The sequence below is a fragment of the Veillonella parvula genome (genome assembly GCF_945949885.1).
In the GTDB taxonomy this organism is placed as follows: domain Bacteria; phylum Bacillota; class Negativicutes; order Veillonellales; family Veillonellaceae; genus Veillonella; species Veillonella parvula_B.
Window position 1 is genome coordinate 1 of record NZ_CAMFFZ010000011.1, and the last position, 57,671, is coordinate 57,671.

The window sequence follows — 57,671 nt, forward strand, 5'->3', positions numbered from 1 at the left end:
AAGTTAATAGAATTGTAGATTTGGATACTGTTCAATTTCATATTGCAATTTAAGTAAGAAAATAAAATTATTCTTATATAAAATTCTCGTATAAAGGTTTAATAAAGTTTCAGTAAATTTAATTGTTATCATAGGAGGCTTTATGAGAACAGCGTTAACACAACTTTTACAAATCGAATATCCTATTATCCAAGGCGCTATGGCTTGGGTATCTGAACACAAACTAGTTGCTGCCGTAGCTAATGCAGGTGCTACAGGTGTAATTGCTCTTGGTGGTCGTGATGCAGAATGGACGCGCAACGAAATTCGTGCATGTAAAAACTTAACGGATAAGCCTTTCGGAGTCAACCTCATGTTAATGGCTCCCAATAAAGACGAATTAGTGGATATTATCATTGAAGAAAAACCTGCATTTGTAACACTTGGAGCAGGCAATCCTGTACCATATATTAAACCATTGCAAGATGCAGGCATTAAAGTTATCCCTGTTGTTCCATCTCTAAAACTTGCTAAACGTATTGAAGAAGCTGGTGCCGATGCAATTATTATTGAGGGTATGGAAGCTGGTGGACATATTGGTAGCCAAACAACCATGTCCTTGATGGAAAATATTTTACCTGAGATTTCCATTCCTGTTGTTGTAGCAGGCGCTATCGTAGATGGTCGTGGTATTGCAGCAGCATTGTTGATGGGAGCTGAAGGTGTACAAATGGGTTCCCGTTTTTTGTTAGCTGAAGAATGCCAAGCCCACATAAATATGAAAGAAGCAATTATCAAAGCCACAGATACAGACTCTGTTGTAACGGGTCTGCTCTCCGGTCACGGTGGAGTACGTAGCTTAAAAAACGAATTCACTACGCGTTACTTAGCTGCCGAAACAGATGGTGTTACTACGCCTGAAGAACGCACCAAAATGTCCCAAGGCACTAACAAACGTGCTGCTATCGATGGTGATGTTGTAAATGGTGCCGTACAAGTTGGACAGGGTTTGAACCGACTTACTATTATTGAACCTGCTCACACTATAGTGCAAACAGTAATGAACGAAGCTATCATGTCTATTCGTAAAGCACAACGTCTTATTGAAATCGTATAATTAATAAATTAGGAGTTTCTTATGTTACCATTTCACGGAAAATACCCCAAATTAGATCCTAAAAGTTGTGTTATGCCTGGTGCAGAACTTGCAGGTGATGTTGAACTAAAAGAATATGCTTCCATTTGGCAAAACTGTGCACTTCGCGGTGATGTAAATAAAATCGTAGTAGGTCGCTATTCTAATGTACAGGATAACTCTGTATTACACGTTGATGACAACAAGGCTTGCATTCTTGGAGATTATGTAACAATTGGCCATGGTGCGATAGTACACGCTAGTACTATCGAAGATAATGTATTAGTCGGAATGGGTGCTATTGTATTGAGCGGTTGTCATATTGGCTCTGGTTCTATTATTGCTGCTGGTGCAGTCATAAAGGAGAACACTGTAATCCCACCTAATTCTTTAGTTGTTGGAATCCCAGCTCGCATAGCTCGTACAGATGAAACGCAAATTGAACGTATTCACAATCAAGCGCTAAAATATAAACACTTATGGACTGTAGAATACGGCATGCTTCCTGATGCAGGTGGCGAGGAATACGATAAGAACGCAAAAATTGTATAATTACATATACATTAAAAGCGGATAGTTGATTAACTCAACTATCCGCTTCTTTTCTATATATTATATTCACTTTTATTAACTACTATTTAGCGTTACTTAGTGCTATTTAATTTTGATTGAATGATTTGCTCTACCATAAGAGCGGCCCCCATTGTTAAAGCTATAGGAAACAACAGCTCTACAGAGAAACGAGATAATTCAAGCATAAATACACAAGATGTCATAGGCATTTTTTGTGCAAGGCCTAAGAATACTACGGCCCCTACAAAAGCAGACATCCCCAAAGATATTGGTGCTATAGCAATAGCCCATACGGTACCAAATACGATCCCCAAAGTACTACCTAACATCATAGATGGTGTAATACGACCACCATATGCACCAGCGGCCAAGGCAAGTAAAACAGCTACCCATTTGGATCCAAATAAGCCCAATGCATATGTCCATGTGATATCGTTCGTAAAAGTCAACTCATTGCCTGCTTTACCATTTCCAAGAATTTCAGGAAAATACATAGCTAAGGCACCAATTAGTGTAAATGCTACGATAGAAATAGGAATCATTACAGGACTACTACGCTGAATGGCAGGTAGCTTACCTTGTGTAATATTAAATAAAACAACACCAATTGCAATAATAGCGCCTAAAATGATAGAAAACTCTACATAATGACTCCCTAAACTGGGTTGTGCCATTGTATATTGAATCACATCTCCTACGCCAGCTTGTCGTGTCACAAATGTAGCCAAGCCACAACATAATAGGGCTGCACTCATAGCGCGTACATTCCAAGTAAGAAGCAAAGTTTCTAATGTAAAAATTGCCGCAGATAGTGGTGAATTATAAACTGCAGCTAAGCCCGCGCCTGCAGCACATGCAATTAATAATTGACGATCTTCTTGTTTTATATCAAAATATTTAACTAAAAAGGTGGTAATACCAGCGCTAGCCTCACGTGGTGCAACTTCTCGACCTAATGGAGAACCAATACCTACCGTAATTATTTGTAGTGTTGCATGTAAAACAGTAGTAATTGGATTCATATCCATTTTACCAGAAACTGCCGTTTTTATATCTACAACGCCTTTACCATATCGGTGAATTAAAACCCAACCTACGCCACCTATCACGCCACAGACGATTAAAGGTATCAATCGTTCTACCGGTGATACTCGAGCCACAGCTCCACCAAAGCTTAAATGATCAGAAGAAGAATAATTATATACGAAATGTTGGATTCCATGTAATAAATGCGTATAGGAAGCTCCTACTAACCCCGCTATAAAGCCAACTATAATAATGAGACCTATAAATCGTTTATCAAATATCATATTTACTCCATTGCTAATACAATTTCCCCAGTCGCTAATGTCTTCTTAACATCAATGATGCGCTGATTTGAGGAACCTCTGAAGCGCAATGCAGGGTCCTTAAGTTCGTCTACAAAACGACCATCTACGAGAATGTCAATTTCTTGTAATAAGGCACTTCGTAACTCATCTACTAAGATATCATCTATTTCATAGCCTGAATAGGCCCAAATCTTCTTTTCTGGCGCCGCTGCACGAACAGCTCTCACCACCGGTAATAAGCCTTGTACATTTTGAAATGGCTCCCCACCTAATAATGTTAAGCCTGAACATGTAGGATTCTTCACATAGGAAACTACTAAATCTGTTTCAGCTTGCGTCCACACCTTACCGGCATTAAAATCTTGGTATTCTTCGTTAAAACAATTATAACAACAATGTGTACACCCTGTTACAAATATAGATGTACGAATCCCTTCTCCATTGGCAATATCATATTGTCTTATTTGCCCATATCTCATCATAACCTCCATAGTAGTGCCTATCAACTTTGATTAACACTATATAGATATATTTCAATTTCTCATATATACAGTAAAAGCTGTGCCTTAGGCACAGCTTTTAGCATTTACAGAACTATCGTATTTAGAATTAAAATCGTATTTATTAAAATATCCACATCATTAGATATCTATGATAATTATATTAATCTATATAACAGTTTATCTTAATATATAGAATAATTATTAAAACTATACCTCTAATAATCTTAAATGTGCATTACACGATCTTTAATTTCCTTTGTGCGCCCTTCATTCCAGAAGTTTTCGCCAAGGTATCCACAAGTACGACGGATAACAGTTAACTTATCGCGGTTTGTATTGTGACAACGAGGGCACTCCCACTCGTTATGTTCGTTTACCTTGATTTCGCCATCAAAACCACATTCATGACAGTAGTCAGACTTGGTATTAAATTCAGCATAAGAAATATGATCATAAATATATTGAATCATCGTCAAAACAGCTGGAATATTATTAGTCATATTAGGAATTTCCGCATAGGAAATACAGCCACCGGTAGATTTCTTTTGAAACTCAGATTCAAAAGAAAACTTGTCAAATACATTAATCTCTTCTCGTACGCTTACATGATAACTATTAGTATAATAACCTTTATCCGTAATATCCTCAATAATACCAAAGCGAGCGCGATCCAAAGAAGAGAATCGATGGGTTAAACTTTCAGCAGGTGTACCATATAATGCGAACCCCATGTTATGTTTAATTCGCCATTCATCAACAGCTGCATTTAAACGATCCATAATCTTCATCGCAAAAACGCGACCTTTCTCGCCCGTATTCGATTCACCGGTAATTAAGCGAGTTGCTTCATAAATACCAATATATCCCAAGGAAATAGTCGCATAGCCGCCAGTCAAGAATTTAGCAATTTTCTCGCCTTTTTTAAGTCTTGCAATGGCACCGTGTTGCCAATGGATTGGCGACACATCGCTCACTACGTCCTTAAGTAATTCATAACGAAGCATTAGAGCTTTTTCTGCTAACTCAAGTCGTTTATCTAAAATTTCAAAATATCGTTCTTCACTACCTCGGGCTAGAATGCCGATTTGAGGTAAGTTCAAGCTTACTACACCAATGTTAAAACGTCCATCAAACTTGTATTCACCATTTTCATCCTTCCAAGGAGATAAAAAGGATCGACACCCCATAGGACTAAAGACATTACCTGAGTAGTTTTCCTTCATTTTTTTCGCAGAAATATAATCAGGGTACATACGCTTAGCTGTACATTGTGCTGCCAATTCAGTTAAGTAATAGTATGGACTATCTGGTGTTACATTATGCTCATCAAGAACATAAATCAGCTTAGGAAAGGCTGGTGTAATATATACATCAGCTTCGTTTTTTACACCTTTAATACGTTGGCGCAAAATTTCTTCTGTAATAAGAGCCGCTTCCTTCGCGTATTCATAGTCTGGTTGGAAATACATAAATAATGTAACAAATGGAGATTGACCATTTGTAGTCATCAATGTATTAATTTGGTATTGAATAGTTTGAATACCATCTTTAACCTCTTTACGCGTACGTTTCCACGCAATTTCACGAGCCTTTTCCATATTAGGCTCCATGCCGTAAATCTCAACTTGCTCTTCAATAACATTATTGAGGATTTTTTCATAAGATTTACGTACGAATGGTGCCAAAATACGATCAATACCATTAATACTTTGACCACCATATTGACCAGATGCTACTTGTGCAATAATTTGTGTTGTTACAGTACAAGCAACTTGGAAGGACTTAGGAGTATCGATTTTCTTACCATTGATTACTGTACCATTTGTAAGCATGTCTTCCAAATTAATTAAGCAACAGTTAAACATAGGTTGAATAATATAATCCATATCATGGAAGTGAATAGCTCCACTATCATGAGCTTCTAAAATATCGGTAGGAATCAATTTACGACGAGCAATATCTTTAGATACTTCACCAGCAATTAAATCCCGTTGGGTAGATACTATAGCAGCATCCTTATTAGAGTTTTCATCAAGAACACTTATATTACTACGATCTAATAAACCAATTACATCATCATCAGTTGTATTTTGACGACGTTTAAAAGCTTGAACAGCTTTGTAACCTTCATAGGCACGTGCCGTTGCAGGATTATGATACTCAATCAACTTATAATACACTTGATCTTCAATAGCATAAATTGTCATATCTTTTTGAAGCTTAGTAGCATATTCCTCAATTTCATTTGCAATACGCTGTGCCAAGCCCTCTTCGTACAACCCTGTACTACTATGTTCAGCTTTTTCAATAGCCAAAGCAATCTTGTTTTTGTCGAATGGTACCTTCGTGCCATCACGCTTAATGACCTGCAACATATTGGCAACCTCCCCATCTTGTTACTGCCAAAATATATGTTAAGAAGTATAAAAAGTATGTCTAATCACACTTTTTATAAATTTATATGTAAAAATGTAAAGAATTATTAGAAAAACCCTCTATTTTTACCGCCCTCTCAGTATACTATATATGGTGGTTGTTTTCAACCCCAAATACAATATAAAGTAAAAATAGGTCCCTCTATCTATGCCAATATGACATGGATAAAAGAACCTATATAAATTATAATGCAAAGCCAAATAGACGAGTCAAGAAATTACCCTTTTTCCCCACCCAACTAGATGGGACAGAGGGATAAAATGTACGATTAGCCAAAAGATCACGTTCGTTAAGATGAATATTTGGCAATAAATCTTTTTTATACGTACTATCTAATTTAGAAATAGCTTCCACATAACCTTGGTACGCCTCGACATCACAGCCATTGCTATAACCAGTGCCAAAGAAATGAATTAAACCATTGCGATATAATTCAATAGCCCTATCATAGTTAGCGTTACCATGATCAAAAGATGCCATATTACATTGAATCAAAATACCTTTATCAACCCATTCTAATAGTTGTTCAGGTTTAGTAAATAATTGTCCATAAGTTTCTACTTCACTAACAATAGGTACAATACCCATATCTAGTAGACTTAACAACCATGCATTAATATGATGCACTTTGCTATTTTGTGGAAGAGCAACTAATATAAAAGGGCTATCTCCCAATGTATATTGATTGCGATGAAAAGCTATATATTCAATCATTTCATCACAAAGCATTACGCGAGCTCCACTGTGAATAGTTACATCTACTAGCTGTTCCTTAAGCGCAACTTTTACTTCATTAACTAAAGATTTCATAGCATTCCATGTGTTCAGATCCATAGATACTGTTACATCAGGCGTACTAAAAATATCTGTAATACCTTGTTCAGACAAGGACTTAATCATTTTTACTGATTCTGCCATTGTTTGAGGCCCTTGTGGACCTAACACAGCTGGCAAAATGCAACCATGTAAATCAACCACGCGACTCATAATCTTTCCCTTCTACTTTCGATTCTCTGTTCAAAGATCGACCTCTTATATAAAGTTCATGTTCTTCTCATTTAAGTTTATAATTCATTTTACATTCACGATTATAACAAGAGACCAGTCGCTTGTACAGTGGTTTTTCTATAAAAATAAATAAATTATTATATGTTCATTTAATACAATTTTTATATATTCATTTTTCCTTCATAAAATATGACTCATAATCTCTATAATTATGAGTCATATTTTACACATTATTATATTAATATTTTTTTAATTTTTAAATGTACCTTTATCTTTTATCATGACTAATATAATAAGCTAATTTTACTACCGATATACCAATGATTATACCAATTGTATCAATCAATACATCAGAAAGTTGAGAGCTGCGACCTAGAGAAAATAATTGTATAAATTCGTCTAGACTAGCTATTACTATACCCACTCCTATAGTTTTTACTACTGTGCCATATTCAATATAGTGGCGTAGAACTACATATAAAACACCACCAAGGATTGTGAACTCTGTAAGGTGGGCTAATTTTCGAACAATCCTATTTAAGGCCCATATATTTCCGTAAAAGCCTAATTTATCAGCTATAGGGGCAAGCCACTCTGCAAAAATAAGACTAAACCCATCAGAGTTCCCTCCATTTTGCAAGGAATTATCCCATATAAAAAACACAATCAGACCTAACACAATATATAGTATCCAACGTTTCATACTACTCTCCTAAACGCCACAATACATATAGCTGTATTAATCTCTATCAAAAATATCTCTTGTATAAACTTTATCTTTTACACCTTCTAAGCTACTATCCCAGCGATTAGCTACAATTACATCACTAACACGCTTAAAGTCTTCAAAATTACGAATAACTGGCGAATTAAAGAAGTCTTCTGCATCTAGTGTAGGTTCATATACTACCACAGCAATCCCCTTCGCCTTAATACGTTTCATAACACCTTGAATGGCTGATGCTCTAAAATTATCAGAGTTCATCTTCATGGTCAAGCGATAGATACCAACAATTTTCGGATTTTTAGCAATAATAGTATCTGCCACATGATCTTTACGTGTTCTATTTGCATCGACAATGGCAGAAATTAAGTTTTGTGGTACATCATTATAGTTAGCTAATAATTGCTTTGTATCTTTTGGCAAGCAATAACCACCATAACCAAAGGAAGGATTATTATAAAAATCTCCAATACGAGGATCTAAACAAACCCCCTTGATGATTTGACTTGTGCTAAGGCCACGTACTTCAGCATAGGAGTCTAACTCATTAAAATACGCTACACGTAATGCTAAATACGTATTAGCAAACAATTTAATCGCTTCCGCTTCCGTAGAATCAGTATATAATTGTGGAATATTTTCTTTAATAGCACCTTCTGCTAATAATTGGCCAAAACGACGTGCTCGGTCAGAATCCTCGCCCACAACAATACGAGATGGATGTAAATTATCATATAAAGCTTTACCTTCACGTAAAAATTCTGGCGAAAAAATTAGGTTTTCTGTGTTAAATTCTTCACGCATTTGTACAGTATAACCTACTGGTACTGTTGATTTTATAATCATTACCGCATCAGGATTAATATCTAACACTGTTTTAATAACCTGTTCAACAGAAGATGTGTCAAAGAAGTTTTTTTGTGGGTCATAATTTGTAGGCGTAGAAATGATAACATAATCTGCACCTTTAAAAGATTCTACTGGATCTAGCGTAGCTTTAAAGTTTAAATCCTTAGTTGCTAAATATTCTTGCAATTCAGCATCTACAATAGGCACCTCTTTGCGATTTAACATATCCACTTTTTCTGGGATGATATCGAGGGCCACCACTTCATTGTGTTGAGCTAACAACACGCCATTAGAAAGGCCTACGTAGCCTGTACCAGCAATTGCAATCTTCATTTATTTGCCCTCCGTCATATAGAAATCTTTATACCATATGGCAAAACGTCTTAAACCTTCACGTAAAGTTGTATTAGGTTTAAAACCAAAGTCAGCTTCTAATGCACTCGTATCAGCATATGTAACAGGTACATCACCTGGTTGCATAGCCACTAACTCTTTATGTTCTTCAAAATTATAATCCTCTGGTAATACCCCGGCAGATACTAATTCCTCTGAAAGAATGCGCACAAAATCAAGCAGATTTTCTGGATTGCTATTGCCGATGTTATAAATAGCGTACGGCGGCACTGGTAAGCCATCCGCTCCATTGCGACGCTCTGGTGCAGTAGACATGACCTTAGCTACACCTTCTACGATATCATCAATATAAGTGAAGTCACGCTTACAATTACCGTAGTTGAAAATCTTAATAGTTCCACCACTACGTAATGTATTTGTAAATCCAAAGTACGCCATATCTGGGCGACCTGCCGGACCATAAACAGTAAAGAATCGAAGCCCTGTACTTGGAATATTATAAAGTTTTGCATAGGAGTATGCTAATAACTCATTTGATTTTTTTGTAGCTGCATAAAGAGATACAGGATTATCTACCTTATCATCTGTAGAGTATGGGATTTGTTTATTCGCACCATATACAGAGGAAGATGAAGCATATACTAAATGCTCCACACCACTTTCACCATCGTCATAAGAGTGACGACAAGCCTCTAAAATATTATAGAACCCAATAATATTAGTCTCTATATAAGCATCAGGATTAGTAATGGAATAACGAACCCCTGCTTGAGCTGCTAGATTGACTACAACTCGTGGTTTATATACATCAAAAATTTCATCAATAAAAGCCTTATCTGCAATATTTCCTTTTTTAAAAATCCATGTATTTTTATTGTCTTTGCTAATCTCGTCAATTTGTTGCAAACGATACTCTTTCAATACTACATCGTAGTAATCATTAACAGAATCTATGCCGATTATTTGAGTTCTTTCTGCTTCAGATAAGAGAGACATAACTAAGTTAGCCCCTACAAATCCAGCGGCTCCCGTTACGAGGATTACCGTGTTGTTTAAATCTACATTTTTCGAAAGCATATGTACTCCTTTCATAGTTCTGCTAATCAAGCACGTCTTACTTTACTTAGTACTTTCTTGTAACCAGAAACAATAATTGTGCGCTCAGATGGAATGACACATAAGATAGCCACATATAGTACAACACATAAAAGCATACAAACAATGGTCCACCACACCGCATCATATAGATGTAAAACACTATAAGCAATTAAACCAACTATAGATGCTGTAATAAGATAAACACTTATATTAGATATAATGCGGAATGCACTTATATTGACGAACAAAGCCAATAAAAGCATAGTTGCCGCTAGCAATTCCATCCGCACTAACGATCGAGCATACACAAATGTACTGAAATCATATTGAACAAAAATATAAATGACTGGTGCTAAAACAATTAAATGCAATATTTGAGCCCAAAATGATAGATTTGGCATTCCTTTTGCACGGAATATTTCGGAAATCAAGTTAGCTGTTACAGTCATAATAGCCGAACTCAATGCCCAAGAACCTAATACAATACCCGCTAATTTCCATTGAGGACCTAGTAATATATGAACTACAAAGTCTTGGAATACAAATAATCCTACCCCTATAGGCACTAGAAATAAAGCCATATAGCGTTGGAATGTAAAGAATGTATTCGAAAAGGCCTGTTGATCATGCTGTACTCGGCTTAAGGCCGCGAATAATACTGGTGCCAATGATGCTGTTGCCATAGCCATGACGGTAGTAACAATAGCCATTGGCATCTTATATATACCCAAATAGTAAGCATCAAGGCATCGACTAATGATAAATGTATCTACCCAGGCTGTAAGCCATATAGAAAATGCTTCTGCTAAAGACCATGCACTATAACTAAACATTTTCATAAAGACGCGACCGCTAAAGAATAAATTAATTTGATTTTTTCGACTCTTTAATAAGGCCAACGCCGTAAATAACTGGGCTCCTAATATACCAGCAATTAAAGACCAGTAATCGTAGCCCATAAGCGCCATTGGTATAGATATCAATATAGGTGTAAGAATTGTTATGAGCCTAATATTTAGAAGAAACTTAAAATTAAAGTCTCTTCGATACAATGCCATTTGAATACTACTAAAGGCAGATAAAGGAATCATAGCCCCCATCACAGCTAAAGGTATACCTAAGCCATCATTACCTACTAAGACTGCCAATTCATCACGACCTATTATAATAGCGCCCCATAAAAGTAAAGAAAATACTAGGTTGGCAATAAAGGCCACATCTGTGGCCTCTTGCTTCTCTTGGGCACTTTCAAACTCATGCTGAACGAGAAATTTTTGAAAACCCGCATCAGCAAGCATTTCCGCAAAAGATATAACCATCATAATCGTCGCCAATATGCCGAATGCGGACGGTGCTAACATATGGGCCAATATTATATTTGTCAGTGGTGTAATAAGCTTTGCCAAAACCTCTGTAATAACAGACCATTTAGCAGCCGCTACGATTTTAGTATCCATTATTTTTTATTGATATTCTTAATGCCTCTCAAGAATAGTTCGTGATGAGCTTCACATTCCAAGTAGTTTTGTATTGCTAAATAACTTGTATTGCCCAAAATAAGTTCTACTAGTTTTCGTCCAACTAAAGCATTAATAGCACGTACAATAAATGATCTACCCAAAAATTCACGCAAATAACGTTTTACATGAGTATCAGCAAAATCCTTATAAGCTTGAATCACAAAATGAGAATCTTTAATTTCTTCACTGCATTTTCTATAAACCTTTAATGTTTCTGCAGCTTCAACTTCTGTGGCTAGTCGTGTACCATTATCGGTTTTACGAATAGGCAATTCAGACACCACAAAATCATCCTTAGTAACCTCTACTGTAACTAACATCGCATCTTTTACAAATTCTTGATGGTTTCCAAAGAAATCAGAATTGAAGATAAAGTTGCCTTGACCATAGATAATAGAGCTACCATTATAGTTTTCTCGAGAACCAATACAGTGACTATGTTGGCAAACAACAAGATTTGCACCTTTATCGACAAACCTACGACAATAACGTTGTAACATTGGGGATGGATAGCGATAGAATTCCTTGCCGCCGTGATATAGAACGATGACGTAGTCGCATTGTGCCTTTAAAGCTTCCACTTCGTCAAAGCTTTCTAACACATCAAAAGGATTGGCCCCCATTGTATGACAAGTAGCCATGGTAAACTCATTCTCGGTGCACAAATAGAATCCTATGCGTACACCATCTTTTTCAAAAACAAATGGTTTCTTAGCTTCTTTCAAGTTTGATCCCACACCACCATAAGCAATATCATGTTGTTTCAACAAGTCTACGGTCGTTGTTAATCCTTCCACACCTTGATCTAATGAATGATTATTAGCCAATGTTAAGAATAGTGGTTCTAAAGACTTATAGCCGTTAACCGCTTTTGTAGAGGCGATTAAATTATTGCCAAATTTTACAATTGGTGTTTCTGCATCAGTAAGTGGAACCTCTAAATTGAAAACATTTAGATCGGATTGCTTCAAAATTTCATAAAGCTCTTTTCCTACTAATGCTTCACCATTACCTGTTTCAAATAAATTTATATTGATATCCGTAGGGACAAAATCAGCTCCGATGTACAGTTTCAAGATGTAACCACTCTCCTAACTCATAATCCTTTGATATAGGACGAAATCTTTCAAATCCAGCACCAGGAAACAATGTTAGCTCTCCAATATATAGGCGCCCTTTAATTTCATAAAAATCTACGCGTAAAAATGGACATGCTTTGCTAAGCTCCGCCGCAACCTGTAGCATTTCACCATATGTATCTGGCTTTGGAAACTCTGTTGGTAATGGTGGATAATGTCCAAAATGAATTCCCATAGAATTCCAATCCACATCATAGAAATTCATCCGAGTTCCTGTTTTAGAAAAACGATTAGAACAAACTACTGTTAACTTTGGTTCGCCATGAAAGCAATACATCTTATAATCTAATATGTTATTGCTACCTAACTCCGACAAATATTCTTCTCCGATAATACGTCGAGGAACATCCTTATAAGGCCATTCTCTAGCAATACGTGAATAATCTCGTTTTAAGAAAGTACTTAATTTAGCTTTCGCTGCTTCCCAATCAAATGTTGATTTATCTTTACAAATAACAATGCCTCCACTATCATGTGTGCATTTCAAAACGAATTGATTAGGTAACTTATCAAGGTCAATGTCATCTACAGAGTCCCATACAAAAATCGTAGGTATTATATATTGATTACCTACACGTCGAGCAATAAAATTTTTAACTTCATGTTTATCAACCATCTCTGTTTGTATAGGGTCTCTAAAATTAATTTTAAGCCATTGTAACTTTTCACTAAAAGTTTTTGGATTCTCCAAATTTAAAGGATATCCCATATATTTAGGGAAAATCTTCTTTAAAAAATCTTCATCAGACAAAGAGTCATAATAACCTAATTTAATTAACACTCTTGTACGATAGTAGGGTTTTGTTAAAAAGGACATGCCAACTTTACATAATTTGCTGATTTTCATTTTTACGTCCTTTCCGAAGCAATTGCACCTCTAAATAAAACAACATCATATAAAAATAAGTACTTTTACTTTCATAAGACACCATCCCCATATCCATTACGATTTGTGAAAGAAATAGAATAAGTACCATTACATATTCATTACTACGGAAATCGCGATAGCGAATCAAGTTATAAGCCACATAAAGATACATTGAATAATACGTTAGTAAACCAATAATCCCCGTACCAGCTAGTAACTCAATATAGTTGTTATGTAAGTAGTAGTTTTCTATCCCATACAAAAAGTAAGTATATACAGATGGATTATTAGCACCCACACCAGTTATGGGAGATTGATAGAATAAATCCCACCCAATATCCACCAAGGCCATACGAATAATAGTAGATGAGTCACCACCAGTGCCTTCGAAGGCTTCCACCATACTAGACATACGATCTAACACTTCAGAGAACATCGGCAATTGCAATACCACAAGGCTTACAATGGTAAGCCCTAGTAAGGAGCCAATAATTTTTATAATAGTATTGACTGCATTGGCACTGCGAAAACTTTTAAAGATAAAAAGTAATACGGTACCAGCCAGAACAAAAACTAAGGCCTTACGGCTACCAGTAGCTGCCAAAATACCTAGTGTTGGTAATGCAATGATATGCCACCAGCGAGGGCGATCGTACAACATATAATATAAAGTCATAACGATAGCGTTGGCCCCTAAAAGACCTACTGTGTTCGCATTCAATGCATCATTGGCAATACGCGCTGAAGATGACAAAACAGTAATGAAATAATCTAAACCATAGAAAAAAACGGTATAAAAACAAACTATATAACCTGTCCACATGCCAAGATTCAATAATGTATCTACCGATTTTTTATCTTGATAACACATATATAAAATGATGAGCATAAAGAATATCTTGACGATATCAAAACTTCGACTCATCGCCACAGCTGTATCTATAGCATTAATCGTACTCAGATAGCAGGCTCCAATAAAAAGCAGCATATAACCATGCAACCAATTAAGCCGCAGTTTAATAACACCTTGTTCTCTTATGAGATAAAAAAGAATGAGCCCAAATAAGCATACAAATAATACATACGCACCATAGTTCGCATCACCAAGGGCAAAGGAAATGGTCAACGACAACACTAAAAAGATTAGAGTTATGAACCATATCATACGGTCAGCAAGAGCTGTAATATTTAACTTCAATGGTTCCCCTCCTTACAACTCATAAAACTTCTAACCAACGTTTAGCGATTTTCCATAGTGGAAATTCATCGCGTACTTTGACGGCTTCCCGTGAAAGCTTATCTGCTAGTGCAGGATCTTTTAATATACTGCGCATAGCTTCATACATAGCCTGCGTATCACCTACAGGCACAAGGATACCATTCTCTCCACTTTTAATTACCATGCGAGCACCGCCTACAGGACAGTCTGTAACTACTGCCGGCAGACCCATGCCCAATGCTTCCAGCATAGAATTTGAAATGCCTTCAAAATCAGAAGATGATACAAACATGGAACAAGAAGCTACCTTTTCTAAAATATTGCTAGCAAAGCCAGGCAATAAAACGCGATCTTCTAAATTAAGAGACTTAATTTGAGCTCGCAGTTCATCCTCTAATACACCTTGACCATAAATAACGAGTTTATATTCTGGAAACTCATCTGCCAACATACTAAAGGCATTGATCATCATAGGCAAATTCTTTTGTGGATGCAAACGACAAGCTGTAACGATTGTCTTTTCTCGTTCCCCTTCTATGGGTGGCGGCAATTTACCATTAATAGGATTTGGTATGATAACACCACGATTTTGCACAGATTTTGGAAAATAAGAACGAGCATCTTCCGTCTGAAATACTAGTGCATCTGCAAATCTAAAGGCAAAATTGCGCAATGCTTGTTGATGCCAACCAATGGGAACTTTGCGTGGATTATTTCGCTCAGAAAACACAATGCGATTTTTTATAAACCAAGAGCTAATCGCTAATATAAAACTAGATGCAGACAAGAAAGATAAGCATGTCGCATTTGGTCTAGTCTTTAAGATTTTGATTAGTTCTTTTATTTCTTGCATAAAGCGAATGACTTTATTAGAGCTTGTAGTATGAATTTTAACTTGTTCAATACTTTCCTCTAACGCATATTCATTACCATATCGATTAGGGCTTGTTTGGATAACCGTAATATGATGACCATCATGTACCCACTGACGGGCCAACTCTGTTAATATTCGTTCAGCCCCATCATTACCAAGGGAGATGGTGACAATTATTATTTCCTTTTTCATAAGCCTTCCTCTTGGATATATTCAGCTAGTCTTTTATAAGCTTGTGCCATTGATACCTTAGGTTGCCAACCTAGGGATTTTAACTTCTTAGAACTTAAGAACATATGCACTGTCGGCGCATAGCCAAGCCCTTGCACATCGTTTGGAATATCAAAGATGACTTCACTTTTATCATTGCTAACATGAGTTGCGACTAAATGAGCAATGCTTGCAATAGAACGCGTCTCCTCATCATGACAAATATTATATGCTTCACCAGGTATCCCTGCTTTTAAAAGAGTTAAAAGCCCAGTTAAGGCATCAGTAATATAGCAATAATTCGACATAGAATCGCCCTTTGTATGAAGTACAATGGCTTCTTTTTTAATAGCACTCTTAGTGAACTGCATAAAAACGCGATTATCAGCTACTGGAACACCTGGCCCAAATGTTTGAGCTAGTCTAGCTATTACAACAGGAACGCCATACTCCACAGCATAGGACTTGCAATAACATTCACAAAGCCTCTTGCTTTCGGAGTAGGAGCTACGAACATTTAGGTGATCCAAATAGCCTATTCTTTCCTCTGTCATAACTTGGCCAGATTCATAAGGTACCCCATATTGCTCCATACTGGATAAGTAAACTAGTTTCTTTACCTTTTGACGGCGACCTAACTCAAGCATGGCCTCCGTACCATAAATAGAGGCACGGATAGTTTCAACAGGATGTTCTACAAAAAACTTAGACTGTGTTGGTGCGGCTCCATGCAAAATATAATCACATGGCACATCAATAGATTCTAATGAGCCATCTACTAGGGTTAACGACTTATTGTCTAAATACTCACCAAGAATATTTTTTGCCTTTTCATGGCTTCGCACATGACCAATCACTTTTAAATCCAGGTCATGAGTCTCATTGGCAAGTATAAGTAATTTTATAAACATAGATCCAATAAGCCCCGTTGCACCAGTTATAAGAATGCGTTGATGACGGAGGAAATGAAAGTAATTTTTTTCCTGTACTAAAGCCGTTAACTCGCGTTGAATAACGGAATTACTCATCTTTTAATCCTTCTAGCTCACGATTTTTAATAATCCCTGTGAACATATAATAATCAGATGGAGTTGTAATCTTTATATTTTCAGTTTCCCCTAACACAGGGTATAAAGTATAACCATAGTGCATCATCATCGATGCGGAATCAATAAAGTCATGAATGCCCTCATCTTTTGCACGATTATGAACTGATATAATATCATCCAATCTAAAACTCTGCGGAGCTTTAGCCATAAGACATTCATTACGATTTAAAATGCGGTTAATAGAACCATTTTGGGTAACCATAACCGTTTCGATAGCTGGAGTAACAGTAATGGCAGAACCCTTTGACTCAACAGATTCTATGTTTCTCTCTATGGTAGAGTTATCTACAAGTGGACGAACCCCATCATGAATCAATACAGTCACCGCGTCATCAGGGAATAAACGCTTAGCCTCTACTAGCCCATTATATTGGGATTCCAAAGCACTTTCACCACCAGGCACAATGGATAATACCTTTTGTAACCCCGCCTTTTCTATGAGTTGTTTAGTATGATCAATCCATTCTGCTTTACAGGCAAGAACAATCCCATCAATAGTCTTCGTTTGTTCAAATACATCTAAGGTTTGAATCAAAATCGGTTTACCGTTCCATTCTAAAAATTGTTTTGGCGTCTTACTGTTTTTCATACGAGCACCTACGCCACCCGCAAAGATTACTGCTATTCGTTTCATAGGCCCTCCTTATGGTTGAGCTTCTTTTTTGGCATAATGTATGCCTTTATACTCCTTGTAAGGTGTATGTAAATCAGCAAATACTGCATCATGTTTTGCTACACGTTGCTCTACAGGTGGTAATTGCATATAGTCGCCCCAAATGAGGCGCAAATATCTCTCATACCCTTTCATAACAGGTATTTGATGACCTTCAAAGTCTTTATATACAACAGAAGCAAAGTCCTCTCTAGGATGACGTAGCTTCATACCTTTTAAGCTACCGATTAACTCCGTACACTCATCACTCGTATCAAAGTCGTATTGAGTCATTCTCTTTTCTGCAAATCGCCAAATATGATAGCGTATAGACTGACTTGAAAAGATTTTATAAATATAACCCGCTAAAGCGCGATATGTTGGTCCTTTATTATCAGGCAAACGCTGTGCATTAAAGAGTGCAAAAGTCATGGCCCACATCAACTGCAATGCACGACTAATTTTGCCGGGTGCACAGCCATCGATAGGCATAATTTCAAGTGCCAAACCATGACAAACATCTTCATGCATACTATGACGATTGATAAAGGTCGTATGATTATCTCTAATAGATGCTCCTGCATCATGATAGATGTGATTGCGATCGGTACGACAATACGTAAATCGTTCAGTATCAGCATATTTTGGCCATAATTCAGCTAACTTTTCATAGTCTGGACGAGGCATGAAAAGATCTAAATCATCATCCCAAGGGATAAAGCCGTTATGACGTATAGCCCCAATGAGACCACCGCCGCAAAGATAAAAGCGCAAATTATGTGTATCACAGAACTCTTTAAAGTACAGTAACATATTCAGCTCTTTTTCTTGTATTTCCTTTGTCATAGATGTACTCATAGGGACCTCTTTCAACGTAATACAGCTAATACTGTATCAATCATCGTTTTTATATCTTGTAAAAAAGAAAACTCCTTAATACTCCTTAAATTCCAAGCCATCTTGCCCGGTAAAACCTCATTAACATAGACTTCATCAACATTCTGAGCATTTTGTAAAAGTTGATCTTCATCCTTATAAGTAATACTGGCAACACTGGTAACACCAGCAGGTAATAATAAGGTAGCTTTCATTTCATCTGTATAAGCGGCCACATAACGTGGAACCTCAGGCCTTGTACCGACAAAGCTCATATCTCCTAAAAGGATATTAATAAGCTGAGGCAATTCATCGAGACGACAACTGCGAAGCATATTTCCGACCTTAGTAACACGCATATCATTTTGCGATGTCACTTGTGCCCCTAAAGATTCCGCATTCTTTACCATAGTACGAAACTTATAGATGCCAAAGGTACGACCGTACTGTGTCACTCGAGTTTGACGAAAAAAAACCTCTCCCTCACTATCTCGTTTAATCATGATGGCTAGTACCAAGAATATAGGGCTTAATGTAATAAGCATTCCCGCTGCCATGACGCGGTCAAAAATGCTTTTACAAAGAAGGCTTGTACGTCTTTGATTTAATATTTCAAAATAGGGACGAACCGCTTCACACTGTAGCTCTTGTGGTAGATCATGAAAGTTTTTTACTAACATTCGGTAATAATCCTTTTAAACTGTTCAATGATATATTGCACCTCATCGTCTGTAAGGAGCGTATGAAGTGGCAATGTAATTTCATTCTTAAACTGGTCATAAGCATTTGGATAGTCATCGATTGTAAAGCCTAAGTTTTTATAAGCAGTATGCATTGGGATTGGCTTATAATGGACATTCGTCGCAATGCCAGCCTCAGCCATAGCTTCAATAACCTTATTGCGGTATTGCGCATCACGGCCATCTAAACGGACTAAATACAAGTGACCACTACTCTCATGCTCATCTGTATAATGGTTCAACAATGTAACAGGTAAATCCTTAAATGCTGTATCATAAGCTTCGATAATTTCTTTACGACGTGCCAAAAGTTTTGGGTATCTTTCAAATTGAGCTAGCCCAATAGCCGCCATGATATCTGTCATATTACATTTATAATAGATACCTTTAATATCATATTCCCAAGCACCTGCTTTTGTTTTTGCAAGAGCATCCTTATCTTGACCATGCAAAGATAGCAATTGGAATTGCTTGTAAATAGTTTCATCATCAATACCATCTATATGGCGCCATGTAGCACAACCACCTTCAGCAGTAGTAAAATTTTTTACTGCATGAAAGGAAAAGCTGCTAAAATCGGCTATATTACCTGTTGGTACCCCTTTATAAGAAGCACCAAATGAATGCGCACAGTCCGCTACGATAGGAATATGACCTAATGCTGATTGAATATCATTAAATGGTGTAAAAAGAGATTTCTTTTCCTCTACAATGGATCGCAAGCGGTCATAGTCACAAGGCACACCCGCAATATCTACAGGGATGATAGCCTTTGTTTTTGGTGTGATAGCGCGAGCGACTGCATCGTAATCCATTTCATAGGAGTCTTTTTGTGTATCAACAAGCACTAATGTAGCGTCCACATGAACTACAGGACTCGCACTAGCTGTATATGAGTAAGCACTAGTTATGACTTCGTCTCCAGGTCCAATTCCCAATACGCGAAGGGACATTTCAAGCGCTGCAGTAGCAGAGTTTAAACAAACGGATTTAGGTGTACCTAACTGGTGAGCTATCTTTTTTTCTAATTCTTTAGTACGAGGACCTGTCGTAATCCACCCACTTTTTAAGGCTTCAACGACTTCATTGATTTCTAACTCTGTAATATCTGGAGGAGAAAAATTAATTCTCATATACATCACCTCAATACTTTCTGTACCATATTGATACACTTGATTTATCACATAGAATGTTGATTAAAACAGTTATATTACGCGTCAATCATGATAGATCCTAAAAGAGGAATGCCCACTTGTGAAAGGCGTTTCTTAGCTTCAATCAAATCTTTTGGACTAGCTACTTCATTTTTAACAACTAGTATTACACCATCTGATTTTTCAGCCAATACAACGGCATCTGTAACAGACAATACTGATGGTGTATCGATGATAACCACATCATATTCATCACGTACATACTCAAGAATCGTAGGTAATTTGCTGGAGTCTACAATATCAGATGGATATTCAACAACTTCACCAGCCGTAAGCACATCCAAATGAGGCACTACATTACGATGAATCGTCAAATCTTCATCCATCATTACCGCATTTGTAAGACCTTTATTTTGTACATTAAAGGCTATATGTTGTGCTGGATTGCGTAGATTGCCATCTACTAGAAGAACTTTATTATTATTTTTAGATAAAGCTAATGCTGTATTAACTGCCACTTCAGAAGTTCCTTCACCACTAGTAGCTGCAGTAATGCAAATAAGTTTACATTTATGTTGGTTACATACATATTGAAGATTGCTACGCAATGTACGATATGCTTCCACAAGTGGTGTATCACCACGTTCATTAGAAATTAGTCTAATCATATTAACCTCTCATTTTGCGCAACAATGCTACGATACGATTACTAGGCTCCTCGTATTCTTTTTCTTTATGATTTGGAATTACGCCCAAGTTTTGAATGCCAAGAATATCATTAATTTCTTGTACAGATTGAACTTTGCGATTACCGAAGAATTGGCCCAATGTATAGAGGCAACCAAAGATGAGGCCTAAAATGGCAGAGCCTAATAGAATAAGAACCTTACGTGGAGCAATCGCCTTTTCTGGTAATGTAGGAGGATCAACGATTTGAACTTCATTTGGTACCATAACCTCTGCTACCTTCGCTTCTTCTAAGCGAGTAGATAACATTTGATAGATATCTTGTGCCACATCTACATCACGTTTTGCTTGGATATAACCGCGTTCTTTTTCAGGTAAGCCCTTCATAGCGTCTTCGTTTACTTTATCTAACTCAGCTAATGTAGATTGTTTACCTTGGGCTACTGCTAAAGCAGCTTCATTTTTAAATTTATCCGCTAACAAGCCTTGTTGTGCAGAATTGCTGGATGGTGCTTGTTGAGATGCAATGGCATTAATTTCAGCATTTAAACCGCTCTTAGCCTCTTCAATTTGTTGATTAATCTCTTTCATTGCTGGATGTTCATCAGTATATTTACCAACGTAAGAAGCTTTACGAGATTCTAGATCTGCTAACTGCCCTTTATAGGCTTGAACCGTAGCACTATCGGCAATACTTTTACCAGCAGAACCTAATTGCTCATTGATACTACCAAGTGCAGCTTGTGCTGTTTCTAAATCAAGTTGATTTTGAGCTTTCTCACGATCGATAAGAGTAATCTGATCGGTTAAGCCTTTCATTTGATCTGCTGTAGAGTACACCTTATTATCTATTTGAAATTGTTGTAATTTCTTTTCTGCCTGCTCTAATTCAGTTTTTGCAGTAACAACGCGTTTCTGTAAGAATTCACGAGTAGTTCGTTGTTCAACATGAGAAATTTCAGCAAGGCGTTTCAAGAAAGTATCAATAAGTAATTTATTAGCTTCTTGTGCTTGCTCAGGAGTCTTACCTGTTACACTTACTTGCAATAACTCGGTTTCTTTATACGGTTTAGTTTCAATGCGAGTTTTAACAAAATCTTCGTACGTCGGTGCATTACCAGTACCTTCAGGATCTTCTATTGCAGCAATCACTGGCTCTACTACATTACGGCTTTTTAAAATTTCTGCATCTGTGTTCATCAATTGACGAGACATAGAATCAGAATAGACATTAGCACTAGATAATACAGAATTGCTCAAACCTTGTGCCTGTTTAATGCGCAATATAGATGTAGATTGATATGTAGATGGTGCTAGAAAGGCATACGCACCACCTAAAACCATACATGCTACCGTAATATTAATAATTTTACGGCGCTTTTTAATGAGGACTCTGCCCACCTCTTTTAAATCAATAATTTGTTCCACCCATATACCCCTTTCTGTAAAAGTATACAAACAACAGGGTCTCTCCCACTTAGAATATTAACTGTACCTAACCCTCTCGATAAAGGCACAATATATCAAAATTAAAATGGTCTTATACATATATCGGGTAATAAATGTATCGTCCACGACCTATACATTATGATTTGGGTCGTATGTAGGAATGATATCCTGCAACACATTAATTACATCTATATCAGTTTTACATGTATCAAAACGCTCTATTTCACGACTTAGCCATTCTTGATTAACATCTTCTAGAGCTGCTTCAAAAATTTTCTTATGTGTTGTAGTATTCGTACCTTCTTCGGCAGTCAATAATTCTTCGTATAACTTTTCACCTGGACGTAATCCAGTAAATTCAATACGAATATCCTTATTAGGCTCAAAGCCAGAAAGGCGAATCATATTCTTAGCCAAATCGACAATTTTAACCGGTTCACCCATGTCTAAAAGAAACACTTCGCCTCCATTCCCCATGGCACCAGCTTGAAGTACTAATTGACTGGCTTCAGGAATAGTCATGAAATAACGTGTCATTTCTGGATCTGTAACGGTTACAGGGCCACCTGCTTCAATTTGTTTACGAAATAAAGGAATTACCGAACCACGGCTACCAAGTACATTACCAAAACGAACTGTTATAAACTTAGTATCATATGTGTGATTCATACCAAGTACAACTTTTTCAGCAACTCGTTTTGTAGCGCCCATAACGCTGGTTGGATTCACCGCTTTATCCGTGGAAATCATAACAAATCGATCTACCCCATGAGCTCCGGCTACATCCGCAACATTACGAGTACCATAAATATTATTTAATACCGCAGCAATTGGCTGTATTTCCATAAGCGGTACATGTTTGTGCGCTGCCGCATGAAATACTACATCAGGATTATAGTTTTTGAAAATTTGTTCTAATTGATTCTTATCACGAATATCTGCAATAATTGGAACCAATGTAGCTTGGGGCACAATATTGCGCAATTCTTGATGAATAAGATAAATACTATTTTCACCATGGCCTAGGAGCAATAGCTTTTTAGGCTTTACACGTAAAACTTGACGACAAATTTCAGAACCAATAGAGCCCCCTGCACCAGTAACTAAAACAACTTTATCCTTAAGATATGTTTCAACCTTAGACGTATCGAGCTGAATCTCATCACGCTCCAACAAGTCCTCGATTGAAACAGGATGTAAATGAGATACAAGAACTTCATCATCAAGTAATTGATACATCCCCGGTAAAATATTGATTTTACATTTTAAAGGAGAACAGATTTCCATGATTTCCTGAATAATATCTCTCTTCACGGAAGGCATGGCAATAATAATTTCTTCTACCTTATACTTAGCAACTAATGCTGGAATATCTTCACGATTACCAAGAATTCTAAAACCATTCATAAGACGATTATGTTTAAACATGTCATCATCAACATAACCAATCACTCGACGAGAACGCTTATGATATCGTTCAATTTCACGAGCTATAGTTGCACCTGCATCACCGGCTCCTATGATTAATGTATTCACTTGGCCACTTTCACCATCGGCCCCACTGCTATAGTGAAGTGCCACATAATGAAGCAACATACGCCCCATACCAACAGCACCTGTAGTGAGGAACCATGTAATAAAATAGACAGAACGTGGTAATGACTTACCAAATACAAACATAGAGGAATAGAATAAAGCCGTACCAATTGTAGTCGCTACAAATACTGCTAATACCTCTCGCATCCCTGCATAGCGCCAAATACGTGTATATAAATGCATTATCAAGAACATCAACATATACGAAATAAGTAATAACGGAAGTGCATCCACCATTTGACTAATATATTGAGGTTCTATATGTCCATCAAATCGAATAAAAAGACTGATAAAAGCAACGATTACAATCGTCACAATATCTGTAATAAACAATATGGATGGTAATAAATATGAACGCAAAAAAACGCCCCCTTATATGATAGATATCGTCTTATCTTTAATCCTTACCTATTCGTGATACCATGTAAGCCCCTGTTAAGATTGGAGCAATATCACGAGCAAAGTTGATACGACTATTCTTAGTTAAGTAAAGAATATCACCTTCACGCATGATGTAGTTTTCAGACATATCTCCAGTTTGTAAAATACGATTCAAATTGATAGGAATCGGTTTCTCTGGATTGTCTTGATGAATCAAATAAATTTTTTTCTTTGCTGTATCCCAGTTAAAACTACCTGCAGCCCCAATAGCATCAATAACTGTACTAGATTTAGTCAACGTATAGGCGCCAGGCTTATTAATTTCACCAAATACATATACGCGAACGCCGCCCAATTTCGATACATTTACTGTGATATCAGGATTAATGATATAACGAGACAAACCTTGCTGTAACTCAGCTGTAAATTCATCTACAGTTAAGCCATCTGCTTTTACGGCACCAACCATAGGGAACGATACATATCCATCTGGTCTGACGGTATACACAATGTCGTTACCATTACGCGTACCAAGCTCTGCCTGCTGAACCACTTGAATATTTAGTTCATCTCCTTGGCGCAGACGATATTCTTTATCAGAGCTAATTACAGATGCGCTAGTTTCCAATGGTGCATGACCGTCCATTTGTACATTCTTAGCATTATAAGGCTGATTAGTATTTATACTAACTGGTGCAGCCATAGCCATTGTTGTAGTACATAAGAATGCAGCCATCATCATATACTGTTTCTTCTTCATACTTACCTCTTTTTTATTCAACTTATTTAATTCATCACTTAATTATTGATGTATCTTATATCTAAAAAATCAGTCATGCTATTTTATCATTTTTTTAAATATACTTCTACAAATCTAGTATGTTCCAAGCGAACTTCATAAAACCTTCAACAATAACCCCTTAAAAATAAAGTATTTTCAATATATGCTCATTAATTATTATTTGCTTTTTTCATTCCTAATTCACTAGTTTTATCATTGAACTTCTTAAAAATAATAAAAAATATATAAACTCGCTTCATTATTAGCTCACATAGTGCTTCTATTTATATCAGAATTAGTGATAAAAAAATAAGGTGTATATACTAGAAATCTAGTATATACACCTTATTCAAAGTTTTTGACACTAATGATCGCTCTATATAATTAATTATTCAACACGACCGCCTAAATAAGCTTCCATAACGCGAGGATTATGGCGAACTTCATCAGCAGAGCCAGATAATACCATTTTACCAGTCTCCAAAACATACGCATAATCAGCAATCTTCAATGCTTGACGCACATTTTGTTCTACTAAAAGAACTGTTGTTCCATCGGCGCTGATTTCTTTAATGGTTTCAAAAATCTCATTTACTACTAAAGGTGCAAGGCCCATAGATGGTTCATCTAATAATAACAATTTTGGACGAGCCATAAGTGCACGACCAATAGCTAGCATTTGCTGTTGACCACCTGATAAAGTACCACCCAATTGATAACTTCGTTCATCAAGAATAGGGAATCGTTTAAATACCTTTTTGATATCTGCTTCGATTTCTTTATCTTTACGTGTATAAGCACCCATTTCAAGATTCTCATAAACACTCATATCTTGTAGAATTTGACGTCCTTCAGGAACTAAGGAGATACCACTTTGTACAACTTGATGGGTTTGGCGACCTGTAATATCTTGACCTTCAAAAATCACTCGACCAGATGTGGGTTTTACAAGTCCCATAATAGTCTTCATCGTCGTAGTCTTACCAGCACCATTAGCACCAATAAGAGATACAATCGAACCTTGTGGAACTTCTAAACTTATATCTTTTAAGGCTGTAATATGTCCATAACCAGCCACAATATTTTCTAGTTTTAACATATTACACCTCCTCTTTACCTAAGTATGCTTCAATTACAGCTTCATTATTTTGAATTTCTTGAGGTGTACCTTCAGCAATTTTCTTGCCAAAGTTAAGTACTACCAAACGATTACAGATATTCATCATCAATTCCATGGCATGTTCGATAACCACAACGGTAATACCTAGGTCACGAATCTTGCCAATCAATTGACGCAGAACTTCAGTTTCACTATCATTCATACCTGCTGCCGGTTCATCAAGCAAGATTAACTGAGGGTGTGTCGCTAAGGCACGAGCGATTTCAAGACGACGTTGCTTACCATACGGTAATGATGTTGCAACCTCTTCTGCATCTGCTTCAAGATCTACAAGCTTTAAGAACTCATAAGCAATACCACGACAACGCTCTTCTTCAATGCGTTGACGTTTTGTTTTCAAAAAACTAGATAAGAAGCCAGAGCCAGTACGACAATGCATACCGGTTAAAACAGTTTCAAGAGCTGTCATATTGCCAAAGAGACGAATATTTTGGAATGTACGAGCAATCCCCATTTCAACAGTTCTATGAGGCTTAATGCCTACAACAGACATACCATCAAATACAATTTCACCAGAACTTGCAGGGAATACACCAGTAATCAAGTTGAATAGTGTGGTCTTACCAGCACCATTTGGACCGATGACACCAAATACTTCACCTTGTTTAACGCCAAAAGATACTCCTGTGAGGGCTGCAACGCCACCAAAGCTTTTACTTACGTCATTTAATTCTAATAGCATTCAGTTCCCTCCTATCCTTGTTTTTCTTCTTGTTGTTTGCGTTTATATGCTTCAAAACGTTCTGTTAATACTTGTGACTCTGGAATATATGGAGCCTTTTTAAAGCCTAATTTGCGACTAATTTTATCTACCATAGATTCTGTCAGAATACCATCTGGACGAACAGCCATCAAAATGACTAGTAATGCACCATAGATGATGTCCCGATAGTCGGATAAGAAACGCAATACTTCTGGTAATAATGTAAGAATAAAGGAACCTAATACGGAGCCCCATACTACATTAGAACCACCAAATACAGGAAATAATAGGATTTGTACTACCTTGTGGTAACTAAAATCTGTAGGATTAATAAAGTTTGTAATATGGGCATACAAACCACCGCCAATACCAGCGATGAAAGCACCAATGATAAAGGCCATCATCTTGTAGTATACAACGTTAATACCCATCAATTCTGCTGCATGATCATCAGCCTTAATCGCTGCAAAGGCACGACCCACACGACTATTATTAATCCGTACACAAAAGGCGATAATCAATACTAAAATAGCTAACAAAATAATGATAGCCATTAGATTGCCCCATGCAACAGCATCAATGCCCATTAAACCATCGAGATCAAATTCATAGGCATAATTTGTCAATTCTTGAGGAATGGATGGAATACCAGAAAGGCCTAATGCACCATTTGTAATATCCAAATTCAAAAAAATAACACGCACAACTTCGCCAAATCCAAGTGTAGCAATGGCAAGATACAAACCTTTAAGACGTGTTGTTGGCAAACCGATAATAACAGCCACAAGACTAGCAATTAAGCCACCAATAATAATGCCTACAACGATAGGCAAATCAGCTTTCAAAGAAAGAATAGCGCCTACGTATGCACCAACACTCATAAAGCCAGCAGCCCCTAAAGAAAGCTGTCCACTTGCCAGTGTGAAATAAATTGAAATACCCATGATGGCATTAATGATGAAAAACATCACGATCTGTAGATAATACGGGTTTAATAATTCCATTACGGTCTACCCCCTTTATCTTTAGATCCAAACAAGCCTTGTGGGCGCCAGAATAATAATAGGATAATGAGACCAAAGGCCACAGCATCACGGAATGTAGATGCACCATAAGCAACAGAGAAGATTTCTGCTACACCTAAAATAAAGCCGCCAACCATGGCGCCTGTAATATTACCAAGACCACCTAAGATAAGTACTGCCAGACCTTTAAAGCCTATAATAACACCCATAGTAGGCTCAATAGCATTAAAGGACAACCCTACCAATACACCTGCCGCTGCACCTAAAGCAGATGCAATCATAACAGTAATAGATATAATCATTGTTGGATTGATCCCCAAGAGAGCCGCTGTTTCCGTACTCATGGATACAGCGCGAATAGCCTTACCAATCTTAGTTTTCTTAATAACTACATTTAAAATCAGCATTAGCACAACAGAAACGCCTAAACCAATAATTTGTACCATAGAAATTTTGAAAGCTCCAAAGTCGATTAGGCCACCAATATAGTCTGGTGGGAATGATCTAGTTTGAGGGCCCCAAAGCAATAATGCCAAACTTTCAAGGAAAATAGAAACACCAATGGTACTAATAAGTGGTGCCAAGTGAGACACCTTTTTCTTGCGTAGTGGACGAAGCGCCACAAATTCTAAAAGATAACCGAGGATAGCACCTACAGCCATAGCTACGATAAGGGCTACAAAAATGTTAACGTTAAAAATTGTTACCATAAAAAGACCAACGAAGGCACCTATCATAAAGATGCCTCCGTGAGCCATGTTGATAATATTCAAAACACCGAACACAAGTGTTAAGCCAATAGCGAGTACAGCATATAAGCTACCGAGGGTTAACCCGTTAACTAATTGTTGTAAAAACACTATACTACCTCAATTTATTTTGTTAATGCGTCAAATTGACCGTTTTTAATTTGTAATACTTGAACTTCCATAGAAGGATCGCGTTTTTCGTTGAATTTGAATTGGCCAGTTACACCAACGAAGTCAGCAATGTTTTTCAATGCTTCCCGGAATTTTTCGCGATCTGTTGTGGACCCTGCTTTTTTCAAAGCTACTTCATAGAAATATACTGCATCATATGCTTGAGCAGCGAATTGATCAGGTTCTTTACCGTATTTAGCCACATAGGCTTTACGGAAATCTTTAACCTTTTGGTCTTCTTTGTTAGGGAACCATGGCGTACCAACAATAACACCGTTAGCAGCATCGCCAGCAATTTTAATGAATTGTGGACTGTTGAAACCATTGGAGCCGACTACAGGTTGATTCATACCCATTTCACGCATTTTTTTCATGATTAATGCGCCTTCTTGGTAAAGAGAAGCAACTACAATTACATCAGGTTTTGCTTGTTGAATTTTAGTCAATTGTGCAGAGAAGTCAGTATCTTTATCTGCAAATGTTTCAGTATCAACGATTTGTACACCTTCAGATTCCAATGCTTTACGAGCTGTATTATTTACAGATACCATTTGATCATTGTTGTTGGAGTACATGATAGCTGCAGTTTTGAAGCCTAAAGTTTTATGTGCTTCTTTAATTGCAGTATCTACTGCCAAGGATTCAGGTACAGCATTACGGAAAATGTAATCGCCGATATCCGTAATACCTTCAGCCGTTGTAGATGTACCAAGAGCAACTACTTTACTCTTGTTTGCTACAGGACCAGCAGCCATCATTTCACCAGATAGCATAGGTCCAATAACTGCTACTACTTTATCTTTTGCAATTACTTTATTCATCGCATTGATAGCTTCATTTTTATCACCTTTAGTATCCTCTACTAATAAGTTAATTTTTACAGCGTTTGCATCAGCATTAATTTCGCTTACAGCCAATTCTGCACCAGCTTTAATAGATTCACCATAAGCTGCTGCCCCACCAGTTGTTGTTGTTAACAATGCAATTTTAGCTTCATTACTATTCGCACTACCTGCATCTTTATTTCCACCACAGCCAGCAGCAACTGCCATTACACCGGCAAGGCCAAAAATGGCTGCTTTTTTTAACATGGATTTATTCATATTACACCCTTCCTTTAAAACATAAAACTTTGATTCTATACCTATATTATGAGAAATTTCAATCTTTTGTCAATTAAAAGAAAATGATTTTAATTCCTTAATAATATATAAATTAAAAAGCTATTCACATAGCCGTTCCCACTTCTCATACAATAAATTCAACTCAGCTTGAGTCTCTTCAATTTGTGTGGAAATTTTAGACATTTCATCTAAATCTTGCTGAACTACAGGATTCGCTAATTGCACTTCATACATCTTCATCGTCGCCTCTAAACGAGCAATTTCAGCTTCTACCTTAGCCAATTGTTTTTCTACCATATAAGCATTTGGCTTCTTCTGATTTTCCTCCGTAGTTTCTGATACTGAAAGCATTGACTCATTAATAGGAGTAGCTTTACTATCACGCTTACTGCTATCAGAGTTTTTCTCATTAGCCAATGCTAATAAGTCTTCTTGCTCTTTCAGCTTTTCCTTATAGTATGAATAGTTACCGAGATACTCTGTAATTTTACCTTCACCTAGAATTACTGTTTTTGTAGAAACTTGATCCAAGAAATATCTATCATGAGAAATAATAAAACAAGTCCCTTCAAATTGTTGCAATGCTTCCTCTACAATTTCTCGGGTAGGAATATCTAAATGGTTTGTCGGTTCGTCTAAAATTAGGAAATTATCTCCTTGAAGAAATAATTTAAGCAAAGCTAAACGAGCGCGCTCACCACCAGATAATTCACCTACTAACTTAAATACATCGTCCCCTTTAAACAGGAAAGCCCCCAGCACATTACGAGCCTTATCCTCGCTGTAGTTAAAGTGATTCATGATCTCTTCCACTACCTGCCAAGAATCATGCAATTCTTCGTGTTCTTGTGAGAAGTAACCGACTTGTACGCGATTGCCAATATCCACATGACCAACTTTAGGGAATAGTTCTCCTACAATGGTTTTCACCAGTGTAGACTTACCCGCGCCATTAGGTCCAATAAGCGCTACTGATTCACCTCGTCGAACAACAAGAGAGATATCATCAATAATGCGACTTTCACCATATCCGACAGATAAGTGATCTAAGACTAAAACCTTATCAGCACTCATCGCAGCAGGAGGAAAAGAAAATTGTAAATGATGTGAAGTAACAGGTGCCTCTAGCCGCTCTAATCGATTTAGTTGAGACTGACGACCACGAGCCATTTTAGACTTGATACCAGCGCGGTATTTATCTATATAAGCCTCTGTTTTCTTAATATACTCCTGCTGTTTTTCATAGGCCACCATATCAGCCTTTAAACGTTCACCACGTTGTTGAATATAGCGACTATAGTTACCACGATAGGTTGTAGCCTTGTGATTATCTAACTCCACAACACCTGTGACGATACGATCTAGAAAATATCTATCATGGCTGACAATGAGAATACCACCTTGATAGGCAGATAAGTACCCCTCTAACCACTCCAGCATATCCATATCTAAATGGTTAGTCGGTTCGTCTAAGAATAAAAAATCAGGACTACGTACTAACGCTTTAGCTAAATTGATACGCGTTTTTTGACCACCTGAAAAAGCATTAGCCGGCTTATCTAAGTCATCATCAGTAAAACCAAGACCATAGACTATGCGCTTTGTCTTTTGCTCGTAGTCATAACCACCTAGCCATTCTAGACGATTCTGTAAATAATCTAAGCGTTGTAAATCCGATTCGCTAGCCTCTTCGGTTTCCAAGCGACTAGTGAGCTCTTTTAATTGTTTTTCCAATGCATGAACATCAGCCCAAGCCTTTTCGATTTCCGTAGCAAGGCTATCATCTCCAAGATTTACATCTTGTTGTAAATAGCCAATACTAGCAACAGGCGACTTGACTACATTACCTTCATCAAGCTCTTCATAGCCTAATATGCACTTTAACAAGGTGGATTTCCCAGCCCCATTAGGGCCTACCAAGGCGAGTCGATCCCCTTCTTTTATCTCAAAAGACACATTGGAAAATACTTGGCGCACTCCAAATGATTTTCCAAGGTCTATCATTCGAATGCGTTCCATTCACAACCTCCTAATCATTTACTCTTCATTATACCACAGTTGCCCTCACTAACATTAACATTTCTATAGAATCTTTTGTTTTTCGACTATGACGGAATAATTTTCCTAACAAAGGGATATCTCCCAAAATAGGTATTTTTTGTATTTGATGTTGATCTCGATTATCCATGAGTCCACCAATAACTAACACTTCTCCTGGTTGTAATCGTACTCTTGTATGTGCTTGACGTGTGCTTATTTTGTAGGCTTTCATTTCAGATACCATAATAGGTGTACTCACTTCTGCATGTATTTTAGCATCTACACCACCATCAGCGGTAATGATAGGAGTGTAATTCAACTTAATGCCCACCTCTTCATAACGAGTAGAACGCTTTCGTTCGCCATTCACTTCTGACTCCTCTATAACAGGTATTCTTTCACCTATTAAGATATGCGCAGTCTCACCATTGAGAGCCATGATAGATGGTTTTGCAATTAGAACGGCCTTACCTGAGCTTTCCATAAGACTTAGCTCTGGCTTTACAAAGAACTTATAGGCTTCCCCAGTCGGTGTTTTGCCAAAGGTAACGGCACCATAGGAATGTGTTTTATCTTCTCCATGACCGGTCAAGCTAAGCCAAGACCATCTAAAACCTTGTTCCTTAGCATAGGATTGTTCCATAGCAATGATGGTAGCTTCCAATTGCACTTGTTTTGGTTCCTTGTCGATAGCACGTACTAAGGTTTCTACACGTCGCTTTTCTCCGCTCGTCAAATGCATAATTACTTCATTTTGTTCTGAAAGCACTGCCATTTTATCGTTTTTTACCACTGTGCCTACCACATTTTTCAAAGACTCAGCCGGTAAATGTTCAGGTGATATAACATATAGTTCTCTTTTTTCAAGTGTTTCATCATCAGAATCAATAAGAAGTGTGTTATGCTCCTTCGATACGGAGAAATGATATAACTTACCTAATTCATTAATAATCCCTTCTGGGGATTCTCCCGTTACAGTGGCCGTAACAGTCCCTTTTAACGACTCTACACCAACAACAGATATACCGTAACTACGACAAATTCCTAAAACGGTTTCCTTTAAGGATGCATTGCGTACAGAAATCGTTATGAGTTTGTTCTCAATATTTTTTTCATTTTTAGCTACTTTACCACTATTTACAATGTTTTCAGAACTACTAGTAGTTATCCTATCAGTACTATTAGTAGTTATCCTATCAGTACTATTAGTAGTTATCCTATCAGTACTATTAGTAGTTATCCTATCAGTACCATTAGCAAATACTATGAAGGGAGTTACAAACATTACGACCATCCATAAGCTTATTTGCAATATAACAGTCACTATAATCTTATCTAAAAATGTTAGACCTATTAGGCTTATTCGATTCTTAGCCACCGTGATGAACCTCCTTCAATAACTTCTACGCCACTTGCAGTTATATTAGACACCGATACTTCTTGCCAAACACTTCCAATACTAACTATTTGTTCCTCTGTGCCTTTTCGTAAAATAGCAATATTCTGCTGTCCCTCAATAATACCTATAAGCTCTATGGGATGTTGTTTGATAGGATTACTTATAGAAGGTTGTATACTGGATTCAACTCGTCTAGCACTAATATCTTTAGATTTTAATTCAATATAATTACCACTATGCTTTTTATTATTTCTTATTTGTTGATATTTTCCATTTCTACGACTTTTATCTTCCGCTTTTCCAAAAGTACTCATTTCATCATCGGATTCATATAAATTGTTATTTATATCAACGAAATTGCCATTACTATCTTTAGTTATCTTATTCTGACCAAGTAAATCATCTATAGGAATATCTTTAAAAACCTCTCGCCAAGGATTTGCTCGCTCAACACCGGTGATGTCATATAATAATCGTCCATGAACATTGCTTTTTACCTCTCTATCCTTTACATTTTTTATATCACTTTCATCTTTAAAATAGTTCTTTCCTTTCCCTGTTCTATTACCATGTGTTGTTTCTTTTGATAATTTTTCTGAGCCTCGTTCAATTTGATTACCATCTCTTCCATTAGATTGATCTAAACTAATATGAACATTTTCCTCCTCATGAGGATAAAAAATACCAATGCCTAAAAGGGCCACCGTAATGATAAAGAAAATACCAAGTGCAAACTTATAGTGGCACATAATAAAATGCTGCTTATCAATCCACATTTTCATACGTTCTATATAGTCTCGTAAATTCATAATCCACCTCCTGCTGACATATTCTAGGAGACTCTTTTAAAATCCTACAAAAAAATGACTCTACCAGTCACCAAGGTGACTAATAGAGTCATTCATTATATTGACAAATCAAAACAATTTGTTCTTTATTTACTATTAAACCCATCTGGATGAGATGTATGCCAATGCCATGCATCTTTGATAACATCAGCAACATTACTAAATTTAGGATCCCAACCAAGTAAATTTTTGATTTTTTCAGAGGACGCAATTAATGTTCCTGGATCACCAGCACGGCGATCACCATATTGAATAGGAATATCGATACCCGTAACCTCTTTTGCAGTCTCGATGATTTCCTTTACAGAGAATCCATTACCACTACCAAGATTAAATACTTGAGATTCTCCGCCTTTACGCAAGTAGTCCATAGCCAATACGTGAGCAGCTGCTAAATCATTGACATGAATATAGTCGCGTACACATGTGCCATCAGCTGTATCATAATCAGTTCCAAATACAGTTATATGCTCTCTTTTACCGCGAGCCGCATCTAACACAAGTGGAATCAAATGAGTTTCAGGATGATGGTCTTCTCCAATCATACCAGACGGATCTGCACCGGCCGCATTGAAATAACGCAACGCAACATATGTAGAACCATAAATAGAACTATAATCAGATAACATTTTTTCTATCATCAATTTAGTGCGACCATATACATTTGTTGGTTGTAGCTGGGCATCCTCACAAATAGGAACTACCTTAGGCTCACCATACACAGCAGCCGTACTAGAAAATACAAAATGCTTTATACCTGCGGTACGAGCAGACTCAATAAGGTGATAAGAACCAACTACATTATTTTCATAATAAATAGCTGGATTTTGCATGGATTCACCAACTTGTGAGTGAGCAGCAAAATGCATTACACCTAGGATGTTATGTTCTTTCATAATACCTACTAGTTTAGGATCAGCAATATCCATATTGTAGAACTTTACCCCCTCAGGAATAGATTCTACATGCCCACGAGATAAATTATCTACAATAATTGGTGTATATCCTGCTTGTTGTAAAGCACGTACAGTATGACTCCCAATATAACCCGCACCACCTGTTACTAAAATATTCATAGTTCCCCCCTCATGAATTATGTACTTCCTTTGCTCGAGCTAATTTGGGCCCGATGAGACGCTTATAAACCTCTACCCCTGGTTGATCAAAAGCATCAACACCCGCAAAAATGGACTCAAAATAAACGGCCCAACAATGCATAAACATAATTTCTCCTAAATGGAATGCGTTTAATGTTGGTACAGTTATAGTCATGTTAAAACGATTGTCACTAGACAAGGCTTCTCTATTAGCATCTAAAGCAATGTTTAAAATATCACAAATGCCTACATCAGATAGAGAGTGTAAACGTTCATATTGACTATAGGAATCCGGAACAATGAGATTATGTTTCCAATCCTTAACCTTAATAAATTGAACTACCTTATTTAGGCGCCCCTCTTGATGCTCTTGAACTTGAGCATGCATATCCATAGTACCTACTGCAGCAACTGGCGTACGGCCATATGGTAGACAAGTATTACTCATTTTTCCAAGAGACTCGGATAAGAGCTGCACATACCAATCAGATAATGAGTGGAGTGCTTCACTATAAGGCATAAACACCTCTATAATACGACCATATCGTTCAGATGCAATATATTTCAATAATGCACTTAAAAGGCCTGGATTTTTAAAAATGTCTTCTTCTTGACAGGCTGCATCCATAGATGCAGCACCAGCTAAGAATCCTTCAATATCAAATCCTACAAGAGCGGCTGTTACAAAACCAACTTCTGTAAATACAGAGAAACGACCACCTACACCATAAGGAATGCTATAGGTCTTCCAATTATTTTCTATCGCCATAGATCGTAAAATTGTAGGATGTTCATCATTAGATACATCTGTAACAGCTACCACTTCGTAGTTAATATTACGATCTTGTAAAGCCTTCTCCAAAATCATGAAGTTAGCCATTGGTTCAATGGTAGATCCAGACTTAGAATTAATAACGAGCATCACCTTATAATCAGGACCTTTTTCCTGAGCTTGACACTCTAACGTACGAATTAGCCCTACTAAGTAATCACCATCCACATTAAAGCCTGCAAAGTACATCCTAGGATAGCCGTTGCGTTCCTCTGCACTGTAGTTATTCCAAAATGCTCCACACTGCACATCAAAAATAACTTTGCTCCCCAAATAGGAGCCCCCAATACCTACGGATACAACTGTATCAATATTATGGCGTGCATAGTCACGTAATTCGTAAAGCCGCTCTAACATATCTGGTGTATTGATACCATCTTCTGAAATATATGGAAGTTGGTAAAACAACACAGGTTCAGGTAAACCATCTTTAGAAACATGACCTTCTTCGAAGCCTGTAGAACGCAAAATATTTGTATGACGCCATACATTTTGTATAGCCCGTTCAAAATTATTCACATCGCGTTCTTGTATACAACTTTCATTATATATATTAGCATAATCTAACTCAAAACCTGATTGTAATCGCAACATCAAATATCTCCTTCACTGACATTTTATGTACAATATTCTTTTATTATACCATAAAAAATGAATAAAATATTAGTTTATACAATCATTTTACCCACAAACCATAACCGAATCCAACTGCATATACAGACCAAAGTAATGCAAAAGGAATGGCTAATTTAAATTTAATTTTTAATGTCTTATGACGCCATAGGACCATGCCTAATAAAGCACCAACACCCCCAAAGGCAAACGCTAAAAATAATAATGTAAACTCCGAAATTCGATCATATCCATTAATGGCACATAATTTATCATATCCATACAGACTAAATACGATAAGATTCCAAATACCTACGGTCACCCAAAATTGCGTATCACTCATATCCCCAAACCTTATTTCTCTTACTTATGATGAACTTTAAAATACTCCAATGTCTTTTGTAAACCAACTTCTAATGTTGTAGTGGCAATAAAACCAAAATCACGTTCAGCTTTCAAATTACTTAAGCGCGAATGTTTAATATCCCCTATACGCTCATTTTCATAATAAACCATAAAATCTGTCCCACTAATAGCCCGGAATCGCGTAATCAACTCATTCACAGATGTTCCCATATTGGTAGATACATTATAAATACCTGTGCATTGACCATTCCCCATAGCCTTAATATTAGCATCTACCACATCATCTACATAAATGAAATCTCTAGTTTGCTCACCATCACCAAATACAGTTAATGGTTGCCCTTCGACAATCAGGCGGTTGAAAATACTGATAACGCCACCTTCACCGCCATCACCTTGACGTGGTCCATATACATTAGCATATCTAAAGCATACTGTATTTAATCCAAAAGCTTCATGATAAATACGCAAATAACCTTCTGCAGTAAGCTTTGTCAAGCCGTAAAAAGACGAAGGCATACCACTCAAGTCTTCAGTCAATGGCAATACTGCCAAGTCACCATATACAGCAGCTGATGAAGGCATTAAAAATTGTTCAACTTTCACTTTACGACAAGCATCGAGAACATTAATAAGCCCTATTAGATTTACATCACAGTCATAACTTGGGTTCTCCATGGAGGATTGAACCATTGTTTGCGCCGCTTCATGAAATACGATAGACGGCTTAAACTCTTCAAATACAGATAGTAATTTTGGATCTCGTACATCCATCTCAATAAATCGAGCATCTGCATGTACAAAGGAGCGCATACCTGTAGATAAATTATCTATAACGAGTACATCGTGCCCTAATTCAATTAATCTATCAACTAAATGGGACCCAATAAATCCGGCCCCACCAGTAACACATATATTCATAGCGCCCTCCCTTCTAATATCTTTAAATACCTGCACCTTGTTTTGCTAGTGCATCAGCCATTTCATTATATGTATCGCCTGTATGAGCAGCCACCTTGTGAAAGTATACTCGCACATGATTTTTTATAGAATCATAAAATGCTGAATACTCTTTGGTTAGCTCATTATTACGTTTCCATCTCTTAGTAGCCCACATTTCTATGCCCATATAATCATAGTAAAGTGAGCATTCAGAAATTCCATTATCAACAGCATATTTCATAACATGCATAGCAGCCAACAACTCGCCAGCTACATTCCAAAACGATGTATATCGTTCATCAGTAGAGGGAAAAGAAAAAGTTTTCCTCTTGCCATTCAAAAAGATAACCCCACCTGCACCAACAGTATTAGTCTCTTTATTATAACTACCATCGATATACGCAACCATATAGTTTGGAGTAGTAAAATCTGGTTTCACAACACTTGCTGATACTTTACTTTGAATACTAGAACTAGAACCTATAGGCCTAGAATTTATAGATTTAAACTTCACTTCTTGTGGCAATTTAAGTTCACTCTTTTTAGCGCTCATAAAATCACTTAAAGACAAACCTGAATTCTCTACAAAAGCACGTGCTTCTACTTCTGTCGAAAATGATTTGTAGATGGCACCACCATAGCCCTTTACTTGTTTCTCACAGTCAGACCATGTAGTATAAACTCCTGGTACACGGCCCTGACGAACAGCATAAAACTTTTTTGCCATACGTCCCCCTTAATGGTCCATTGTCAGTTCAACAAATTCAGCATTTACAACAGATGCCAAATTCTTTGGATTTACCTTCATTTGCATACCGCGTAAACCTGCACTTACATATACAAACTTTTGGGGTTCCATAGTAGCATCAAAATAGGTAGGAAATGCTTTTTTCATGCCTACTGGAGAACATCCACCGCGCAAATAACCTGTAATACCTAACAAATCCTTAACATGAACAAGCTCTACAGACTTATTATGACTAACACGTGCTGCCTGTTTCATATCTAACTCTTCAGCTACAGGAATACAGAATACTACATATCCAGTTTTGTCACCTTTACCAACTAATGTTTTAAAGACTTGTTTCTCATCGAGTCTTAATGCTTCTACTACATGAAGGCCAGCGGCACACTCTTCAGACCACTCATATTCGCTAATACTATAAGGTATCTTATGAGTATCTAAAATACGTAATGCGTTTGTTTTTTTATGTTTCTCTTTACTCATCATAACCTCCATATACTAGCATAGCAAATAAATTTAATCATTACATAATATATTTCTATAGATAAATATAATTTTCCATTACTATTTGTTTACAATTTTATTAATATTTTTTAATTCAATGCGCAAGGTGCCATCATCATTAGTTTTTATCTCAATAAACTCACGATTCTTCATATATTCCACAGGAAATGAAATCTCAATGCCTGTATCTGTTTTAATCTTATGATGTTCACCAATTTTTGTGGCGAACTCACGATTTACTGGCAACGGACGCAACATATCCGCATCAGCCAATTCCTTCTTTGCCGCCTCTTGTTGAATAGGATTCGTTTTAAATACCTCTTCTACAATACGAACAGGATCAACGGTATCTGATACTTCAGCATTTTTAGCAATCATAGATTTTGCGATTGTCAGTTCAATGACGCCATCAGACTCGTGCGCTTGAGCCACCTTATCCACGATAGCTTTTACCTTTCTCACCGTATCTCGCGAGGATTGATTAGTCCCTAATTGCAAGACCTTATCTGCTAAGATATAAGATACCTCACCATCAAATTCACCTTTAGGTTCAAAAACACGAACACTAAAATCATTGAGATTAATAGATGCAAAGGCCCGTAATTTTTGAGACGGCATCGGCAGTACTGCCTTATGAGAAACGAGCTCCGTAGCCAATGTCCCATCATCTTCACTAAATAATTGATGGGTAAAAGCATCATGAGCTTGGCACAGAAGAATACAAACATAGGACGTATCCGTAACGGCTTCACAAATAATCGTATCAATAACAACGGAATCCGTAGCTTGTTTCATGTATGTAAACAAGCTTTCACCTAAATTCTTAGATAAATCAATAAACTTAAGGGCTCCATTTTTATAGTCTACTAATTGTTTGCCTACAGGACTCGCATCATGTAAGGTTCCGGTTCTAGCCCCTGGATCTTTGAAAGCCTTAACTACATGATTTGCAATATAATCTTGTATAGCTTGATCGCCAACCTTTAATTCATGTTCAGAATATACAGCTAACGAGGACGTAAAGTCGAAAATCTCTAGCGCCGCCTTATTAATCTGCATGATGCCTCCTTGTAGTACAAAAAATGTTTACCCTTTATTATACCACTCTTTTAACTTTCGTTTATCAACTTTTGAGCATTCCGTAAGGGGTAACATAGGAATTTCTATTATAGCTTTTGGCCACTCTACAGGAGGTCTTTTATTATGAATAAGTTCTATAACTTCACTCAATCTAACCTCACCATCTAGCACCATATAAACTACGTAGTCTTCCCCTCGTATCTCATCAGCAATATCGATAATAGCAACCTCGGATACCCCTTGTAAGGATTGTAAATACAATTCCATCTCTGGGATAGAAATTTTATATCCCCCTTTATTGATTACGTCGCCTGCTCTCCCATTAAACATAAGATACCCGTCACTATCAATGTATCCACAATCATTTACAGTATACGTATTGGGAATCTCTTCAATACGATAATTTGTTGTCACATAAATGACATTATCATTCTCTGCAATTTTCACGGTTGGAAATGGTCTCCCTACCGTACCTTCTCGCGCTAGCCATTCCTTACCGGTGCAATACGTTATATAGTTAAGCTCTGATGCACCATAATACAAAATAAACTCCATATCAGGACATATATGTTGTAACTGTTCCATTAGTTGTCGATCCAGAACTTGAGATCCTGCAATGATGTATTTAATGGATGATAATTTATTTTTACAGTGCCGCACCAATAATCGTAGTTTCGTTGGTAATGCATATATATGGTCTACATTATATCCTTCTATAAGCTGTATCCATCTACTAGGACGCAATGAACTTGTTGTAACCACGGTCCCTCCAGCCCATAAAGCGGCAATGACCATATTACTAACGCCTGTGAAACTAAAGCTTCCCTGTAAAAAGATTTTAGTATCTTTATTTATATGAAAAATATCATTTTGAATATCAAAAAAATCGCACCAAGACATTTCTCGTCTCCACAAAGGTTTTGGTTGTCCCGTAGTCCCCGATGTAAGTACCCCAAAATCAGCTAATGGCGGTACACCTTCATAGGCTATAACACGAGCTAGCTCATCTACATAAGCCGTATCCATCTCATTGTGACATACCATAGGAATATTACCTTTATGTAATGCCCCAAGCCACTGTGTAAGTTGTTCAACAAACGACAGTTCCTGAATTAAAAGAATCTTAGTATTTAATGTCTTTTTAGACTGAGTAAGATTTACAATGCGACTTGTATTATTAATACCGACCGATAGAATAGCATCATATAGTTCACCATATGTATATTGTATGTCATCTACGATTAAAGCCATTTTATGGGGCTCTAAATCTTTATGCTGTTGTAAGCGTTCAATAATTGTCATATTACATGCGTTCCATAATTAAAGCCGTACCTGTGCCCCCTGCACCAGCAATAGCACATAAACCATAGCGACCACCACAAGATTCTAAAGCAGCCATACAGTGAAGCACTAATATGGCACCAGAACATCCATAGGGATGTCCATAAGCTAAGGCACCTCCAAGCATGTTATATTTTTTAATGTGATTAGGGTACGCCTTGTTAAAAAGAACATCAATGATGGCAAAAGCTTCATTCCATTCCACCACATCAATATCATCCATAGTTAAACCTGTACGTTTTAAAATGCCTTCTGTACTTTCAAGAGCGCCCTCCGGACTAAACTGAGGATTTCCTGCCCAAGGTTTAACGCTATGAATTTTAAAAGGACCTTTTTTATTAGATAAATATACAAAGGCCGCTCCATCATGAGTTAAACACGCATTGCCTGCATTTGTAATAGAGTCAGCTCCCAACAAAGGCTTCATCCTAGACAAGAGTTTCTCGTTCATCGTAGGTCGAATACATTCATCTATACATCTTTTACCATCTATAGTAATAGGCATAATATATGACTGTAAATATGGGTTATCTAAAGCAGCTGATGCTCTTTGATGACTGCCAATAATATACAGATATAAATCTTCCTTTGTTACATTGTGTTTATGGATAGTCCGCTCAGCCCCTTCGAGCATGGCTAAAGGCGATTGATCTTGGGGCGTAAATTGAGCTACCTTATAGGTTCCTTTTCGGTCATCCCCTGATGCATACACCCGTTCTGGCTGTAACGACGAACTTTCAATACCGCCTGCAATAGCGGAATCCATAATACCAGACAAAATATGTGCATAGGCGATCTCAATACTCATCAAAGCTGAGGCACATTGCATATCAACGGTAATAGCAGGCACAGAATTTGGTAAATTACACATAAGCCCCATAAGACGTCCTATATTACCACCGGTACCAACTGCATTGCCACAAAATAATCCGTCCACCTGCAAAATACTATGACGATTGATTAACTCATCAATGAGTTGCGCACCTAACATCTCCGGTCTCATACGTTTATATTGTCCATTTAAAACGCCGATGGGACTTCTAAGCCCACCATGAATATATACTGACATATATGCTCCTTCTATTAAAAGCAAAAAAGAGGCATCCCGCAGAATGCCACTTTAATTGTATTCTAAATTTTAACTTTAGTTGCTAACCAAGAAGCAACCAGACATTTTACAATATCTCCAGGAATAAATGGGAACATGACTACAGGCAAGGCCGCCCAAAGCTCTGTTTTTGTTACAATCATAAATCCTGCTACACCAAAGAGATACACTACAGGAATGGTAATCACAAGAGATCGCCAGGCATAAGAGAAAAAGCTTTTTTTAGAACCTTTAAATATACTTAGTAATGTATATGCAACTGGCCAAGAAAAAATAAAGCCCCCTGTTGGTCCCAACAATTTGCCAAGACCAGCCGTTCCTCCAACGAATACTGGCAAACCTACTGCACCAAGCAAAATATAAATAATAAATACGATAAGTGTATCTTTAGGCTGTAACAATAAGCCGGTCAATGTAGCTACCAAAGTCAAAGCCGTTACCATAGCGGGGCTAAATGGTAAGGGAAAAGAAATATATGCTGAAATACATAATAAGGCTGTTAATAAAGCCATTTTTGTTAAACGTCTTGTTTCCATAATTACCTCTAACTAATACATCTTTGTTTCAAAGATGATGAATCTTCATTTTCACCAAAAAATGTAGCCGAAAATGCCAATGTATCACCAATGTAACCTTCTACATGAGCATCTTCAGGATATTCCACCAAAGTTACCTTGTCATCTGCAATAACAGGTGCATGAAAATAAATCGCCATTTGCAGAGCAGATTTACTAATATTCCAAAAATCCCACATCGTTTCTAAAATCATGCAGCCAGGAACAACATAAGGATTCTCACGATGGATTGGATTCGTATCATTAATATCATTTACAAATCGTATGACCTCTTCCTTAGAGAACGATATAGCACCACTGCTTTCCTCTTGATGTATTGTAGCGCGAATGCTGAATTGTTTCGGCACCGGTCGTAAATCAACCATCAAGAAGCCTGAGCGATCCATAATACCAATTGTGGTAGTTTTAGCCACCTTCGATACGATTTCACATACCGTTCTATCACTACCTGAGGAATCATAATGCATATGTTTAATAACGCTGTGTCCTGGTAGATTCAAATCATTATTACATAATGCTTTAAATAATGTTTTCATATAATCACAGTCCTTTTATTTATTCAATATCTTGATTATAATCAACATTATTTCATTCGTCAACAAAAGGCATTATCCATATGTTAACAAATAACAAATGAGTTTGAAACTATAACCAATAAAAAGAGCCTATGACATATATCATAGGCCCCTCACGTGGAAGTCTCATAGATTATCTATTTTAGATCTAACTCTTTTAAGTAAGCTTTAAAGCTTTCACCCAATTCTTCGTTGCGCAATGCATACTCAACAGTAGCTTTTAAATAGCCCAATTTATCCCCTGTATCGTAGCGAATACCTTCATATGCTAATGCATACGTATCAGTTTTAGAGGCTGCCAATGCATCAGTTAATTGGACTTCATTACCTACACCAGGCTTAGTAGCTTCTAAGATATTGAAAATATCTGGTGTCAAAATATAACGACCTAATACAGCGAGTCGAGATGGAGCATCCTCTTTCTTAGGTTTTTCCACCAAGTTATCAACGCGATATAAATTATCAGCCAATGCTTCGCCAGATACGATACCATAAGAGATAACTTTATCTTCCGGTACAAATTGAGCACCTAAAATAATACCATGATGCTCATTATAGCAATCAATCAACTGTTTTAAGCATGGATTTTCTGGATTGTAAACAATATCATCACCAAGTAATACTGCAAATGGCTCATCACCAATAAATGCTTTTGCACACAATACAGCATCACCAAGTCCACGAGGTGCTTTTTGACGAATAAAATGAACTTTAATGTCCGCCAAATCCTTAATCATAGCCAATGGTTTATTTTTGCCTTGACTTTGTAATAACAATTCTAATTCAACACTACTATCAAAATGGTCCTCAATAGCACGTTTATTACGCCCTGTAATAATTAGAATTTCTTCAATACCAGAATCTAAAGCTTCTTTCACAATATATTGGATAGCAGGTGTATCGACAATAGGAAGCATTTCTTTGGGTTGTGCCTTGGTAGCTGGTAAGAAACGTGTACCAAAACCAGCTGCTGGAATTACAGCTTTTCTAATGCGTTGCATAGTATTCTCCTAACTAAAAGTCTTTACCTACAAATTTAATTTTCCATTGATTCTTTTTATTTTTATGTCCATCTTTATATGTTAAGTACATATCGAAGGAATGTAAATCACGATGCCATGTATAATAGACAGAATCAATATCCCCACTCATCATGTTGTTCTTAACACTTACAGAAATATCATCAAGGCGAGTCAATTTATACGTACCACCATAAATAAGCTCTTTTGGAAGCTCTGTCGTATCAAAACGATAAGGTGAATTATTGTAGGTAATATTTCGTTGATTATAGCTAACCCATACATTAGCACGATTACCAACTTTAGATTGGAATCTAGCACCCCAATAAGGCATGCTACGGATACTACCATCATAACCATAGTAGTCACGTTGGTAACCACCTAAGAAGCGTAAATCAGCATTTTTGCCAAGCTTAATCGGATCATGAGAAACTTCTGCATAGTATTCTTTATGAGAACCTTTTACAGAGCCCTCTTTCCAATAACCAGCATTAACACCACCACGTACAGTAATTGGAGAATTCCCTACATGATATGTATGAGTATCCAAACGAGCTTCACCTATTTTTTCTACCCATACTGTTTCATCATTATATTCATTAGACTCCTTGCTATAACCAACAGAAGCAGTCCCCCAAGGTAAATAATGACGATATCCCATCTGTGGTTTAAAACCAGATTTAGAATACCAACGATAGTCAATATAAGCTTCACCGTTTTTACCGATAGGATATTCTGTACTACCATGTAAGCCAATACCATCATCGTTACTATACGTAGGCTTTGGTATTAAGGAAAAAATACTAAATTTGCCTTCTTTGTCATGACGCAATGAAGTCGTATAAGATGGCAAGGATAATATTTTAAAGTTTTTAATATAGAAGGATGGTTTTTTAATAACGACTTTATCACCAGGATATACCTTAATATCTTGACCTTCCACACGATAATCTGGAGTATGAACAAATGCCATTGCATGTTTTGTAGTTACCATGCCCTTTTCCATATGACCTATTTGTCCATCAAAAGTGGCATTATTGCCCTTTACATAATAGGGATCGCTCCATCCCATGGCTTGGTCCGCCTCAAAGTGACGATCGCTAGTGCGATACGTCATATTTTGACCTGTAATATCTTTTGTTTTACCGCCATCTTCCAAATAGCGATAGCCTCCAACAGTACGATACTCTGTAGTTTTAGTATTACCTTCAATACGGGGAGCCATCAAAGTTTGATTACCTTGAGACACCACAACATCGCCTTGAGCATATACATCACCTGTAGAGCCAGTATAAGACATTTTATTAGCATCGATACGTGTAGGCAACTGTTCAGCAGGAGTAGCAGATTTCGCTTTTTCACCACGACGTACAACACGGATATTACTATATTCAGGTGTAGATGCTTTAGAAATTTCTCCTGCATAGGATTGACCTACGCTATCCAATGTATCTTGATATACAATAGTTGACTCAGTAGCGGCAAATACAGGTTGTGCTAAACAAACAACACATGCCGCTGCCAGCCATTGTACTTTACGTTTCCTCATGGTTACTAGAACTCCTATTACTTTAAGAATTTGTTAATTATTGATTACGCTTTACAACAACGATAGGTTGAGAAACATTTTCTACAGGTTCTTCTGGCTCCTCAACCGCTGTAGTATCATCAGCTACAGTTGCATTTTCATCAACACCATTATTTTCTACATATTCTTCAGACTCACCGGTTGTATTAGGTACAGTTACAGCATCAGCTAATTCATTATCACTATGAGCTAAACCATCGCCACCAATAACAAGACCTTGAATTGTTACGGAATCTTGAGGTTGTACATATACAGTAGCACCAGCTGGATACTCAATATTTTTACCTTTGATGAAAGCGCCCCCTACAAGTCCAACAGGGCCGAGTAGAACTGCGCCCGCCACAGATGCACCTGCTGCTTTAACTTCACTACGAGTTTTATCCTTAGCCTCTTTACCTTGTACAGCAGTAAATTCTGTACCATCAATAGCTGGGATTGTATCAAATGTAATATCTAACGCACCATTACGACCAAAGGAACGAGCCTTTTTCAAAGAAGTAATTGTTCCGGAACCTACAGTGCCCGCAGGTACTAATAAGACATTGCCATCCATTACATTTTCTGCAACAGTAAAGGATACAGTGTCACCTTCATGACTAGTTTTAGAAGAAACCGCTTCATTTAGAGTCACTTTGAACACTTGATTACCAGACAATGTACCTACTTGGTTAGTAAGAGCCACATTGCTACCATATACCTTTGTCTTCAAAGAGATAATACGTTTTTGTAAGGAACCGCTACCAATGCGACCATTAACGCTACGTTCCATCTTTTCTACACGGTCTACAAGAGATCCTGCGTTAATGCTATTTTGATATGTATATTCCAATGCATCCATTTCTTCGCGCAAAGAAATATTAGTACCACTGCCTTCTACAGAATTGTAGAGGGAGTCAACACGTTTACTCAATGTTGCGGAATTACCATTGAAACCAGTACCATACACGGTTTCATCAAGTTGATTAATGCGGTCCACAACAGCACCATCTTGTACGGCTCCATATACAGTAGTTTCTAAAACATTTGTTTTTTCAGTTACTGTACCAGGAGCGGCAAATGCAGTGCCTGAAATTAGGGATGCCATTAAAAGTGTAAGTACTTGTTTCTTCATAAATTCCTCCACAATGTATCTAATGTATAACTGTTATACAACAGAATAAGCACGGGCCTAAGACCGTGCTTATTCCCTGAGTCTATCAATTTATATGCTCAGTGGCCATTAAATTTTCAAATCAATAATCGCAGATACACCTACGCCTTGAACACGAGATGCACCAACTGGGTTTGTGCTATTAACAGGAACTAATCCTTTTACACGAACCATACCATTAAAGCTACCTTCTACTTGAGCAACAGCTTTAACTTCTTCAATGCTAGAAGCAGGCCCAGTAACTTGAGCCGCACCGATATAACCTTTTGTACCAATACTGATAATAGGAACTACTTTAGTTGTATATTCAGTACTCAAGTTATTTTGTTTCAATAATTTATTTAGGAAAGAGTCAATTTGTGGACCAAATTTATTAACAACAATGCCGATACCACCAATTTTAGCTACACCACCAAGAATGCTACTAAGTCCACCAGCTTGAGTTGTCAAGATGCCACCAAATGCAGTTGTAGTTAAACAAATCCCTAGAACAGCTGTAATAATCTTCTTTTTCATAATAAGCCTCCTATAGATACTTATATTTTAACAAATTCTATACATAGATTCTAGTGAAAGTATAAGAACTTACACATAAAGATACTAACATATTATAAATTTACGATGAATTCTTAATGAATTTTACGCAATTTAATTTAATGCTACCATCAACGATAAATAGTGTCAACATCTAATATAAGTTACATCTAGAAAGCTCAAAAATTAAAATATAAAAATTAACAAAATGATATAGTTAAATTACTATTATTAATTATAAATTTAACAAATTCGTGGGACCTGATCTTCGCCTAATAAATCAATCAGACGAACACCTCCAATAGCCGTTTGTAGACCAACCTTACCAATATTTTTATCTAAAGTTTTACCAATTAAAGTAGCTTCGCTTCCCTCTTCAAAACTATGAAGAATCTTGAGAACTTCGTCTGTAATAGATGGGTCAACAATAAGAACTACTTTCCCTTCATTCGCTAAATATAAAGGGTCATATCCTAATATATTACATACTGCCTGTACTTCTTCATGAATAGGTATGGCCGTTTCTTTAACCTTAATGCCTACTTGACTCTGATCAGCTATCTCTTTTAAAACAGTACCTAAACCTCCACGAGTGGGATCTCTCAACAAAGCAACTTGAGCTCCTACTTTATCTAATACCGCATGAACCATCTTATTTAGTGGTGCACAGTCTGTTGTTAAGGAATCAGATAAATCTAAACCAAATCGCTGCCCCATAACGGCAATGGAGTGATCTCCAATAGCACCTGACAAAATGATATCCATCCCTGCTTTCACGCGATGTGGACCAATATCTATTCCAGCTGGAATCATGCCAATACCAGCAGTATTAATGTAGATTTTATCTACTTCACCCTTTTTAACGACCTTTGTATCACCTGTAACAATTTGAACATTTGCAGCTTTTGCCATTTCTGACATAGTGCGAAGAATTTCATCTAGTTCTTTAAAGGCCAAGCCTTCTTCTAAAATAAGACCACAACTTAAATATTGAGGTATCGCACCATTCATGGCTAAATCATTCACAGTTCCACAAACAGCCAACTTACCAATATTACCACCAGGAAAGAATGAAGGTTGTACCACATAGGAATCCGTAGAGAAGGCCATGCGCCCGGCTATAACGGGAAACTGGGCACCATCGTGTAGGGGCGCCAACAAATCATTTGTAAAATATTTCAAAATAAAACGGTCCGTCAACTCATGACTAAATCGTCCACCATTACCATGTACTAAGCGAACTCGTTCCATATTAATCCTCCCACGTCGATCCACCACTAGAATAACCATATTTATACCATGCAGCACAGCTACCCTCTACAGATACCATACAAGCACCTACTGGATGATCCGAAGTACAGCTTTTACCAAATAACGGACATTCACTAGGTTTAATAAGGCCTTGCAAAACACGTCCACATTGACAGCCTTTAGGATCAAGAGATGGTTTATCTAAGTTAATAGGTAGGACAAGCTCTACATCGTAAGCTGCATACTCACCCTTTAATGCTAAACCAGAGTTAGAAATAACACCAATACCACGCCATACATCATCGCATACTTCATACACTTCCTCGATCATAGCTTGGGCTACAGGGTTTCCCTTCTGCATAACTACAGAATGATACGTATTGCCCACCACAATATTACCAGACTTACGTTGCTCTAAAATATTAGCTATGGCAGACAATATTTCTAAGCCATCAAAGCCAGCGATACAAGATGGGATACCGTATTCTTTGGGCAAAAATCGGTATGGTTCTTCCCCAATAATAACGCTAACATGACCAGGTAGAATAAATCCATCGATATGGCCTTCTTGTTTATCTAGTAATGCACGCAATGCTGGTGGTACTAACTTATGAGATACAAGAAAGAATACGTTCTTTAATCCCGCAGCATGAACGGCTTTTACAGTAGCACAAATTACGGCTATAGTCGTCTCAAAGCCAATAGCTAAAAATACTATTTTCTTTTCTGGGTATTTTTTACTTAGTTCTATCACCTCTAAAGGCGTATAGATAACATGGATGTGAGCGCCCTTTGTTTGAGCTTCGCTGAGGCTACTATAACTCCCAGGGACCTTCAACATATCCCCAAAAGTAGCAATAATAACATCCTCACGTTCTGCATAGGCTAAAGCCTTATCCATATAGGTTTGATCAGTTACACATACTGGACATCCTGGTCCACTAACAAGTTCTATGCCACTTGGCAATAATTGACGAAGACCTTCTCGGAAAATCGATACTGTATGCGTACCACAGACCTCCATAAGCCGCACAGTTTCACCGGGCTTATGAAGCGCATTGATGCGCCTTAACAAAGCATCAGCTGTGTGCTGCTTTTCCTGCAAAGTAAGCTTCTTCAAGTTCTTCTAACTCCTTAAAGGCCTCTAATGTTTTTTGAGCCTCTTCTTCATCAACAATTTGTACAGCAAAACCTGCATGAACTAACAACCAGTCTCCGACCTTTGCATCTGGTACGAGGAGCAAACTGCAGTCACGGGTAGCACCTGTCAATTCAACGGTACCAATAGCGTCATTCACAGCAATCAATTGCGCTGGTACAGCTAAGCACATAATATCTCCTTATCTATATCATTTATAACAAGTTTTATATACATTTACTTTAATAAAACATCTCCAAAATATATGAATAAAATTAATATTATTGTATCACAGTTACACTCATTATTTAGTGATAGTGTCCACAAACAACTAGAGCTTAAACTGGCTATACAACTCATATAGATTAAACAATATTCAAAACATTACTAAATAAATTTGTCTAAGAATAAGATCTACGTGACAATTTATAATTGACTTCCTAACCACAATTGTCCTAAAGCAAGTCCACCATCATTAGAAGGAACCGCTTCATTCATATATAAATTACCTATATGCCACGTCCTATATATGAATTCTAATAATTTACGATTTTGAAATACACCACCAGACATGGCCGCATTACTAATATTATATCGCTCCATCAAGTCTGCAGCCGTTTCACATAGTGCTATTGCCATTGTTTTATGAAATGAAGCGGCTAAATGAGCTCGACATTCACCACGAACAACACCATCCATAATAGATTGAACTGTAGGTGTAAAGTCAAGAATATGTCCATCATAATTGTAAGCAAGTAATGATCCTTTTTCATCACCACATAGAGTTTCTAAAGCAATGGCAATTTGTGCATCATAACTATGGACCATACCAAGACCTAATAAAGCACCTACAGTATCAAATAATCGCCCACAGCTTGTAGCTTGAATCATGGGCATTCTAGATTGTAATGCTTTATCTAAAATTTCCCATCCCTTTGGAAGTTCCTTCATCCATTCTTGATATACAAAAGGGATATCATCACCATAATAATTACGAATATACCATAAGGCTTGTCGCCAAGGTTCAGTAACAGCCTTTTCTCCGCCAGGCAATGGAGCCGCATGAATATGTGCCAATCTCTGATATTGATTGCCTTTACAAAGGAGAAATTCTCCCCCCCATATAGTCCCATCTGGTCCATAGCCAGTACCATCCATAGCAATCCCTAGTACAAGCCCTCTTAAATTATGTTCCGCCATAACAGACGCTATATGAGCATGATGATGCTGAACAGGTACAACAGAAAGATGGAAACTTTCGCCTATTCTTTCACCCAACCGAGAAGAGAAAAACTGGGGGTGACTATCTATGATAATTTTATCTGGTTGTACAGAAAACAAACTCTTGTAACGTTTAATAGTCCATTCTAGTGTTTCATGAGTTGATATATTTTCTAAATCACCAATATGTGGACCTACAAGAATTTCACTACCTTTATTCATAGCAAAAGCATTTTTCAAATCACTACCCATTGCTAATATCGACGAATTATCTAAACCTTCACAATGAATAGGTTCAGGCACATAACCACGACTGCGGCGAATAAATCGAGGTTTATTATTGATGACCACCACCACTGAATCGTCAAGGGGCGCATAGATTTCACGATTATGAACGAGGAAATAATCTGCTACCTCACCTAATTCATTAAACGCTTGATCGTCGTTATATAATACGGAATCACCGCTTTTGTTACCACTGGTCATAACCCATGCCGCATCAGAAGGTAATAACACCTCATGCATTGGTGAATAAGGCAACATAACACCTAACATACGATTATCAGGAGCCACATAAGAGCTCAAATGGACAGAACTATTATGATTTTTTTCTAATAACACAATAGGACGTTCCATCCCCGTCAATATATCTAGTTCTACATCATTAATATGTACTAACTCAATCGCCATATCTAGAGTTCCCACCATTATTGCTAATGGTTTATGCGATCTATTCTTTCGCTTACGTAAGCGTTGTACAGCAGCGTCATTTCTAGCATCGCAAACAAGATGATATCCTCCTACACCTTTTATTGCGATAATACTACCTTCATTAATTAATTCCCGCGTAGTGTTCCATATATTCACTGTATCCACAGCCTTACGATTGGGCTTATACAATGTATATTGGGGACCGCAGCGAGAGCATGCGTTTGGCTCTGCTCTATAGCGACGCCCTTCTATATCTTCATATTCAGCCTTACAATCTTCACACATGGGAAACTCGTTCATCGTCGTCCGCTCCCGATCATAGGGCAAAGATTTGATAATCGTATACCTTGGTCCGCAATTTGTACAGTTGATGAAAGGATATTCCTTTCTACGTTTATCTTGTTGTAACTCTTTAAGGCAATCATTACAAGGCGCTGTATCGGCACTAATAAAGGTACTCACGGATTCACCTAATGGAGATGGCTGTACAACAAAATCACTTTCATGCATATTAAGTGTAAGATGCTGTACAGTTTGACTAGTAATGCGACATAAACGAGGTTGCTCCTCTTGAACAGCATCTAAGAATAACTGCAATTCACCTAGAAAACCTTGAATTTCAACATACACACCTTGACTATCATTATATACAAAACCTGTTAATCCTAGGGAATGGGCCAACATAGAAACAAGGGGCCGGAATCCGACCCCTTGAACTATACCGGTATAGCGAATTCCCCAGCGTTCTGTAGTTTGATTACTATTTTGTTTCATATAAACTCCTACTATACTCGGAGAATCAAGTGTAATTAACCTAATGCAACAGGAATACTTCCATCAATACCAGCTTGTTCTAATTCGGCTTGAATCATAATAGCACATTCGATGCGTTTCTTCTGTAAACGACAACCAAATTCATAAGGTGTTTCTAGATCGCCACCCAATGTAATGTTGTTAGCATGACAACCACCGGAACAGAAGAATTTCGCCCAACATTCAGCACAAGTTGGTTTGGAGAATACATGTGTATTGCGGAAATCTTTAGGAATTTCTGTATTTTGTAAACCATCATACACATTACCAAGCACGTATCCATCTTTACCTACAAATTGGTGACATGGGTAAATATCGCCATTAGGTACGACTGCCATATATTCATGACCTGCCCCACAACCACGAAGGCGTTTCGCCATACATGGCCCACGATATAAATCCATGCGGAAGTGGAAGAAGTTAAACCTCTCGCCCCAGCCTTCTAACTGGCGTTGTAAATAAATATCTGCTAATTTTTCATATTCTTTTTCTAGAGCTGGCCAATCTTCTTCACGAAGCACATAGTCCCCTTCTTCACCGACAACAGGCTCCATGGACAAATGCTCAAAGCCAAGATCAGACATTGCCATAACGTCTTTAGTAAAGTCTAAGTTTTTATGAGTATATGTACCACGTACATAATATTCAAGACCGTGACGTTGTTTTACTGCGTTGATAAGGTTTTTAGCAATATATTTATAAGACTCTGCACCACTACCTGCTACTGGACGCATTACATTATGTACGGATTCACGACCATCCAAAGACAATACTAAACTCATCTTGTGTTTGTTTACATAGTCGATTTTATCTTGTGTTAAAAGCATACCATTCGTAGTCAATGTAAGCTTAAATATCTTATTGTGCTTTTCTTGAATGGATTCAATGTATTCAACCGTTTGCTTAACAACATCCCAGTTCAACAATGGTTCACCACCGAAAAAATCAATTTCGCAATGTTGGCGAGGTCCACTCATTTTAATAAGAAAGTCCACAGCTCGTTTTGCTACATCAAAGCTCATCAATTCTCGTTTAACACCGCCGTAATCCCCTTGACTAGCAAAGCAATATTTGCATGCTAAATTACAATCGTGAGCAATATTTAAGCATAATGCCTTAACAATAGGTTTCTCACCTACTACAAGTTTAAACTCTTTACTCATCGGTGCAAATAGTTGCTCCGCTTTGATGAGCTCATCTAACTCGTCCATAATCTCATCTAGTTCTACTGCATCTTCTTTAGCATCTAACGCAGCATGTACAGCATCGCGATTAGTGCCATCATATATGTCAAGAACTCTATCGATGAGTTCGTCGATAACATGGATAATACCGCTATTTACGTCTAAGCAGTAATAGTTATCCTTCATCCGAAACTTATGGATCATTGGTTTTAATTCTAACATGGTACCTCCAATTGATTTGTATGGTAAAAGCTCTAGTATATAGAACTTTCTAGATAATTGTACCACATTTCCACACTAAACGTTATAAAAAGAGTCATAAAGATATACTATACAATGTATGTCTTTAAAACATAAATAAAAAAGGCCCGCTAAGCGAGCCTCTTCATTATTTTTGTTTGCAAACTTGGTTACCAACTGTACAGCTTGTTTTACAAGCGGATTGGCAAGATGTTTGACATTCCCCACAACCGCCAGTTTTAGCAGTTTTTTGTAAGGATTCAGTGTTGATAGTACGAATACGTTTAGCCATGATTATCCTCCTCAATACTTATCGAATGATATTTATTTTATCATATTTATAAAAAGCCTGTAAAATACTATTTCGTTATATTTTCGTCTACAACTTCAGCTTATTTGGTTTCTACCACTTCAGTTTCTGCTAATTGATGGTCTGTAACTTTTGCGTCTCGCATAGCTTCACCTTTAGTTTTCTTAGGAGCATCCTTACGCAATACTTTTCGTAAAGCCATTGCCACCGGTGTTACAATTACAGCCGCAAAAACTGCTTCTGGAATACCATGTGTAACAGACAAGAATACAATAGAGCCTAATACTTGATCTGGACTAAGATTCATTTTAAGAGCAAACATATCTGCATAGAGTAAGAAGATTAATCCCATAACCATAATCGTATGAAATACAGTCCCCATAAAAGCAGAAACAATAATACGCGGACCTTGCGGTGCTTTCCACAATAATAGATATACCAAATATGCTAATACTGGGAAAAGTATACGCGGTAATACGGAAATGATTGGATTAATAAATAGTGGGGATAAAATATTAGGAGCTGTAATATTTTGCCACAAACTATAGCAACCAAAGATAAAGCCAACAAAGGCCCCCACTTTTGGTCCTTCTACAATAGCACCAATTAGAGTTGGTATATGTAAAGTTGTTACATTTAACGGCCCTAATGGAATAATACCATAACCAGAAAGTCCTAATGCAATAGTGATACCTGCTAGTAGACCAATAATTGTCAATTCTCGAATCGTAATGCCACTTTTTTTCTCTTTCTTGACCTCTTTACGTTCAACTTGCTTCAGTTTTTCATTGTCGTGGATTGATACAGTTGAGTTATCATCCAGTGGACGTCCAATGTTGTTCATAGATCCTCCTTCGCTCTCATTCCTTACGGATATAAGTCGAAACTAGAAATTAAATACGTTCACGGCGTCGTGAAATAATACCACGCTCTACCAATGCACCTATAATTACTGCTCCACCGGTCATACCAGCTTCTAATAAAGTTGGAGTTACAAACACTAGTGGATTACCTTGATACGTTGGAAAAACGGTGGGAACTAAAGATAAAATAAATTCTGGAATATAACCACCATACAAGATATGAGCGTTCATAGCAAGCCATATACCTGCAGTAATAATGATACGCAACAAACGTACGCCTTTATATGCTAAATCTCTTGGATACAAATAGAATACAAAGACTAATAAAGAAACTAGTAATAATACAAGTTCAGCAAATAATATATTTACATTCATGGATGATGCATACATAAAATATACCATCGGATCCTGTAAATCTATATATAAGATTGAAGCAATATACAAGAACGGAATCGGTATAGTATAGGCAATTATATCTAACGCTTCATCAATCATGCCCCATCGATGAGTACGATTGAAATACTTTGTGGCTAATAAACCACATAACTCAATAAGAACTTGAACGATAAAATATATTACAAACAAAAGTAATGCTTTTGCTAATTCATTATCTACATTAAAACTAAATGGTGTATGAAGAAACGAAAATACCATCCACCAAGCCCAACTATAAGAATGATACCCCATGCTTAGCGGTAAATCATCATTAAACTTGGCATTCTTTAGTCGTCGCACCATAATTGGTATAACTAGCGACAAAACTGGGAACACTAAAATGGGTAATGATAGTGCCCCACTTAATGAAAGGACTGTCGTAATAGCACTTACAAAAAGTGAACAAATTAACGTAAATAGCCAAAAACTTTTATTCATTACAGCCTCCCACTAATCGAGTTAAGCCATAAGCTATAATCAAGCTAAATGTGACACTAAAATACATAGCTAATAAAAAGACTATATCACGACCTACTGTTGGCCATCCCCACAATATGGATAAATCAATGCCTAAAAAAATACCTTTATAACTGATACCGTGAATGACGACCCAACTCACTACATAAGCGATGCGACTTATAGATTTACCATCACCAAAGGTACTGCTTTTAAATGATAAATAGGTCCAAGGTATACACAAGGATAACAACAAATACCATACTAGTGCTACTGTCGCACTCGATCCATTATGAATCATATATGCAATAATGGGAATTACCACAATAAATAGATTCAAATAAAAGGAGCGTTTGCAAATATCTATCAAAATGTTCATATAAATCTCCTACAATATGTAATCTCCTTGTATTTTACAATAATCATAGATAAATGTCATCAAAAAAGAAAAACCTCCATATAGGTAAATCAATACCTTATATGGAGGTTCCTTTGAT

General features: G+C 37.1%; 56 protein-coding genes (1 of these 56 running past the window's edge). 2 read left to right on the forward strand and 54 right to left on the reverse strand.

The window, feature by feature from the left end; all coding sequences use genetic code 11:
• The first annotated feature begins 142 nt into the window (after positions 1 to 142).
• Together Q7O55_RS04720 and Q7O55_RS04725 are read left to right on the forward strand one after the other, a co-directional pair.
• The gene (locus tag Q7O55_RS04720; protein ID WP_303928822.1) at positions 143 to 1,096 is read left to right on the forward strand and encodes a nitronate monooxygenase; all 954 of its coding nucleotides are present in this window, start codon (positions 143 to 145) and stop codon (positions 1,094 to 1,096) included.
• A gap of 21 nt (positions 1,097 to 1,117) precedes the next feature.
• The gene (locus tag Q7O55_RS04725; RefSeq protein ID WP_278457408.1) at positions 1,118 to 1,666 is read left to right on the forward strand and encodes a gamma carbonic anhydrase family protein; all 549 of its coding nucleotides are present in this window, start codon (positions 1,118 to 1,120) and stop codon (positions 1,664 to 1,666) included.
• Between the two features lie 92 nt (positions 1,667 to 1,758).
• On the opposite strand, the gene Q7O55_RS04730 is transcribed toward Q7O55_RS04725, so the two are convergent.
• The 54 genes from Q7O55_RS04730 to Q7O55_RS04995 all read right to left on the reverse strand — a co-directional run.
• Positions 1,759 to 2,997, reverse strand: coding sequence for a chloride channel protein (locus Q7O55_RS04730; protein WP_303928824.1), 1,239 nt, complete (start codon positions 2,995 to 2,997; stop codon positions 1,759 to 1,761).
• A 2-nt stretch (positions 2,998 to 2,999) separates the two neighbouring features.
• Positions 3,000 to 3,497, reverse strand: coding sequence for an anaerobic ribonucleoside-triphosphate reductase activating protein (gene nrdG, locus Q7O55_RS04735; RefSeq protein WP_303928825.1), 498 nt, complete (start codon positions 3,495 to 3,497; stop codon positions 3,000 to 3,002).
• 248 nt (positions 3,498 to 3,745) lie between these two features.
• A complete protein-coding gene (nrdD, locus tag Q7O55_RS04740; protein WP_303928826.1) occupies positions 3,746 to 5,896 on the reverse strand; it encodes an anaerobic ribonucleoside-triphosphate reductase in 2,151 nt (716 codons plus the stop codon).
• Positions 5,897 to 6,140: 244 nt separating this feature from the next.
• Positions 6,141 to 6,944, reverse strand: a complete 804-nt coding sequence (locus tag Q7O55_RS04745) for a tyrosine-protein phosphatase (protein WP_303928827.1) — start codon at positions 6,942 to 6,944, stop codon at positions 6,141 to 6,143.
• Between the two features lie 289 nt (positions 6,945 to 7,233).
• Entirely contained in the window at positions 7,234 to 7,668 is a 435-nt protein-coding gene (locus tag Q7O55_RS04750; protein ID WP_303928828.1) for a VanZ family protein, read from the reverse strand.
• A 36-nt stretch (positions 7,669 to 7,704) separates the two neighbouring features.
• Positions 7,705 to 8,871, reverse strand: coding sequence for a nucleotide sugar dehydrogenase (locus Q7O55_RS04755; protein WP_303928829.1), 1,167 nt, complete (start codon positions 8,869 to 8,871; stop codon positions 7,705 to 7,707).
• On the reverse strand, positions 8,872 to 9,969 hold the full coding sequence (locus tag Q7O55_RS04760) for an NAD-dependent epimerase/dehydratase family protein (RefSeq protein ID WP_303928831.1): 1,098 nt from the start codon (positions 9,967 to 9,969) through the stop codon (positions 8,872 to 8,874).
• A gap of 26 nt (positions 9,970 to 9,995) precedes the next feature.
• Positions 9,996 to 11,447 (reverse strand): lipopolysaccharide biosynthesis protein, encoded by a 1,452-nt coding sequence (locus Q7O55_RS04765; protein ID WP_303928833.1) that lies wholly within the window; start codon positions 11,445 to 11,447, stop codon positions 9,996 to 9,998.
• The gene (locus Q7O55_RS04770; protein ID WP_303928835.1) at positions 11,447 to 12,586 is read right to left on the reverse strand and encodes a CapA family protein; all 1,140 of its coding nucleotides are present in this window, start codon (positions 12,584 to 12,586) and stop codon (positions 11,447 to 11,449) included. The genes Q7O55_RS04765 and Q7O55_RS04770 overlap by 1 nt, the downstream gene beginning before the upstream one ends.
• A complete protein-coding gene (locus Q7O55_RS04775) occupies positions 12,564 to 13,496 on the reverse strand; it encodes an ATP-grasp fold amidoligase family protein (RefSeq protein WP_303928837.1) in 933 nt (310 codons plus the stop codon). Before Q7O55_RS04775 ends, Q7O55_RS04770 begins: the two co-directional genes overlap by 23 nt.
• A complete protein-coding gene (locus Q7O55_RS04780) occupies positions 13,474 to 14,715 on the reverse strand; it encodes an O-antigen ligase (RefSeq protein WP_303928839.1) in 1,242 nt (413 codons plus the stop codon). The genes Q7O55_RS04775 and Q7O55_RS04780 overlap by 23 nt, the downstream gene beginning before the upstream one ends.
• A gap of 19 nt (positions 14,716 to 14,734) precedes the next feature.
• Complete coding sequence (locus Q7O55_RS04785) at positions 14,735 to 15,802, reverse strand: glycosyltransferase (protein ID WP_303928841.1); 1,068 nt, start codon at positions 15,800 to 15,802, stop codon at positions 14,735 to 14,737.
• Entirely contained in the window at positions 15,799 to 16,848 is a 1,050-nt protein-coding gene (locus tag Q7O55_RS04790; RefSeq protein WP_303928842.1) for an NAD(P)-dependent oxidoreductase, read from the reverse strand. Before Q7O55_RS04790 ends, Q7O55_RS04785 begins: the two co-directional genes overlap by 4 nt.
• Positions 16,841 to 17,563 carry a 2-C-methyl-D-erythritol 4-phosphate cytidylyltransferase gene (locus Q7O55_RS04795; protein ID WP_303928845.1) on the reverse strand — a complete coding sequence of 241 codons (723 nt, stop codon included), beginning with the start codon at positions 17,561 to 17,563 and terminating at the stop codon, positions 16,841 to 16,843. Before Q7O55_RS04795 ends, Q7O55_RS04790 begins: the two co-directional genes overlap by 8 nt.
• Before the next feature lie 9 nt (positions 17,564 to 17,572).
• Positions 17,573 to 18,439 carry a phosphorylcholine transferase LicD gene (locus Q7O55_RS04800; RefSeq protein WP_303928847.1) on the reverse strand — a complete coding sequence of 289 codons (867 nt, stop codon included), beginning with the start codon at positions 18,437 to 18,439 and terminating at the stop codon, positions 17,573 to 17,575.
• An 11-nt stretch (positions 18,440 to 18,450) separates the two neighbouring features.
• Positions 18,451 to 19,137, reverse strand: a complete 687-nt coding sequence (locus tag Q7O55_RS04805; protein ID WP_303928849.1) for a sugar transferase — start codon at positions 19,135 to 19,137, stop codon at positions 18,451 to 18,453.
• Positions 19,131 to 20,330, reverse strand: coding sequence for a DegT/DnrJ/EryC1/StrS aminotransferase family protein (locus tag Q7O55_RS04810; protein ID WP_303928851.1), 1,200 nt, complete (start codon positions 20,328 to 20,330; stop codon positions 19,131 to 19,133). The genes Q7O55_RS04805 and Q7O55_RS04810 overlap by 7 nt, the downstream gene beginning before the upstream one ends.
• Positions 20,331 to 20,407: 77 nt before the next feature.
• The gene (locus Q7O55_RS04815) at positions 20,408 to 21,019 is read right to left on the reverse strand and encodes a CpsD/CapB family tyrosine-protein kinase (protein ID WP_303928853.1); all 612 of its coding nucleotides are present in this window, start codon (positions 21,017 to 21,019) and stop codon (positions 20,408 to 20,410) included.
• Position 21,020: 1 nt separating this feature from the next.
• Entirely contained in the window at positions 21,021 to 22,466 is a 1,446-nt protein-coding gene (locus Q7O55_RS04820; protein WP_303928854.1) for a GumC family protein, read from the reverse strand.
• A 150-nt stretch (positions 22,467 to 22,616) separates the two neighbouring features.
• Positions 22,617 to 24,443, reverse strand: coding sequence for a nucleoside-diphosphate sugar epimerase/dehydratase (locus Q7O55_RS04825; RefSeq protein WP_303928856.1), 1,827 nt, complete (start codon positions 24,441 to 24,443; stop codon positions 22,617 to 22,619).
• Positions 24,444 to 24,480: 37 nt separating this feature from the next.
• A complete protein-coding gene (locus Q7O55_RS04830) occupies positions 24,481 to 25,224 on the reverse strand; it encodes a polysaccharide biosynthesis/export family protein (RefSeq protein WP_012864170.1) in 744 nt (247 codons plus the stop codon).
• A 409-nt stretch (positions 25,225 to 25,633) separates the two neighbouring features.
• Positions 25,634 to 26,344 carry an ABC transporter ATP-binding protein gene (locus Q7O55_RS04835; RefSeq protein ID WP_302498393.1) on the reverse strand — a complete coding sequence of 237 codons (711 nt, stop codon included), beginning with the start codon at positions 26,342 to 26,344 and terminating at the stop codon, positions 25,634 to 25,636.
• 1 nt (position 26,345) lies between these two features.
• Positions 26,346 to 27,107, reverse strand: coding sequence for an ABC transporter ATP-binding protein (locus Q7O55_RS04840; protein WP_303928859.1), 762 nt, complete (start codon positions 27,105 to 27,107; stop codon positions 26,346 to 26,348).
• An 11-nt stretch (positions 27,108 to 27,118) separates the two neighbouring features.
• Positions 27,119 to 28,132, reverse strand: coding sequence for a branched-chain amino acid ABC transporter permease (locus tag Q7O55_RS04845; RefSeq protein WP_303928861.1), 1,014 nt, complete (start codon positions 28,130 to 28,132; stop codon positions 27,119 to 27,121).
• Positions 28,132 to 29,013 (reverse strand): branched-chain amino acid ABC transporter permease, encoded by an 882-nt coding sequence (locus Q7O55_RS04850; RefSeq protein WP_012864168.1) that lies wholly within the window; start codon positions 29,011 to 29,013, stop codon positions 28,132 to 28,134. The genes Q7O55_RS04845 and Q7O55_RS04850 overlap by 1 nt, the downstream gene beginning before the upstream one ends.
• 14 nt (positions 29,014 to 29,027) lie before the next feature.
• Positions 29,028 to 30,176, reverse strand: a complete 1,149-nt coding sequence (locus Q7O55_RS04855) for an ABC transporter substrate-binding protein (RefSeq protein WP_303928864.1) — start codon at positions 30,174 to 30,176, stop codon at positions 29,028 to 29,030.
• Between the two features lie 120 nt (positions 30,177 to 30,296).
• A complete protein-coding gene (locus Q7O55_RS04860) occupies positions 30,297 to 32,216 on the reverse strand; it encodes an ABC-F family ATP-binding cassette domain-containing protein (protein WP_303928866.1) in 1,920 nt (639 codons plus the stop codon).
• Positions 32,217 to 32,244: 28 nt separating this feature from the next.
• Positions 32,245 to 33,615: a type II secretion system protein GspD gene (locus Q7O55_RS04865; protein WP_303928868.1), complete on the reverse strand. Its 1,371-nt coding sequence runs from the start codon at positions 33,613 to 33,615 to the stop codon at positions 32,245 to 32,247.
• The gene (locus tag Q7O55_RS04870; RefSeq protein WP_303928869.1) at positions 33,597 to 34,445 is read right to left on the reverse strand and encodes a hypothetical protein; all 849 of its coding nucleotides are present in this window, start codon (positions 34,443 to 34,445) and stop codon (positions 33,597 to 33,599) included. Before Q7O55_RS04870 ends, Q7O55_RS04865 begins: the two co-directional genes overlap by 19 nt.
• A gap of 125 nt (positions 34,446 to 34,570) precedes the next feature.
• Positions 34,571 to 35,560 (reverse strand): UDP-glucose 4-epimerase GalE, encoded by a 990-nt coding sequence (galE, locus tag Q7O55_RS04875; RefSeq protein ID WP_008600614.1) that lies wholly within the window; start codon positions 35,558 to 35,560, stop codon positions 34,571 to 34,573.
• Between the two features lie 10 nt (positions 35,561 to 35,570).
• On the reverse strand, positions 35,571 to 37,007 hold the full coding sequence (locus tag Q7O55_RS04880; protein ID WP_303928872.1) for a glucose-6-phosphate isomerase: 1,437 nt from the start codon (positions 37,005 to 37,007) through the stop codon (positions 35,571 to 35,573).
• Between the two features lie 82 nt (positions 37,008 to 37,089).
• Positions 37,090 to 37,368 carry a DUF1294 domain-containing protein gene (locus tag Q7O55_RS04885; protein WP_008600612.1) on the reverse strand — a complete coding sequence of 93 codons (279 nt, stop codon included), beginning with the start codon at positions 37,366 to 37,368 and terminating at the stop codon, positions 37,090 to 37,092.
• A gap of 20 nt (positions 37,369 to 37,388) precedes the next feature.
• On the reverse strand, positions 37,389 to 38,312 hold the full coding sequence (locus Q7O55_RS04890; protein ID WP_303928874.1) for an NAD-dependent epimerase/dehydratase family protein: 924 nt from the start codon (positions 38,310 to 38,312) through the stop codon (positions 37,389 to 37,391).
• A 22-nt stretch (positions 38,313 to 38,334) separates the two neighbouring features.
• Positions 38,335 to 39,060, reverse strand: coding sequence for a ribonuclease H family protein (locus tag Q7O55_RS04895; RefSeq protein ID WP_303928875.1), 726 nt, complete (start codon positions 39,058 to 39,060; stop codon positions 38,335 to 38,337).
• Between the two features lie 9 nt (positions 39,061 to 39,069).
• Positions 39,070 to 39,561 carry a Cys-tRNA(Pro) deacylase gene (ybaK, locus tag Q7O55_RS04900; protein ID WP_303928876.1) on the reverse strand — a complete coding sequence of 164 codons (492 nt, stop codon included), beginning with the start codon at positions 39,559 to 39,561 and terminating at the stop codon, positions 39,070 to 39,072.
• A gap of 81 nt (positions 39,562 to 39,642) precedes the next feature.
• Entirely contained in the window at positions 39,643 to 40,641 is a 999-nt protein-coding gene (locus tag Q7O55_RS04905) for a nucleoid-associated protein (RefSeq protein ID WP_303928878.1), read from the reverse strand.
• A gap of 27 nt (positions 40,642 to 40,668) precedes the next feature.
• Positions 40,669 to 41,964: an AMP-binding protein gene (locus tag Q7O55_RS04910; RefSeq protein ID WP_303928880.1), complete on the reverse strand. Its 1,296-nt coding sequence runs from the start codon at positions 41,962 to 41,964 to the stop codon at positions 40,669 to 40,671.
• A 1-nt stretch (position 41,965) separates the two neighbouring features.
• Positions 41,966 to 43,072 carry a thiolase family protein gene (locus Q7O55_RS04915; RefSeq protein ID WP_303928882.1) on the reverse strand — a complete coding sequence of 369 codons (1,107 nt, stop codon included), beginning with the start codon at positions 43,070 to 43,072 and terminating at the stop codon, positions 41,966 to 41,968.
• Positions 43,073 to 43,134: 62 nt separating this feature from the next.
• Positions 43,135 to 43,647 (reverse strand): biotin transporter BioY, encoded by a 513-nt coding sequence (locus Q7O55_RS04920; RefSeq protein WP_278617501.1) that lies wholly within the window; start codon positions 43,645 to 43,647, stop codon positions 43,135 to 43,137.
• Between the two features lie 8 nt (positions 43,648 to 43,655).
• A complete protein-coding gene (locus tag Q7O55_RS04925; protein ID WP_303928885.1) occupies positions 43,656 to 44,222 on the reverse strand; it encodes a hypothetical protein in 567 nt (188 codons plus the stop codon).
• A 176-nt stretch (positions 44,223 to 44,398) separates the two neighbouring features.
• Positions 44,399 to 45,262 (reverse strand): UTP--glucose-1-phosphate uridylyltransferase GalU, encoded by an 864-nt coding sequence (gene galU, locus Q7O55_RS04930; protein WP_303928887.1) that lies wholly within the window; start codon positions 45,260 to 45,262, stop codon positions 44,399 to 44,401.
• A gap of 13 nt (positions 45,263 to 45,275) precedes the next feature.
• Complete coding sequence (locus Q7O55_RS04935) at positions 45,276 to 46,829, reverse strand: LptA/OstA family protein (protein WP_303928889.1); 1,554 nt, start codon at positions 46,827 to 46,829, stop codon at positions 45,276 to 45,278.
• A gap of 37 nt (positions 46,830 to 46,866) precedes the next feature.
• The gene (locus Q7O55_RS04940; protein ID WP_295815589.1) at positions 46,867 to 47,979 is read right to left on the reverse strand and encodes a hypothetical protein; all 1,113 of its coding nucleotides are present in this window, start codon (positions 47,977 to 47,979) and stop codon (positions 46,867 to 46,869) included.
• Positions 47,980 to 48,087: 108 nt separating this feature from the next.
• Positions 48,088 to 48,534 (reverse strand): hypothetical protein, encoded by a 447-nt coding sequence (locus Q7O55_RS04945; RefSeq protein WP_303928891.1) that lies wholly within the window; start codon positions 48,532 to 48,534, stop codon positions 48,088 to 48,090.
• A 261-nt stretch (positions 48,535 to 48,795) separates the two neighbouring features.
• Positions 48,796 to 49,803, reverse strand: coding sequence for a hydrogenase expression/formation protein HypE (hypE, locus tag Q7O55_RS04950; protein ID WP_303928893.1), 1,008 nt, complete (start codon positions 49,801 to 49,803; stop codon positions 48,796 to 48,798).
• A gap of 1 nt (position 49,804) precedes the next feature.
• Positions 49,805 to 50,923, reverse strand: coding sequence for a hydrogenase formation protein HypD (gene hypD / locus Q7O55_RS04955; RefSeq protein ID WP_303928896.1), 1,119 nt, complete (start codon positions 50,921 to 50,923; stop codon positions 49,805 to 49,807).
• On the reverse strand, positions 50,883 to 51,134 hold the full coding sequence (locus Q7O55_RS04960; protein WP_004693324.1) for a HypC/HybG/HupF family hydrogenase formation chaperone: 252 nt from the start codon (positions 51,132 to 51,134) through the stop codon (positions 50,883 to 50,885). Before Q7O55_RS04960 ends, hypD begins: the two co-directional genes overlap by 41 nt.
• A 233-nt stretch (positions 51,135 to 51,367) precedes the next feature.
• Positions 51,368 to 53,647, reverse strand: a complete 2,280-nt coding sequence (gene hypF / locus Q7O55_RS04965) for a carbamoyltransferase HypF (RefSeq protein ID WP_303928899.1) — start codon at positions 53,645 to 53,647, stop codon at positions 51,368 to 51,370.
• A gap of 35 nt (positions 53,648 to 53,682) precedes the next feature.
• Positions 53,683 to 55,092 carry a thioether cross-link-forming SCIFF peptide maturase gene (gene scfB, locus Q7O55_RS04970; RefSeq protein WP_303928900.1) on the reverse strand — a complete coding sequence of 470 codons (1,410 nt, stop codon included), beginning with the start codon at positions 55,090 to 55,092 and terminating at the stop codon, positions 53,683 to 53,685.
• Between the two features lie 166 nt (positions 55,093 to 55,258).
• Positions 55,259 to 55,402 (reverse strand): six-cysteine ranthipeptide SCIFF, encoded by a 144-nt coding sequence (gene scfA / locus Q7O55_RS04975; RefSeq protein WP_004693318.1) that lies wholly within the window; start codon positions 55,400 to 55,402, stop codon positions 55,259 to 55,261.
• 100 nt (positions 55,403 to 55,502) lie between these two features.
• Positions 55,503 to 56,264 (reverse strand): ECF transporter S component, encoded by a 762-nt coding sequence (locus Q7O55_RS04980; RefSeq protein ID WP_303928902.1) that lies wholly within the window; start codon positions 56,262 to 56,264, stop codon positions 55,503 to 55,505.
• Positions 56,265 to 56,313: 49 nt separating this feature from the next.
• Positions 56,314 to 57,156, reverse strand: coding sequence for a hypothetical protein (locus tag Q7O55_RS04985; protein WP_303928904.1), 843 nt, complete (start codon positions 57,154 to 57,156; stop codon positions 56,314 to 56,316).
• Complete coding sequence (locus Q7O55_RS04990) at positions 57,149 to 57,553, reverse strand: hypothetical protein (RefSeq protein ID WP_303928905.1); 405 nt, start codon at positions 57,551 to 57,553, stop codon at positions 57,149 to 57,151. The genes Q7O55_RS04985 and Q7O55_RS04990 overlap by 8 nt, the downstream gene beginning before the upstream one ends.
• A 117-nt stretch (positions 57,554 to 57,670) precedes the next feature.
• Position 57,671 carries a 1-nt sliver of a heavy metal translocating P-type ATPase gene (locus tag Q7O55_RS04995; RefSeq protein WP_303928907.1) on the reverse strand. The gene runs 2,141 nt beyond the window's last position, so only 1 of the gene's 2,142 nt is visible here; the start codon falls outside the window, past its right edge; its stop codon straddles the right edge of the window (only 1 of its three bases is visible, at position 57,671).

Excerpts from the sequence above, each read along its gene's own strand:
- Q7O55_RS04720 (WP_303928822.1), top strand. The coding sequence starts at position 143 with ATGAGAACAGCGTTAACACAACTTTTACAAATCGAATATCCTATTATC.
- Q7O55_RS04725 (WP_278457408.1), top strand. The coding sequence starts at position 1,118 with ATGTTACCATTTCACGGAAAATACCCCAAATTAGATCCTAAAAGTTGT.
- Q7O55_RS04730 (WP_303928824.1), bottom strand. The coding sequence starts at position 2,997 with ATGATATTTGATAAACGATTTATAGGTCTCATTATTATAGTTGGCTTT.
- nrdG (WP_303928825.1), bottom strand. The coding sequence starts at position 3,497 with ATGAGATATGGGCAAATAAGACAATATGATATTGCCAATGGAGAAGGG.
- nrdD (WP_303928826.1), bottom strand. The coding sequence starts at position 5,896 with ATGTTGCAGGTCATTAAGCGTGATGGCACGAAGGTACCATTCGACAAA.
- Q7O55_RS04745 (WP_303928827.1), bottom strand. The coding sequence starts at position 6,944 with ATGAGTCGCGTGGTTGATTTACATGGTTGCATTTTGCCAGCTGTGTTA.
- Q7O55_RS04750 (WP_303928828.1), bottom strand. The coding sequence starts at position 7,668 with ATGAAACGTTGGATACTATATATTGTGTTAGGTCTGATTGTGTTTTTT.
- Q7O55_RS04755 (WP_303928829.1), bottom strand. The coding sequence starts at position 8,871 with ATGAAGATTGCAATTGCTGGTACAGGCTACGTAGGCCTTTCTAATGGC.
- Q7O55_RS04760 (WP_303928831.1), bottom strand. The coding sequence starts at position 9,969 with ATGCTTTCGAAAAATGTAGATTTAAACAACACGGTAATCCTCGTAACG.
- Q7O55_RS04765 (WP_303928833.1), bottom strand. The coding sequence starts at position 11,447 with ATGGATACTAAAATCGTAGCGGCTGCTAAATGGTCTGTTATTACAGAG.
- Q7O55_RS04775 (WP_303928837.1), bottom strand. The coding sequence starts at position 13,496 with ATGAAAATCAGCAAATTATGTAAAGTTGGCATGTCCTTTTTAACAAAA.
- Q7O55_RS04785 (WP_303928841.1), bottom strand. The coding sequence starts at position 15,802 with ATGAAAAAGGAAATAATAATTGTCACCATCTCCCTTGGTAATGATGGG.
- Q7O55_RS04790 (WP_303928842.1), bottom strand. The coding sequence starts at position 16,848 with ATGAGTAATTCCGTTATTCAACGCGAGTTAACGGCTTTAGTACAGGAA.
- Q7O55_RS04795 (WP_303928845.1), bottom strand. The coding sequence starts at position 17,563 with ATGAAACGAATAGCAGTAATCTTTGCGGGTGGCGTAGGTGCTCGTATG.
- Q7O55_RS04800 (WP_303928847.1), bottom strand. The coding sequence starts at position 18,439 with ATGAGTACATCTATGACAAAGGAAATACAAGAAAAAGAGCTGAATATG.
- Q7O55_RS04805 (WP_303928849.1), bottom strand. The coding sequence starts at position 19,137 with ATGTTAGTAAAAAACTTTCATGATCTACCACAAGAGCTACAGTGTGAA.
- Q7O55_RS04810 (WP_303928851.1), bottom strand. The coding sequence starts at position 20,330 with ATGAGAATTAATTTTTCTCCTCCAGATATTACAGAGTTAGAAATCAAT.
- Q7O55_RS04815 (WP_303928853.1), bottom strand. The coding sequence starts at position 21,019 with ATGATTAGACTAATTTCTAATGAACGTGGTGATACACCACTTGTGGAA.
- Q7O55_RS04830 (WP_012864170.1), bottom strand. The coding sequence starts at position 25,224 with ATGAAGAAGAAACAGTATATGATGATGGCTGCATTCTTATGTACTACA.
- Q7O55_RS04835 (WP_302498393.1), bottom strand. The coding sequence starts at position 26,344 with ATGTTAAAACTAGAAAATATTGTGGCTGGTTATGGACATATTACAGCC.
- Q7O55_RS04840 (WP_303928859.1), bottom strand. The coding sequence starts at position 27,107 with ATGCTATTAGAATTAAATGACGTAAGTAAAAGCTTTGGTGGCGTTGCA.
- Q7O55_RS04845 (WP_303928861.1), bottom strand. The coding sequence starts at position 28,132 with ATGGAATTATTAAACCCGTATTATCTACAGATCGTGATGTTTTTCATC.
- Q7O55_RS04855 (WP_303928864.1), bottom strand. The coding sequence starts at position 30,176 with ATGAATAAATCCATGTTAAAAAAAGCAGCCATTTTTGGCCTTGCCGGT.
- Q7O55_RS04860 (WP_303928866.1), bottom strand. The coding sequence starts at position 32,216 with ATGGAACGCATTCGAATGATAGACCTTGGAAAATCATTTGGAGTGCGC.
- Q7O55_RS04870 (WP_303928869.1), bottom strand. The coding sequence starts at position 34,445 with ATGAATTTACGAGACTATATAGAACGTATGAAAATGTGGATTGATAAG.
- galE (WP_008600614.1), bottom strand. The coding sequence starts at position 35,560 with ATGAATATTTTAGTAACAGGTGGTGCGGGTTATATTGGGAGTCATACT.
- Q7O55_RS04880 (WP_303928872.1), bottom strand. The coding sequence starts at position 37,007 with ATGTTGCGATTACAATCAGGTTTTGAGTTAGATTATGCTAATATATAT.
- Q7O55_RS04885 (WP_008600612.1), bottom strand. The coding sequence starts at position 37,368 with ATGAGTGATACGCAATTTTGGGTGACCGTAGGTATTTGGAATCTTATC.
- Q7O55_RS04890 (WP_303928874.1), bottom strand. The coding sequence starts at position 38,312 with ATGAATATATGTGTTACTGGTGGGGCCGGATTTATTGGGTCCCATTTA.
- Q7O55_RS04895 (WP_303928875.1), bottom strand. The coding sequence starts at position 39,060 with ATGGCAAAAAAGTTTTATGCTGTTCGTCAGGGCCGTGTACCAGGAGTT.
- ybaK (WP_303928876.1), bottom strand. The coding sequence starts at position 39,561 with ATGAGTAAAGAGAAACATAAAAAAACAAACGCATTACGTATTTTAGAT.
- Q7O55_RS04905 (WP_303928878.1), bottom strand. The coding sequence starts at position 40,641 with ATGCAGATTAATAAGGCGGCGCTAGAGATTTTCGACTTTACGTCCTCG.
- Q7O55_RS04910 (WP_303928880.1), bottom strand. The coding sequence starts at position 41,964 with ATGACAATTATTGAACGCTTACAACAGCATAAAGATTTAGAGCCCCAT.
- Q7O55_RS04915 (WP_303928882.1), bottom strand. The coding sequence starts at position 43,072 with ATGTCAGTATATATTCATGGTGGGCTTAGAAGTCCCATCGGCGTTTTA.
- Q7O55_RS04920 (WP_278617501.1), bottom strand. The coding sequence starts at position 43,647 with ATGGAAACAAGACGTTTAACAAAAATGGCTTTATTAACAGCCTTATTA.
- Q7O55_RS04925 (WP_303928885.1), bottom strand. The coding sequence starts at position 44,222 with ATGAAAACATTATTTAAAGCATTATGTAATAATGATTTGAATCTACCA.
- galU (WP_303928887.1), bottom strand. The coding sequence starts at position 45,262 with ATGCAACGCATTAGAAAAGCTGTAATTCCAGCAGCTGGTTTTGGTACA.
- Q7O55_RS04935 (WP_303928889.1), bottom strand. The coding sequence starts at position 46,829 with ATGAGGAAACGTAAAGTACAATGGCTGGCAGCGGCATGTGTTGTTTGT.
- Q7O55_RS04940 (WP_295815589.1), bottom strand. The coding sequence starts at position 47,979 with ATGAAGAAACAAGTACTTACACTTTTAATGGCATCCCTAATTTCAGGC.
- Q7O55_RS04945 (WP_303928891.1), bottom strand. The coding sequence starts at position 48,534 with ATGAAAAAGAAGATTATTACAGCTGTTCTAGGGATTTGTTTAACTACA.
- hypE (WP_303928893.1), bottom strand. The coding sequence starts at position 49,803 with ATGGAACGAGTTCGCTTAGTACATGGTAATGGTGGACGATTTAGTCAT.
- Q7O55_RS04960 (WP_004693324.1), bottom strand. The coding sequence starts at position 51,134 with ATGTGCTTAGCTGTACCAGCGCAATTGATTGCTGTGAATGACGCTATT.
- hypF (WP_303928899.1), bottom strand. The coding sequence starts at position 53,647 with ATGAAACAAAATAGTAATCAAACTACAGAACGCTGGGGAATTCGCTAT.
- scfB (WP_303928900.1), bottom strand. The coding sequence starts at position 55,092 with ATGTTAGAATTAAAACCAATGATCCATAAGTTTCGGATGAAGGATAAC.
- scfA (WP_004693318.1), bottom strand. The coding sequence starts at position 55,402 with ATGGCTAAACGTATTCGTACTATCAACACTGAATCCTTACAAAAAACT.
- Q7O55_RS04980 (WP_303928902.1), bottom strand. The coding sequence starts at position 56,264 with ATGAACAACATTGGACGTCCACTGGATGATAACTCAACTGTATCAATC.
- Q7O55_RS04985 (WP_303928904.1), bottom strand. The coding sequence starts at position 57,156 with ATGAATAAAAGTTTTTGGCTATTTACGTTAATTTGTTCACTTTTTGTA.
- Q7O55_RS04990 (WP_303928905.1), bottom strand. The coding sequence starts at position 57,553 with ATGAACATTTTGATAGATATTTGCAAACGCTCCTTTTATTTGAATCTA.